61 protein-coding genes (1 of these 61 cut by a window edge) are annotated in these 56,542 nt (G+C 41.1%); 32 read left to right on the top strand and 29 right to left on the bottom strand.

The window, feature by feature from the left end:
* Positions 1-289, top strand: the 3' portion of a protein-coding gene (locus tag AXW61_RS03390) for a hypothetical protein (protein ID WP_062032388.1). 71 nt of this gene lie to the left of the window's left edge; only the last 289 of its 360 coding nucleotides appear in the window; its start codon lies beyond the left edge, outside the window; it ends in the stop codon at positions 287-289.
* Positions 290-359: 70 nt separating this feature from the next.
* Here AXW61_RS03390 and tfpZ (AXW61_RS03385) read toward each other — a convergent pair whose 3' ends face one another.
* From tfpZ (AXW61_RS03385) to AXW61_RS03375, 3 genes are all read right to left on the bottom strand, one after another.
* Positions 360-1,094, bottom strand: coding sequence for a TfpX/TfpZ family type IV pilin accessory protein (gene tfpZ, locus AXW61_RS03385; protein ID WP_062032385.1), 735 nt, complete (start codon positions 1,092-1,094; stop codon positions 360-362).
* Positions 1,095-1,098: 4 nt separating this feature from the next.
* On the bottom strand, positions 1,099-1,482 hold the full coding sequence (locus tag AXW61_RS03380; protein ID WP_062032382.1) for a hypothetical protein: 384 nt from the start codon (positions 1,480-1,482) through the stop codon (positions 1,099-1,101).
* Between the two features lie 80 nt (positions 1,483-1,562).
* Positions 1,563-2,093 (bottom strand): pilin, encoded by a 531-nt coding sequence (locus AXW61_RS03375; RefSeq protein WP_062032378.1) that lies wholly within the window; start codon positions 2,091-2,093, stop codon positions 1,563-1,565.
* Between the two features lie 780 nt (positions 2,094-2,873).
* On the opposite strand from AXW61_RS03375, the gene AXW61_RS03370 reads away from it, so the two are divergent.
* The 3 genes from AXW61_RS03370 (at position 2,874) to tfpZ (AXW61_RS03355) (ending at position 5,826) form a co-directional block, all read left to right on the top strand.
* Entirely contained in the window at positions 2,874-3,317 is a 444-nt protein-coding gene (locus tag AXW61_RS03370; RefSeq protein WP_205630081.1) for a pilin, read from the top strand.
* Between the two features lie 350 nt (positions 3,318-3,667).
* Positions 3,668-5,083 (top strand): O-antigen ligase family protein, encoded by a 1,416-nt coding sequence (locus AXW61_RS03360; RefSeq protein ID WP_171254043.1) that lies wholly within the window; start codon positions 3,668-3,670, stop codon positions 5,081-5,083.
* Positions 5,080-5,826, top strand: a complete 747-nt coding sequence (gene tfpZ / locus AXW61_RS03355) for a TfpX/TfpZ family type IV pilin accessory protein (protein WP_062032369.1) — start codon at positions 5,080-5,082, stop codon at positions 5,824-5,826. Before AXW61_RS03360 ends, tfpZ (AXW61_RS03355) begins: the two co-directional genes overlap by 4 nt.
* Before the next feature lie 53 nt (positions 5,827-5,879).
* Here the strand turns inward: tfpZ (AXW61_RS03355) and bfr are convergent, their stop codons facing one another.
* The 7 genes from bfr to gmk form a co-directional block, all read right to left on the bottom strand.
* Positions 5,880-6,344: a bacterioferritin gene (gene bfr / locus AXW61_RS03350; RefSeq protein WP_062032367.1), complete on the bottom strand. Its 465-nt coding sequence runs from the start codon at positions 6,342-6,344 to the stop codon at positions 5,880-5,882.
* A gap of 251 nt (positions 6,345-6,595) precedes the next feature.
* Positions 6,596-6,790: a bacterioferritin-associated ferredoxin gene (locus tag AXW61_RS03345; protein WP_010327639.1), complete on the bottom strand. Its 195-nt coding sequence runs from the start codon at positions 6,788-6,790 to the stop codon at positions 6,596-6,598.
* A 143-nt stretch (positions 6,791-6,933) separates the two neighbouring features.
* Entirely contained in the window at positions 6,934-8,238 is a 1,305-nt protein-coding gene (locus AXW61_RS03340) for an IS4 family transposase (protein WP_062032364.1), read from the bottom strand.
* 105 nt (positions 8,239-8,343) lie between these two features.
* A complete protein-coding gene (locus tag AXW61_RS03335; RefSeq protein ID WP_004691470.1) occupies positions 8,344-8,727 on the bottom strand; it encodes a RidA family protein in 384 nt (127 codons plus the stop codon).
* Positions 8,728-8,796: 69 nt separating this feature from the next.
* The gene (locus AXW61_RS03330; RefSeq protein ID WP_062032361.1) at positions 8,797-10,896 is read right to left on the bottom strand and encodes an HD domain-containing protein; all 2,100 of its coding nucleotides are present in this window, start codon (positions 10,894-10,896) and stop codon (positions 8,797-8,799) included.
* 223 nt (positions 10,897-11,119) lie between these two features.
* Positions 11,120-11,401, bottom strand: coding sequence for a DNA-directed RNA polymerase subunit omega (gene rpoZ / locus AXW61_RS03325; RefSeq protein ID WP_004978050.1), 282 nt, complete (start codon positions 11,399-11,401; stop codon positions 11,120-11,122).
* A 77-nt stretch (positions 11,402-11,478) separates the two neighbouring features.
* Positions 11,479-12,102 (bottom strand): guanylate kinase, encoded by a 624-nt coding sequence (gene gmk, locus AXW61_RS03320; RefSeq protein WP_005401338.1) that lies wholly within the window; start codon positions 12,100-12,102, stop codon positions 11,479-11,481.
* A 134-nt stretch (positions 12,103-12,236) separates the two neighbouring features.
* On the opposite strand from gmk, the gene ispH reads away from it, so the two are divergent.
* From ispH to rplS, 12 genes are all read left to right on the top strand, one after another.
* A complete protein-coding gene (gene ispH, locus AXW61_RS03315; RefSeq protein ID WP_062032359.1) occupies positions 12,237-13,187 on the top strand; it encodes a 4-hydroxy-3-methylbut-2-enyl diphosphate reductase in 951 nt (316 codons plus the stop codon).
* A gap of 161 nt (positions 13,188-13,348) precedes the next feature.
* A complete protein-coding gene (locus AXW61_RS03310; protein ID WP_062032356.1) occupies positions 13,349-13,783 on the top strand; it encodes a prepilin-type N-terminal cleavage/methylation domain-containing protein in 435 nt (144 codons plus the stop codon).
* Between the two features lie 18 nt (positions 13,784-13,801).
* Positions 13,802-14,287, top strand: a complete 486-nt coding sequence (gene pilV / locus AXW61_RS03305) for a type IV pilus modification protein PilV (RefSeq protein WP_062032353.1) — start codon at positions 13,802-13,804, stop codon at positions 14,285-14,287.
* The gene (locus AXW61_RS03300) at positions 14,277-15,227 is read left to right on the top strand and encodes a PilW family protein (protein ID WP_062032350.1); all 951 of its coding nucleotides are present in this window, start codon (positions 14,277-14,279) and stop codon (positions 15,225-15,227) included. Before pilV ends, AXW61_RS03300 begins: the two co-directional genes overlap by 11 nt.
* Positions 15,224-15,910, top strand: coding sequence for a hypothetical protein (locus tag AXW61_RS03295; RefSeq protein WP_062032348.1), 687 nt, complete (start codon positions 15,224-15,226; stop codon positions 15,908-15,910). Before AXW61_RS03300 ends, AXW61_RS03295 begins: the two co-directional genes overlap by 4 nt.
* 18 nt (positions 15,911-15,928) lie before the next feature.
* Positions 15,929-19,516 (top strand): pilus assembly protein PilC, encoded by a 3,588-nt coding sequence (locus AXW61_RS03290; protein WP_062032345.1) that lies wholly within the window; start codon positions 15,929-15,931, stop codon positions 19,514-19,516.
* Between the two features lie 10 nt (positions 19,517-19,526).
* Positions 19,527-20,219, top strand: a complete 693-nt coding sequence (locus tag AXW61_RS03285; protein ID WP_081408255.1) for a prepilin-type N-terminal cleavage/methylation domain-containing protein — start codon at positions 19,527-19,529, stop codon at positions 20,217-20,219.
* Positions 20,219-20,644, top strand: a complete 426-nt coding sequence (locus tag AXW61_RS03280) for a type IV pilin protein (RefSeq protein WP_062032343.1) — start codon at positions 20,219-20,221, stop codon at positions 20,642-20,644. The genes AXW61_RS03285 and AXW61_RS03280 overlap by 1 nt, the downstream gene beginning before the upstream one ends.
* Positions 20,645-20,845: 201 nt before the next feature.
* Complete coding sequence (rpsP, locus tag AXW61_RS03275; RefSeq protein ID WP_004718284.1) at positions 20,846-21,103, top strand: 30S ribosomal protein S16; 258 nt, start codon at positions 20,846-20,848, stop codon at positions 21,101-21,103.
* Positions 21,104-21,131: 28 nt separating this feature from the next.
* Positions 21,132-21,680, top strand: a complete 549-nt coding sequence (gene rimM, locus AXW61_RS03270) for a ribosome maturation factor RimM (RefSeq protein WP_004978035.1) — start codon at positions 21,132-21,134, stop codon at positions 21,678-21,680.
* A gap of 27 nt (positions 21,681-21,707) precedes the next feature.
* Positions 21,708-22,448, top strand: a complete 741-nt coding sequence (gene trmD / locus AXW61_RS03265; protein WP_062032340.1) for a tRNA (guanosine(37)-N1)-methyltransferase TrmD — start codon at positions 21,708-21,710, stop codon at positions 22,446-22,448.
* 140 nt (positions 22,449-22,588) lie between these two features.
* Complete coding sequence (gene rplS / locus AXW61_RS03260) at positions 22,589-22,963, top strand: 50S ribosomal protein L19 (protein ID WP_004691454.1); 375 nt, start codon at positions 22,589-22,591, stop codon at positions 22,961-22,963.
* 58 nt (positions 22,964-23,021) lie between these two features.
* On the opposite strand, the gene AXW61_RS03255 is transcribed toward rplS, so the two are convergent.
* The 3 genes from AXW61_RS03255 to AXW61_RS03245 all read right to left on the bottom strand — a co-directional run bounded on the left by AXW61_RS03255 (position 23,022) and on the right by AXW61_RS03245 (position 26,217).
* On the bottom strand, positions 23,022-23,993 hold the full coding sequence (locus tag AXW61_RS03255; protein ID WP_062032338.1) for a triacylglycerol lipase: 972 nt from the start codon (positions 23,991-23,993) through the stop codon (positions 23,022-23,024).
* Between the two features lie 172 nt (positions 23,994-24,165).
* Positions 24,166-25,131, bottom strand: a complete 966-nt coding sequence (locus tag AXW61_RS03250; protein WP_155858660.1) for a triacylglycerol lipase — start codon at positions 25,129-25,131, stop codon at positions 24,166-24,168.
* A gap of 54 nt (positions 25,132-25,185) precedes the next feature.
* A complete protein-coding gene (locus AXW61_RS03245) occupies positions 25,186-26,217 on the bottom strand; it encodes a lipase secretion chaperone (RefSeq protein WP_062032334.1) in 1,032 nt (343 codons plus the stop codon).
* A gap of 154 nt (positions 26,218-26,371) precedes the next feature.
* Here AXW61_RS03245 and truB point away from each other — a divergent pair, with 154 nt between their 5' ends.
* From truB to AXW61_RS03230, 3 genes are all read left to right on the top strand, one after another.
* On the top strand, positions 26,372-27,277 hold the full coding sequence (gene truB, locus AXW61_RS03240; protein ID WP_062032331.1) for a tRNA pseudouridine(55) synthase TruB: 906 nt from the start codon (positions 26,372-26,374) through the stop codon (positions 27,275-27,277).
* 34 nt (positions 27,278-27,311) lie between these two features.
* Positions 27,312-28,079 (top strand): TSUP family transporter, encoded by a 768-nt coding sequence (locus AXW61_RS03235; protein ID WP_062032328.1) that lies wholly within the window; start codon positions 27,312-27,314, stop codon positions 28,077-28,079.
* Between the two features lie 158 nt (positions 28,080-28,237).
* A complete protein-coding gene (locus tag AXW61_RS03230; RefSeq protein ID WP_058870389.1) occupies positions 28,238-28,696 on the top strand; it encodes a hemerythrin domain-containing protein in 459 nt (152 codons plus the stop codon).
* A 42-nt stretch (positions 28,697-28,738) separates the two neighbouring features.
* On the opposite strand, the gene AXW61_RS03225 is transcribed toward AXW61_RS03230, so the two are convergent.
* The 3 genes from AXW61_RS03225 to serA all read right to left on the bottom strand — a co-directional run bounded on the left by AXW61_RS03225 (position 28,739) and on the right by serA (position 32,036).
* On the bottom strand, positions 28,739-29,611 hold the full coding sequence (locus AXW61_RS03225; protein ID WP_062032325.1) for an EamA family transporter: 873 nt from the start codon (positions 29,609-29,611) through the stop codon (positions 28,739-28,741).
* 178 nt (positions 29,612-29,789) lie between these two features.
* Positions 29,790-30,665: an EamA family transporter gene (locus tag AXW61_RS03220; RefSeq protein WP_062032323.1), complete on the bottom strand. Its 876-nt coding sequence runs from the start codon at positions 30,663-30,665 to the stop codon at positions 29,790-29,792.
* Between the two features lie 138 nt (positions 30,666-30,803).
* Positions 30,804-32,036, bottom strand: a complete 1,233-nt coding sequence (serA, locus tag AXW61_RS03215; protein WP_004691438.1) for a phosphoglycerate dehydrogenase — start codon at positions 32,034-32,036, stop codon at positions 30,804-30,806.
* A 364-nt stretch (positions 32,037-32,400) separates the two neighbouring features.
* Between serA and AXW61_RS03210 the strand changes: the two genes are divergently transcribed.
* The 5 genes from AXW61_RS03210 to AXW61_RS03190 all read left to right on the top strand — a co-directional run bounded on the left by AXW61_RS03210 (position 32,401) and on the right by AXW61_RS03190 (position 37,710).
* Positions 32,401-33,810: an FAD-binding oxidoreductase gene (locus tag AXW61_RS03210; protein WP_004978025.1), complete on the top strand. Its 1,410-nt coding sequence runs from the start codon at positions 32,401-32,403 to the stop codon at positions 33,808-33,810.
* A 140-nt stretch (positions 33,811-33,950) separates the two neighbouring features.
* Complete coding sequence (locus AXW61_RS03205; protein WP_062032320.1) at positions 33,951-34,328, top strand: hypothetical protein; 378 nt, start codon at positions 33,951-33,953, stop codon at positions 34,326-34,328.
* A 221-nt stretch (positions 34,329-34,549) separates the two neighbouring features.
* Positions 34,550-35,317 (top strand): nucleotidyltransferase domain-containing protein, encoded by a 768-nt coding sequence (locus AXW61_RS03200; RefSeq protein ID WP_062032318.1) that lies wholly within the window; start codon positions 34,550-34,552, stop codon positions 35,315-35,317.
* 23 nt (positions 35,318-35,340) lie between these two features.
* A complete protein-coding gene (locus AXW61_RS03195; RefSeq protein WP_062032315.1) occupies positions 35,341-36,231 on the top strand; it encodes a pirin family protein in 891 nt (296 codons plus the stop codon).
* 249 nt (positions 36,232-36,480) lie between these two features.
* Positions 36,481-37,710: an MFS transporter gene (locus tag AXW61_RS03190; protein ID WP_062032313.1), complete on the top strand. Its 1,230-nt coding sequence runs from the start codon at positions 36,481-36,483 to the stop codon at positions 37,708-37,710.
* Positions 37,711-37,824: 114 nt separating this feature from the next.
* Here AXW61_RS03190 and AXW61_RS03185 read toward each other — a convergent pair whose 3' ends face one another.
* The 5 genes from AXW61_RS03185 to AXW61_RS03165 all read right to left on the bottom strand — a co-directional run bounded on the left by AXW61_RS03185 (position 37,825) and on the right by AXW61_RS03165 (position 43,207).
* Complete coding sequence (locus tag AXW61_RS03185; RefSeq protein WP_004977999.1) at positions 37,825-38,124, bottom strand: DUF3817 domain-containing protein; 300 nt, start codon at positions 38,122-38,124, stop codon at positions 37,825-37,827.
* A 114-nt stretch (positions 38,125-38,238) separates the two neighbouring features.
* A complete protein-coding gene (gene yccS, locus AXW61_RS03180; RefSeq protein WP_081408254.1) occupies positions 38,239-40,389 on the bottom strand; it encodes a YccS family putative transporter in 2,151 nt (716 codons plus the stop codon).
* Positions 40,390-40,606: 217 nt separating this feature from the next.
* Positions 40,607-41,158: a superoxide dismutase family protein gene (sodC, locus tag AXW61_RS03175; protein WP_062032308.1), complete on the bottom strand. Its 552-nt coding sequence runs from the start codon at positions 41,156-41,158 to the stop codon at positions 40,607-40,609.
* A 163-nt stretch (positions 41,159-41,321) separates the two neighbouring features.
* Entirely contained in the window at positions 41,322-42,425 is a 1,104-nt protein-coding gene (locus tag AXW61_RS03170; RefSeq protein ID WP_171254044.1) for an AI-2E family transporter, read from the bottom strand.
* Between the two features lie 137 nt (positions 42,426-42,562).
* A complete protein-coding gene (locus AXW61_RS03165) occupies positions 42,563-43,207 on the bottom strand; it encodes a ParA family protein (protein WP_004977991.1) in 645 nt (214 codons plus the stop codon).
* A 123-nt stretch (positions 43,208-43,330) separates the two neighbouring features.
* Here AXW61_RS03165 and AXW61_RS03160 point away from each other — a divergent pair, with 123 nt between their 5' ends.
* Positions 43,331-43,804, top strand: a complete 474-nt coding sequence (locus AXW61_RS03160; protein WP_004691414.1) for a Holliday junction resolvase-like protein — start codon at positions 43,331-43,333, stop codon at positions 43,802-43,804.
* 65 nt (positions 43,805-43,869) lie between these two features.
* On the opposite strand, the gene AXW61_RS03155 is transcribed toward AXW61_RS03160, so the two are convergent.
* Positions 43,870-44,511, bottom strand: coding sequence for a class I SAM-dependent methyltransferase (locus tag AXW61_RS03155; RefSeq protein WP_062032302.1), 642 nt, complete (start codon positions 44,509-44,511; stop codon positions 43,870-43,872).
* A gap of 175 nt (positions 44,512-44,686) precedes the next feature.
* On the opposite strand from AXW61_RS03155, the gene AXW61_RS03150 reads away from it, so the two are divergent.
* Positions 44,687-45,247: a hypothetical protein gene (locus AXW61_RS03150; protein ID WP_058870379.1), complete on the top strand. Its 561-nt coding sequence runs from the start codon at positions 44,687-44,689 to the stop codon at positions 45,245-45,247.
* A 218-nt stretch (positions 45,248-45,465) separates the two neighbouring features.
* On the opposite strand, the gene AXW61_RS03145 is transcribed toward AXW61_RS03150, so the two are convergent.
* The gene (locus AXW61_RS03145; RefSeq protein WP_062032299.1) at positions 45,466-45,798 is read right to left on the bottom strand and encodes a HopJ type III effector protein; all 333 of its coding nucleotides are present in this window, start codon (positions 45,796-45,798) and stop codon (positions 45,466-45,468) included.
* A gap of 388 nt (positions 45,799-46,186) precedes the next feature.
* On the opposite strand from AXW61_RS03145, the gene crcB reads away from it, so the two are divergent.
* Entirely contained in the window at positions 46,187-46,564 is a 378-nt protein-coding gene (gene crcB / locus AXW61_RS03140) for a fluoride efflux transporter CrcB (protein WP_062032296.1), read from the top strand.
* Between the two features lie 121 nt (positions 46,565-46,685).
* On the opposite strand, the gene AXW61_RS03135 is transcribed toward crcB, so the two are convergent.
* The gene (locus tag AXW61_RS03135; RefSeq protein WP_062032294.1) at positions 46,686-46,940 is read right to left on the bottom strand and encodes a type B 50S ribosomal protein L31; all 255 of its coding nucleotides are present in this window, start codon (positions 46,938-46,940) and stop codon (positions 46,686-46,688) included.
* Between the two features lie 129 nt (positions 46,941-47,069).
* Positions 47,070-48,368: an AarF/ABC1/UbiB kinase family protein gene (locus AXW61_RS03130; RefSeq protein WP_062032291.1), complete on the bottom strand. Its 1,299-nt coding sequence runs from the start codon at positions 48,366-48,368 to the stop codon at positions 47,070-47,072.
* 192 nt (positions 48,369-48,560) lie between these two features.
* Between AXW61_RS03130 and AXW61_RS03125 the strand changes: the two genes are divergently transcribed.
* Positions 48,561-48,770, top strand: a complete 210-nt coding sequence (locus AXW61_RS03125; RefSeq protein WP_004691402.1) for a DUF1737 domain-containing protein — start codon at positions 48,561-48,563, stop codon at positions 48,768-48,770.
* Positions 48,771-48,825: 55 nt separating this feature from the next.
* On the opposite strand, the gene AXW61_RS03120 is transcribed toward AXW61_RS03125, so the two are convergent.
* Both AXW61_RS03120 and AXW61_RS03115 read right to left on the bottom strand, forming a co-directional pair.
* A complete protein-coding gene (locus tag AXW61_RS03120) occupies positions 48,826-50,187 on the bottom strand; it encodes an MATE family efflux transporter (RefSeq protein ID WP_062032289.1) in 1,362 nt (453 codons plus the stop codon).
* Positions 50,188-50,228: 41 nt separating this feature from the next.
* Positions 50,229-50,690, bottom strand: a complete 462-nt coding sequence (locus AXW61_RS03115) for a DMT family transporter (RefSeq protein ID WP_035326225.1) — start codon at positions 50,688-50,690, stop codon at positions 50,229-50,231.
* Positions 50,691-50,814: 124 nt separating this feature from the next.
* On the opposite strand from AXW61_RS03115, the gene hemW reads away from it, so the two are divergent.
* The 3 genes from hemW (at position 50,815) to AXW61_RS03105 (ending at position 53,541) form a co-directional block, all read left to right on the top strand.
* Positions 50,815-51,969, top strand: coding sequence for a radical SAM family heme chaperone HemW (gene hemW, locus AXW61_RS03110; RefSeq protein ID WP_062032287.1), 1,155 nt, complete (start codon positions 50,815-50,817; stop codon positions 51,967-51,969).
* Between the two features lie 298 nt (positions 51,970-52,267).
* A complete protein-coding gene (locus tag AXW61_RS17735; RefSeq protein WP_240487431.1) occupies positions 52,268-52,600 on the top strand; it encodes a DUF1254 domain-containing protein in 333 nt (110 codons plus the stop codon).
* Entirely contained in the window at positions 52,570-53,541 is a 972-nt protein-coding gene (locus AXW61_RS03105; protein ID WP_240487430.1) for a DUF1214 domain-containing protein, read from the top strand. The genes AXW61_RS17735 and AXW61_RS03105 overlap by 31 nt, the downstream gene beginning before the upstream one ends.
* Before the next feature lie 85 nt (positions 53,542-53,626).
* On the opposite strand, the gene AXW61_RS03100 is transcribed toward AXW61_RS03105, so the two are convergent.
* Positions 53,627-54,016, bottom strand: coding sequence for a hypothetical protein (locus AXW61_RS03100; protein WP_062032284.1), 390 nt, complete (start codon positions 54,014-54,016; stop codon positions 53,627-53,629).
* A 499-nt stretch (positions 54,017-54,515) separates the two neighbouring features.
* Here AXW61_RS03100 and hchA point away from each other — a divergent pair, with 499 nt between their 5' ends.
* A complete protein-coding gene (hchA, locus tag AXW61_RS03095) occupies positions 54,516-55,385 on the top strand; it encodes a glyoxalase III HchA (protein ID WP_062032281.1) in 870 nt (289 codons plus the stop codon).
* A 123-nt stretch (positions 55,386-55,508) separates the two neighbouring features.
* Here the strand turns inward: hchA and AXW61_RS03090 are convergent, their stop codons facing one another.
* Positions 55,509-56,270: a substrate-binding domain-containing protein gene (locus AXW61_RS03090; RefSeq protein WP_062032278.1), complete on the bottom strand. Its 762-nt coding sequence runs from the start codon at positions 56,268-56,270 to the stop codon at positions 55,509-55,511.
* Positions 56,271-56,542: the final 272 nt, after the last annotated feature.

Genomic DNA, 56,542 nt, shown 5'->3' with positions numbered 1-56,542 from the left:
AGGCTCTGCAATTAATAATGACACTGTTGCACTGGAGGCTGGGCGTAAACGGGGTTCGATTAAGAAGAGCCGTCACGCTGCATTAATTGAGGCAATTGAGCTAGCTGCACAGGAAGCAGGGCAAAATATTCTTTCGCCTGCCCAGCAAATTGAGCAAGCGAAAACTAAGACCAAAGCGGTGAAAAGTGATTATGAGCAGCTGAAAGAAGATTATGAAAAACTGCTGGAAAAGTGCAATTCGCTGTTGCTGGAAAATTTTGAATTGAGGCAAAGTACTCGGACTATTTGATTGATATAGCCACTCAGTTTATGAACTTAGTGGCTTTTTAATAAATGGGGTAAAAAATATGCCGTTAAAATTATTCCCACGGTCTTAAGTCTACAATTTTGATGATAGAGGCGGATTCTTTATTGACCAAAACCACCATATCTAAAGCATTGGCTTTTAGTGGCAGCCATGCATCAGCTTTTGGATAGTTTTTCAAAAATTTTTCCACTTCCTGTTTTTTATTGTAGCGCTCTAGCTGGCTTAATGATAAAGCACGTTGTTGTACTTGTAGTTTAGCATCAATAAATTCAACATAGCGTTCTGGTTGTTGAGCAAGAGAAATACCCCCCAAAACCTCAGTAAAGATATCATCTTGATGTTGCTGAGCGCTCACTGCTGATTTTACTGCAACAAACTGTGGTTTGATTAATGATACATATTGAAATTGCGGCTGAGCTTGATCAATATTGTCTAAAATGATGTCATTTTTTCGCACTAACTCGAAACGATCTGCATGGAATACTAACCATGCAGGACGACCTTGTTCAATACTAAATATCCCATAACATAGAGCCGCAATTTGAATAATAATAATTACGCTTAGGTCAAGTTTAAGTGTTTTCTTACCTTCTTTATAGACCAATAAACCCAAGACTGGTCCGACAATCACGTCGATTGCCAACAGCATTAAAAAGATATGGGTAACGCCAACTGCGCTTGCGAGAGGAGATGGATACCAGATGAAAAAGACAAGTCCAACGACAAGTAAAGCAATCAGAAATGAAATAGATAAGTGGCTTAGAAAAAAAATTAGGCGTTTTGACATATTTTTACTTAAACTTATAATTTTCAGGAACTAAACAGTAGCCAATAATTTTAGGTTGAAATTTAGGTGATAAATGAATACCGAAGTTTTGCTCCACTATACATTCTTGTTTTATATTTGAAATGTCTACCATAATAATTATACCTTTTGGAGATAGATCGTTTCTAGCTGCACAAGCGTAATTCAATGCTAATGAACTGTTTTTAGCGAAGGAGATACTACTTAATTCACCACCAGTTTTTGGTTGAAAACCTTGCTTTTTAATATTTTCAAAATTCACTTCTGCGGTTCCGTGAAAGAGAATATGATTATTATTTTCAATTTCATCTGGAAATTGTCGATAATTACTTTCTTCACCCAATGATTGAAACTTATATTCTTTAATCATAATTTTTTATTTACTCAATAGTTGCTAACTTTTAACAATAAAAAAGACTGGCGCACCAGTCTTTTTAACACTAATTAAAATTAGTAAGTACCTTGACAAGAACCTGGTAAATATTTAATTGGCATTGGGTTGTTACCTGCAGCAGCAGGGCCACATTTCCAGCCTTCAATTGTCTGACCACCAGCCGTAGCGGCAACTAATTCACCTTTAACAACAGCAGCAGTAGCAATACCAGTACCTGCTGCAACAGCAGCCATCATTGGTGTGATACTAATTGAATTTGCAGTAGAAGACGTCTCACCTCCTAGATTTGTTTCATTACCTACAACAGTGATTACGCCATTAGCATCAGCACTACCACTTGCAACCATTTTTGTTGGCTGGATTGAACAGCTTGATTCCAAAATATCACCTAAAGCCTGTGTAGGCGAGTTTTGAACTAAATCCGTAATGATTGTTCTACAAGAAGAACCTGCCAAAATAACTTCAGATACACGCGCTTTAACTGTATAGTTTTGATAAGCAGGAAGTGCAACTGCAGCCAGAATACCGATAATAGCGACCACAATCATAAGTTCGATGAGCGTAAAGCCCTTCTGCATTGTATTCATAACATTCTCCACAAATGTTTTGTTAATTTAATTATAAGCTTTGTAAGCTATTTTAATATTAGCACTAAACGTGCCAATACATGTTACTCAATTATTTCCTATGAAATCAATAGATTGTTTAATAGATTAAAAATCTTAAAAACTTAAAAGTAAATTTATGTAATTAAGTGACAAAAAATGTCAGTTTTATCGGTTTTGAGATATGTAAATATGAAAATTGCTTGTACTGGGAAAAGTTAAATTATTAGCAGCTAAGCGAGCAGAAAACTATGTTGCTTTGGTGGTGGTTGCTTGTGTGGGGATGAAAATAATTTGAAATTGAAAGTGCTGTTGTATACGGAATGTTTCATATATGGGTGAGTAATAGAATGAAACGGCTTAAAGACTTCAAAATAACCGAACGAATACCTCGTGCAGCTGTAAAAGTTGTGTCCATGTAGTTTGGTGATGAAAAAGCGACTAGGCGTATTGTGCTGCATCATGCAAGATGTGTGATTCTTCAGCATAACGAAGAAATACAAAAGTTGGCTTATAAATGAGGCTGAAATTTTTACTCTATTTTTAGCTTGTCAAAATTTTAAAATATCTCACGATTAGTTTGCTTCATAAAATTCATGCTATCGCACTCAGTAAAAGCCATTTTCTGATATGGACAAAACTCAAAAGTTTGCCCATTAAAAAGCATGTCCATATGGACAAAATGAATAATGACGTAAAAATATATAATTCAGTAGTTTAATGCATGTCCATATAAAGTCACTTATGGAATGTTTTCTATTAATGATCGTTGTTGCAATTATTGGTATTTTGGCTGCCGTAGCATTGCCTGCATATCAGAATTACACAATTCGTGCGAAAGTCTCTGAAGGCGTATTAGCTGCTTCAGCTTGCCGTACTACAATCACAGAAGTATTCCAATCTGCAACTGGTAGTTTACCAGCAGACAACCAATGGGGTTGTGAGTCTGCCTCTCAGAGTAGTAAATATGTTGCAGCAGTTGCAACCAAAGGCACAACAGGTAAAGTTCAGGTAACGATGTCTCAAGAGTCTTCTTTAGGAGATGCAACAGGACTCAATATTGTCATGGAACCACAAATGGCTAATGGTAATGCTCCAGCAGCTGGTCAAGCTGTTTATCAATGGAAATGTGGTCCTGTAACTGCTGATGCAGCGAAAGCGAAATTCCTGCCAGGTTCTTGTCGTGATACAGGCTTAACATTCTAATTAAGTCGTCATTATAAAAAGGGAGCATAGGCTCCCTTTTTATATACTTAATGGGAAAGGCATTCCTGCGAAAAATTAAAAATAGAGAGTGTTATTCAGATGAAGCTAAGTTTTTATCTAAGTGCTATATTGCTAATTGTGGCGTGCCTATTGCCAAATCATTATGTACCGTGGCTGGCTTCACATAGTGAATTCACCGCTATTGCTGCAGCCTTTTTTTTATTGATAGCGATTTTTCTTGATAAGAATAAGATTGAATATCCTAAATTTTTTTTGATTTTTCCTATTATAGCATGTATACCTTTATTGCAATGGGTGGGGGGCTGATATTCTTTTTCGGCGATGCATTTATGGCATCTGCTTATCTTTTTATTTTTTTTGCGTTGCTGGTAATTGGTTTTTACATAGGAAAGAATCAAACCATTAGAGAGCCTGTAATATATGGGTTTTGTCTATCTATTTTATTTATTGCTGTTGCTTCTACTTTTATTGCATTAAAACAATGGCTTTTATTAACGAATGGCGGTATTTGGATTGCTGATCTACCTCAAAGGGCTAAACCCTTTGCTAACTTTGGACAGCCAAATACTTTATCAACTTTTTTATTAATGGGGTTTGTTGCTTCATTATATTTATATGAAAAAAAGCATATTCAGTTATTTACATTTATAATTTTATTTACTTTTATTATTTTTGGTGTGGCTTTAGCACAGAGTAGAACGGCTTGGATTGCAATTCCTTGTTTGGTGGCTTATTGGTTGTACAAGTCTAATAGTATCTGTTTTCACTTTACAAAATTTAAAATTCTAACTGTAATCGCAGTTTTTATTTTTTTTATTAACGTACTGCCTTGGTTCTCTGCTCTAATCGGTGTTGTTGATATTGAAAATATAGCCGAACGAGCTTCAACTGGACATAATCGTTTTTATTTATGGCAGCAAATGCTATTGGCAATACAAAATCAACCTTGGTTTGGTTATGGGTGGGGGCAGGTGGGTGTAGCTCAAGTCGAAGTTACGCCTTTACTTCCTTTTCATGAATGGATTACCCATAGTCATAATGTTTTACTGGATATTTTAATATGGAATGGAATTCCAATTGGAATACTAATTATTGCAGTATCTAGCATTTGGATATTCTATTTATTGTTTACAGCAAACTCACTGGAAACAGTTATCTTATCACTCATGGTAATAGCTATTCTTGTGCATGCACAGTTTGAATATCCATTGGAGTATTCTTTTTTTCTAGTGCCATTGGGATTTATGCTCGGATTTATACATAGTGAAAAAGAAACTATTTATCTATTTGTAATCAATAGATTTTCATTGGTTAGTGCAATGATTTTTTCTATAGTTTTATATTTATTGGTTTTTAATGAATATCGAATAGTTGAAAAAGATGTGCAACTTGCAAGATTTCAGTTATTAAATATTGGTAATGTAAAAACTGAGCAAGCGGCTCCAAATTTAATAATTTTAACTCAATTAAGGGAGCAGCTAAGATTTATGAGAACTGAGCCCGAAAAAAATATGACCGAAGAGCAATTAAAATGGATGAAGAAAGTTGCATATCGCTATGCAACTGCTTCAGCATTACATCGTTATGCACAAGCATTAGCATTAAATAATCAGCCTGAATTGGCTAAAAAGCACTTAAAAATTATTAAGCAGTTGCATGGTAAAGATTATAGTTTTAATTCACTTACTGAAAAAAGATATTCTTTAGCTTTTGAATGGAAAAATAAGGATATATCTAAACCATGATTTATTTTTTATCAAAAAGACAAAATTTTTTTCTTGGTCATCTCGCTATTTCCGTCATCATCGCCTTATTGGTGGTGGGTTTGGTATTTTTTATTTGGTATCCATCACCACTTGCCACAGCAGTTGGGGTGAAGCATATCTTTTTGATGATGCTAGCCATCGATGTTATTGTTGGCCCTTTGTTAGGCTTATTGGTCTATAAAGAAGGTAAAAAAACGCTTAAGTTTGATCTTGGGGTGATTATTGCCTTACAAATTTCTGCTCTATGTTATGGCATTTATAGTATTGAACAAGGTCGTCCTGCATGGTTAGTTTTTTATGCCGATCGTTTTGAGTTGATCAGAAAAAATGACCTTCTTTTAGAAAATATTGATCAGGCGCAAACACAGTTTCAACAGGTATCTTGGGTTAAACCGCAATTTGCGACAATCAAAATAACAAAGAATATCCAACAACATCAGAATGATATGTTTACTGAAGTAATGGGGGGGATTTCTCTTGCGCAGAGACCTGAACGTTATGTCGATTTTGTTCAAGCAAAATCACAACTACAACAAAGAGCAAAAAATTTGAAGGAACTTAATCAGTATAATGATGTAAAACAAGTAGATCGTATTTTATCAAAATATCCACAAGCAACGGGTTTTGTTCCGCTTAAAGCCAATGCTGTTGATATGGTTGTTTTAATTAATAAAGAGAAAGGTGAGGTGGTTAAAATTGTTGATCTCCGCCCTTGGAAATAAATTTTTATCAATAAAAAAACCTGCGTGAAGCAGGTTTTTTTATTGATAAAAATTTACATCTGGCTCTGAATATAATTCTCAATACCCACAGTTTCAACCAAATCAAGCTGTGTGGTTGTCCAGTCTAACCATTCTTCTTCTTTTTCTAAAATCTCTTGAACAAGATCTCGAGTAACATAGTCCAACTGTTCTTCAGCGAGCTTAATAGCGGCTTGAATGGATTCAATGTTCTCTTTAGTTTTACGGATATCGCAATTTAATACTTCAACAGTATGTTGGCCGATGTAGAGTTTACCCAAGTGTTGTAAGTTTGGTAGACCTTCTAAAAAAAGAATACGTTCAATAATTTTGTCAGCATGCTTCATTTGACGGATTGACTCTTTATATTCAGCTGAACCGAGTTGTTCAATCCCCCAGTCATTAAACATACGAGAGTGTAGGAAATTTTGGTTAATGGCAGTTAAATGATGATAAAGCACCTGATTTAACTGATTAATTACATCACGATTGCCTTTCATGATAAAGCTCCATTCAAACTGCGGCTTAAAAATAATATCAATAACTTATGAGAAATATCTTAAACAACAAAATGGATTTTGGCGAGTAATTTATAGAACAGCAAATGAAAATCGCAATCAAAAGCATGCGGTATGGAAATCTTATTTTTAGATATTTAAAAAGAAAACCCGCCTAGAGTCATAAGCGGGGGAGGAGCTACTCATAAAGAGTAAGTTTATAATTATGGTTATTTAAAAAACGAATCAAATACCTAGGCAGCAATAGCTAAGCGTGAGGCAATCGCAGAGACTTCAGCACTGATGATTGAGCGTGCTTCTGGTGCACAGCGACCACAGCATGTTCCGAGATCGAGCATCTCACGAACTTCGCGATAACTACCCGCACCATTTTCAACAGCGTCTTTAATATCTTGATCTGTAATACCACGGCATAAGCACACGTACATTTCAGCAAGCCACATGAATGAAATAAGATAAGTGATATTATTGATAATTGTTATCGTTTGTCAATAAAAATCATTTGAAATCTCATTTGTCTTTATTGGAGTTTTGGATAAAAAAAGCCACTCAATCGGTTAATGCCAGTCAGTTAAGAAATTGACTGGCATTTTCTTGGATATTTTTGTGCTTTAATTTTCACTACTCGCGGACATTGCCTTTGCCTTTTTTCAGGTAATACAAATATTTTAGATTGTTCAAATAATTGCGCTAAATGTTTGGGTAGGTTTCCTGCTGATTCTAAAGGTGTGTGCCTTAAGATATTGATAATACTCATAGATGCAACATGGAAACTGATCCTTAAAGGACTCACCTTTGCATGTTCAGCGATAAACCTCATCTGTCTTCTTAAGATATTATATGCAATAAATACCCCCCACAATTCTTGATAGACCAAATCAGGTTGTTTGCTTCTTAAAATCCTTGCATCCTGTAAATCACTTTTAATTTCCCGATAACACATTTCTATTTCCCAACGCTGGATATAAAGCATTGCAAGGTCTTTGAATGGATAAACTTTAGAATCTGTTAATGATGTAATGTAACGTCTTATTTTTCCTGCATATTCAACTTCAATTAAACGTGCTTCCCAATAGTCACCCAATGACGGATTTATCTTTTTTGCTCTTGCTGAAACAGGCATTTTGATCTGAAAGTCATGGGCCGCATTATGATGAATCACTTCATAACGCAGGTTGTCCTTTGCTCGCATCAACCAATGACTCTCTTCTGCCTGAGATTGCCAGCTCACTAAAAAATCAGCAGAGAAGTAAGCACGATCAAATAGGGTAATACTGCGAACTGGTGCTTTTAATTGACTGGCTAAGGTTAATTCACCTTGATCCATACTGCCCATTTGGGCATCAATCATTTCATGGGTATTGGTATTCACCAGGCAAGTCGCTCTAACTTGTGGGTAAGGTGCAGCTGCTGTTTTGCCTTTGGATGAACCAAAGTGCTTAAAGTTTTCTTCTGTATGAGGCATAGACCAAACCACACCATCTACAGCACAAACGCATAGACCGTGAAAGTTGCTATATTGTTGTTGTGAGTCTTTAAACCATGCCTGACTTAATGTCGAAAATAAAGCACTCATGGGTTCTAAGCCTAAGCGTTGTCTTGCTTGTACGGATGCACTCGGTACACAGTATTCTGCCGTGCCGAAAACAAGTTGCAATTGTTGAACCACATACCAAATCGGTTGATTTCGAAATAGAGCAAGTCCGATTACCAGCCAAACAACATGTTCAGCAGGCAGTTTTCTTTTTCGAATTGATGCTTTACCTGTTTGGTCTAAGCAATCTTCAATCCAGTTTAAATCAATCAATTCACTGAATTGTGAAAGTGAAGGTAAGGTTTGTTTTAATGTTAAATCTAGATTCTGAGATAAATTCATAAAAAAAGAGCGTATTTACATACGCTCTTTTTACAGCATTTTAACTTTTTTTGCTTAACTGACTGGCATTAACTCAATCGGTGGCTTTTTCTTAAAAAATATAACTTATTGATTAATAATCACAATGCCATCCATCTCAACCAATGCATTTTTGGGTAGGCTTGCCACACCGAGCGCTGCGCGTGCTGGGTAAGGTTGTGCAAAATATTCACCCATAATTTGGTTGACCAACTGGAAGTTTGAAAGATCGGTTAAGAAGATATTCAACTTCGCGATATCAGCCAGTGTTCCACCAGCAGCTTCACAGACAGCTTTTAAATTATCAAACACACGACGAATTTGTGCTTCAATGCCTTCAACCAACTCCATACTGTATGGGTCTAAACCGATCTGACCAGAAAGGTAAAGTGTATTGCCGACTAAGATTGCTTGCGAATAAGTGCCGATCGCAGCAGGGGCATTTTCAGTATGAATTACTTGGCGGGACATCGTGTTCTCCTATTATATTCACCGTCAATCATAGCCTAGATCGGCATTAAAATGTGCGGATTTAAACAATTAACTCGCAATCGATGTTTCCGCAATGCTCACTGGTTGAGCTAATCGACTGATACGTGGGAAGCCAAAATGCATGCGTAGATCGCGAATGATTTTTGCGATTTGCTTACGGTTGTGTACCACAACATTGACATAAGTCTTATCGTCTTGATTACGTACCATTTCGACCCCAATTTTTTCTTTGCGGCATTGATAAATCAGGTCGGAAATTTGTTCGTCATCCATCGCCATGTTAATCAATAAATACGCAGTGAAACTAATTTCTTCTTCATTCTCATTGGTCCACTGCAACGGCATGATGTTTTCAGGATGTAGATGTTGTTCATGCAGGAGGTTGTGACAACGCGCACGATGCACAATAAGTCCGCGGCGTGATAAATGACCTTGAATTGGGTCACCCAACACGGGGTTACAGCAATGTGCGTATTTGACATCAACGCCTTCAGTACCTTGAATGAGTCTGTCAGATTCCTGTGCACTTTGGTCATGCGCAAACAAATGATTCGCGACCAACTGCGGCAGTAAATCGCCCACGGCAATTTGCTCAAACAATTGGTCTTTAGTTTCGATATGTCGCCATTGTAAAAGTTCTAACCAGTCTGATTCTGTTAAATCTTTAATGGATACATTGAATAGCTTTAAAGCGCGATTTAAAGCTTGCTGTCCAACGAGGCGTTGTTCTTCGATGTCTTGCTCACGCAGTATATTTTGTAAGGCACGGCGGGCTTTTTGCGTGTTGACGAAGCTGAGCCAATCTGGATTTGGGGTGGCCAAGACATCGGTTATAATTTCAATCACCTGACCACTGTGCAATGGCGTAGAAAGTGGTTTAGTTTCCCCATTGATTTTCGCACCTACCGCATGGTTGCCCAAAAATAAGCTGGCAGAGTAGGCAAAATCGACTACCGTTGCACCTTGTGGTAACTCGTGTAGATGACCTTGTGGGGTATATACCCAAATTTTCTCTTGGTGTAAATAATCGAGTAGTTCACTAAAAGTGGTTTTGGCACAGGCTCCATCGATCAAGACATTCAAGTTCTGCATCGAGGCTTGAATCGCAGAGCGGCAAGCTTGTGGAGCACTGTCGCCCAGCACTACACCAAAACGCGCCGCTTTACGCATCAGTTCGGTTTGAATGGTTACTGATAATGTTGTGTTTTCACCTTTTAAGCGTAGTAGCAGTGATTGGTTGCCACCTGGAAGGGGTTTACGAATATGGTCTGCAAAGTGTAAAACTTGAAAACTCTCTCGCAACACATCGGCTAAGCGGTCACAGTCAGCAATGCTATTTAGAATAATTTCAAAGGCGTGACTATGCGTGAGTTCATGTAGATCAATGTCATTTTTTACAAAGTGGCGTAATAGTTCGATATTGTTATTTTTCTTTTTAATGCGACCTGAGATTTGATGGGTTTTTAATAGCTCAGTAAGATTATTTTCCCATTTGCTTTGATATTCACAGCGTTTGGGTTTGGTTTGTAGGAGGGCTTCTTGGACATTGTTATACATGTCGAGATCAAGGTTTTGATAACACAGATGTTCGAGGTTATCGCCCATCTCATTCATGCCAACAATACGTGCCATTGGGACAAAAATATCAAAGGTTTCTTGGGCAATACGCGCACGCTTATCGGGGCGTAGTGCATCCAAGGTGGTCATGTTGTGATAGCGGTCAGCCAGTTTAATAATAATGACACGTGGGTCTTGTAGTGTGGCTTGCAGAATTTTTCGGAAAGAAGCGGCTTTATTATATTCTTTATCACTGGATTGGCTAAGTTTGGTGACGCCATCGACCAGTTCGGAGACGGTTTTTCCAAATTTTTCTGCAATATCTTCTTTGCTAAAGTCTGTGTCTTCAATCACATCATGTAAAAGTGCCGCCATCAGGGTTTCAGCATCTAGACGCATATGCGCTAAAATACAACTGACCGCAATCGGGTGCAAAATATAGGGTTCGCCACTTTTACGGGTAATACCATCATGGGCAATATCCGCATAATCACAGGCCGCAAGCACTCGCTCGACGTCGCTTTCAGTTAAGTAAGCATCGATAATAGTTTTGAGCTGTTGTTTAGCTTGGCTGACCATTGGGCCTGGCATAAAACACCTTTAAGACGTAGCAATTACAAGAAAATTTTACTGATCCTCTAATGAAAAACATATTGCATGAGTTGTCAAATTTTTCATTGAGAGAAAAGCAAAAAAGATACACCTAAACCACGATGAATCCTATCTTCTAGTTATAACGTGTATTGGATAAATATAAAAGTTATCCAATAAAAAAGCCTAGTTAAAAACTAGGCTTTTAAGCGATAAATTTTTCTTATTGGAAAGAAAAACCATCTAAATTCAAATTGTTTGCAGACAGTGCAAGATCAAGACTCGAAGTTTGGTAGTCTTGCTCACGTTGTTTCAAAATATCTTTGGAAACATGACCGATAGCGATTTCACGTAATGCAACAACAGTCGGTTTGTCATTGTCCCACTCAACAGTAGGTTCAATGCCTTGACGTGCCAATTGACGCGCGCGTTTGCTTGCCACTAGTACAAGCTCAAAGCGGTTGTCTACATGGTCTAAACAATCTTCAACGGTTACGCGTGCCATAAGAGTTCTCGTTACAAAGGCTAAAATTAAACAGACTGTGCAGTATAAAGTGCTTTGTCTGTAGACTCAAGTTTTAATCACTTTTCAACAGGGGTGATCAGCTCAGAAATCATTTTCTGATGACGGCTCGCTTGCTGTGTAATGACTAAACGATTGGCAATAATCACAGACTCAAGATCATGCAAAGCTTTATTGAAGTCATCATTAATAATCACATAGTCGAAGTTAACATATTGTTGCATGTCTTCAACTGCACAGCCTAAACGCCGCTCAATCACTTCAACAGAGTCTGTGCCGCGGTTAGACAGACGTTGACGCAGATCAAACTGGCTTGGTGGTAAAATGAAAATTTGTTTAGAGTCAGGAAAAAGCTTACGAACTTGCTGTGCGCCTTGCCAGTCAATTTCTAATAGAACATCATGACCTTTCGCCAGTTGTTCTTTCACTGTAGCTTGCGCTGTGCCGTAGTAATTACCAAAGACTTCGGCGTATTCAATAAAACCACCTTGTTCAACCAAGGCTAAAAATGAGTCTTTTTCGGTAAAATGGTAATGTACACCATCAAGTTCGCCGGGACGTTGCCCACGTGTAGTATGAGAGACAGAAACGTGAAGATTCGTTACACGGTCAAGGAGGGCTTTTACGAGGGATGTTTTGCCTGTTCCTGAAGCTGCAGAAACGACAAACAAGAGACCCGACATGATATTTTTCCTGATATGATAAAATATCTTCTCTATTTTAGAGCAGACAAGGTTTAAACGAAATAGCAAGGCGTCACTTTGTTTGCATTTATTTTATTAGTTTCCGCTGATTGAAAGGTGGTATCGAGGAACATATGGAAATTGTATTGGCCAATCCACGTGGTTTTTGTGCAGGTGTTGACCGTGCGATTGCCATCGTAAATCGTGCGCTTGAGTGCTTTAATCCGCCCATTTATGTACGACATGAAGTGGTACACAATAAATTTGTCGTAGACGATTTACGCCAACGTGGCGCAATTTTTGTCGATGAATTGGATGAAGTACCTGATGACAATATTGTAATTTTTAGTGCACATGGGGTCTCTAAAGCGGTACAGATCGAAGCCGAACGTCGTGGTTTAAAGGTTTTTGATGCAACCTGTCCATTGGTGACCAAGGTTCATATTGAAGTTACTAAATATGCCCGTGAGGGGGTTGAGGCCATCTTAATTGGTCATGAAGGCCACCCTGAAGTTGAAGGTACCATGGGGCAATATGACCTGAAAAATGGTGGTGCGATTTATTTGGTTGAAGATGAGCAAGACGTGGCTGATCTTCAAGTGCATCATCCTGAGCGCGTGGCTTTTGTGACCCAAACTACTTTGTCGATCGACGATACTGCAAAAGTGATTGATGCTTTACGGGCGAAATTTCCTGAGATTCAAGGGCCACGTAAAGATGACATTTGTTATGCGACTCAAAACCGTCAAGATGCGGTGCGTGATTTAGCAACCCAATGTGATGTGGTGTTGGTGGTCGGTTCGCCAAACTCATCGAATTCGAATCGTTTACGAGAATTGGCCGAGCGAATGGGTAAAGCCGCTTATTTGGTCGATAATGCAGATGAGCTTCAACAGGCATGGTTTGAAAATATCACCAAGGTTGGCGTCACAGCGGGTGCATCTGCACCTGAAATTTTAATTAAGCAAGTGATTCAACGATTACAAGATTGGGGTGCAACACCGCCACAAGAGCTTGCTGGAACGGAAGAAAATATTACCTTTAGTTTGCCAAAAGAGTTACGTATTGCGGTAACTCAAGCCTAAAAGGTGGATTGGTTAACATTCTAATTTTATTGAAAAATTGACAGATGATTGTAAATTGGCAATCATCTGTTTTTTTATGCCTTTTATCCTGAAGTGTGAGGGTTTTGTAAAGTTGTTGGTTACTATTTTTAATAGGGCAATGTTTGTGTCTTGGGGGGAGTATGCGACAAAAAGAAAACGGGTTCACCTTAATTGAGTTGATGGTGACCATTGCGGTGATGGCAATTATCGCGATGATGGCGGCTCCGTCTTTTATCCAAATGGTTCGGAGTAATCAATTGCGAAGCGATACCCGTGATTTTGTGGATTTATTGAGCGAAACGAGATCAGAAGCGATTTTTAAACAGAGTGATCGGGTCGTAGCGTTAGATAGTAGTGTGGCAACACCTTTTAAAACTTGGGTGCCAACGCATGTCACAAAAACGAGTGGGGATAGCAGTGTGACTTTTAATCGTTTGGGGCAGACCAGTGTTTCCACAAACGGACAGTGCTTTATTTTTGAACACAGTAGTGATGCTGCGTTAAAAGCATATGTGTATGTACAAAAGGGTGGAACGGTTGTTTACAATAAAGCGGCAACAAGTTGTCCGACTTGAGGGGAAGGAATAATAAAAATGATGAAACGTCAAACGGGAGTTGGGTTGGTGGAGGTGCTTGTGGCTTTAGTACTTCTAAGTATTGCTGTATTGGGGTTTGTGGCATTACAAATTAGAGCCATCACGGCTAGCAACGAAGCGACGATGAATGTTCAGGCGACCAATATTGCCCGAGATTTGGCGGAGCGGATGCGTATGAATCGGGATGGGTTGGTGGGATATGTTGCGAATACCGATACCACGAATTGCGCAACTGCATTTTGCTCCCCTGAAGATATGGCTAAATACGATTTTAGACTAGTAAGCAGCCGTGCAACTGGCTTGGGTATGAGCATGAATGTGCTTAATTGTGAAGGGTCTACCTTAGTGCGTAAATGTGTTTATGTGGCGTGGGAAGAAACAACAGCGACCAATGGTACAAGTAGTTCTGATTGCACCAATGGTGCAGCCTATGTGCCAAATGCGAAATGCATCATCATGGAGGTATATAACTATGGCTCATAAGCGATATACCTCAGGTTTCACCCTCATGGAGTTGATGATTGCTTTAGCATTAGGATTGTTAATTGTTGCCGCAGGTTTGGCTGTGTTTTTGAGTAGTCAGCGTTCTTTGGGTTTACAGTCTGGCATGAGTGAGTTGCAGCAAAATGCGAACTTTGGAATGTCGCTCGTTACACATGATTTGAGACATACCAATTTAAATACTGCCTCTTCACATAGGGTGAATAATTATAACAATGGTTCGGGGATTATTTTTAAAAAAGAAAATCTACCAACTGCATTGCAAGCAACAGCTAATTTAGAAGCTGAATTTGTTACTTTGCAAAATAAGGATACTGACAACACTACTGGGACAAGTGATCGGTTAACTATACAATATGTCCCTGCAAGCAGTGAGATTTTTAATTGTGAAGGCGTACGGGTGACGAATGCGTCCTCGAAAACCATTGTGCAACGTTATTATGTTGCAGAAAGTCCACAACAAGTAACGGGTGAGCCGACCTCGTATTCGCTGTATTGTGATGCTGCTTCTTATGATGGTGCAGGGCTAGTCGGTTTAAATACCAATGCACAACAAATTATGCAGCGGGTCGATGCGTTTAAAGTACGCTTAGGGGTAAAAAATCCTGCGGGTCAGTTACGCTATATGACAATTGATCAATATATTGCAGCGATGGAGACAATCCGTGCAGCTTGTGCCACCCCAATAGTTGAAGATACCTGTTCAAAAACCTATTTGAATGTTGTTTCTATGGAGATTGGTATTCTGTCTCGGTCTACAGGAACAATTGGTGCAGATGCAAATTTAAATACTCAAACCAGCTTTAATGTTGCGGGAACTCCAGTCACGCTTTCAGGGGATGTAGCAGTAAATAAGCGATATTTGCGTCAGGCGGTAAATCAAGTGGTCGCCATTCGTAATACCTTGGGAGCATCATCATGAAACAACAAAAAGGCGCAACACTCATTACGGTATTGGTCATTTTGATCGTTATCACATTACTGGGGACTATAGCGGTAAAAATGGGGATTGTGGGTTTAAAAATTGCAACCAATAGTCAGGTGAATGCGTTGTTGTTAGAAAACTCTGATTCAGCGTTGTTTAATATTGAAAACCCTACTGAGGTTGAAAGACAACTGGCCTTGGATGGTATGTTTGCTTATTTTAACTCGTCTGCCAATGCAAATGACGAATTGGTATTTTGCTATCGCGCATCGGAAAATTCTTTCTTTAAATTATCTAAAGCTAGCGCGATTACAGAGAATGGATCAACGATCAAGATTGGTGTTGATGGCTTTTGTAAAGCCAATCAATTTGCAATGGGGCGTTCTGCAGTGCTGTCACAAGTGTATTTAACCAAAAATGCAATAACCTCTACACCATTTGGTGGTGTGCCAAAAGGAACAAGTCTTGGACAAAGTAATGTGCCGGTAACCATGCATAATATCGGGGCGACTGTCATTTCAGTCTTACCGAGTTTTGCAGGTGCGACTACTACGCAAATAGAGAACTGTTTTAAGCAGCGGGCTTCGGCCGTGGGGGCATGTTTTGATGGGTTAGGTATTCCCTATAACATGCAGCATTCGGACTATACCGTTGGCGGTCAGCCGAAGTTGGTATCGTAAAGAAAGAGGATTGAAAAAATGAAAAAATTAAATCAAAAAAATGCGCTTTCTGCTACGGTGTCGATGCTCATGACTTTAACCGTATGTAGCAGTGTGTCACAAGCCAGCGATATTGATATTTATAGCAATGCAACTGGTGGAAAAACCACCATTACCATGATGCTGGATACCTCAGGGAGTATGGGCAATGGTCTTCTTTATTATAGTACACGTTTTGGTTTTTTTAATGGAGATCATATTACAGATAGTCTACAGGACGATTATGGAGTTTGTGTGAATGCAAATTCCACTAGATATGAAAGTAATTCGGATATCCGTACAGAGGTGAAAACTGTTACATTATCGGATAACACGACTGTTAATTACACAAGATATTATTGTAGGGTAAGAAATTCATCATCGGAATATACAAGACTAAAAAATGAAGGTGTTTGTACCGAGTCAGGCACTGAACTACGATGTTTCGACCGGTTAACTCGATTAAAAGATGCTCTAATTAGCGTATTTCAAGATGCTGAAATTAAAGATAATAATATTCTTATTGGATTAGGGCAGTATTCTAGTTCAACTTCAAGTAATGAAACCTCAAGTAATGCTGATGGAAGTACTGGACGAATTCTAGTTGCAGCAAAGCCGATGGATAATACGCATAGTGATAATTTAATCAAGGCTATTGTCAATTTATCCCCATATGGTGGTACACCTACAGCCCATGCTTATGCTGAGATTGGTGCATATATGTTAGGTAGGACAACTAAAGGCAGTAGTCAGAATACTGGTAGTGGTTTTGATAAATCTAATACTACAGATATAAAGCAAGACAATAAATATAAATCACCGTTTGGCACAACTCTACCTTCCCCAACAGACACATGTAATGGTCAAGGTATTTATTTCTTAACTGATGGTGCACCCAACAGTTCGAATAATTCATCTAAATTGATGAGGCGAGCATTAGGTCTTAGTAGTGATTTTTCGGATTCAGGTGGATTGCCTAATGGAAGTGAAAATAATAATCAAATGAGTTATGTGGGAGCGTTCGCTAAAAAAATACGGTCTGATTACAATATAAAAACAGCCGTAGTTGGGTTTGGTAAAGAGTTTGCCGTAAATGCTAATACCGTTAAATTGCTAGTAGATCCTGTAACAGAAAAAACAAGACCTTACTATGACTGTAATCAATTATCAGGTGATCCTAAAAATGCCTGTAACTGGGGAGCTAAATCGCATCCTGATTTACCAAGTACTGTTGGCGGTTTTGGTAATGGAGGTTTTTATTCGGCACAATCCACGCAAGATATTATAGACAGTATTAAATATTTTGTTGATGATGTTAAGCCTGAATTCGAGCCGATCGCCACAGGTTCGCCTACCCTACCACAAGACGCATTGAATCCACTACGCATTCAACCTTATGGTTATTATGGGTCATTTACACCGAAACCTCAGGAGTCTACTCAGCTTTGGGTCGGAAATATGAATAAATATCATATTTTTAACGGTGAACTATATAATGCAAGCAAAACTATTCGCTTAATTAAGGCAGATGGTTCGCTTGACGCAGCCGCCAAAGGGCTTTGGACCGACGAGGGCATGAAAGGACAATTGCCTTTGGGTTTAAGCACCAATGCCGCAAATGAAAAAATTGCCAACCGTACTCTTTATACCAATCGGGAAATTACAGGTACTGCGGCTCCGTATGCAGCAAGTGAAATCGGTTCACTGAAAAAAGTGAATGTGACAACTTTATTTGGTACGGGCACTACAGCGTTATTTGCCAATGACCCAGATAAAAATTACTGGTTGAATTTGCTTGGTTACAATGTTGCTGCAACAGGAACGGTTACTTTGGCCGACCTTATAACCAAACCTGAACTACGTCAGGTCGGTTCGGTCATGCACTCAACCCCTATCTTGCTGACCCAGTCAGGTAAAATTTCATACACTTCTGGCACTATTGACACCACTGATCGTGACGATTACTTATTATTCGGTAGTACACAAGGATTATTGCATGTCGTACGGGCAGGCAAAAATGCAACTGATGCAAATCGTGGTAAAGAGGTTTTTGCCTTTGCGCCAAACGAAATGATGCAAAATCAAAAGAATGCTTTTCTATCTGAAACCAGTAGTACCTTGGGCAAAAATAACCTGTTCTACGGTATAGATGCACCGTGGACGGCTTATACCCATTATGTTGCAACAGCAGATGGAACATTGACCGTTAACGACTCAGGTCGTGTTGCACAAAATGCCAGTGGTGATGATATTGCCATTAAAGGTTTGCAGTGGGTCTATGGTGGTTTGCGTATGGGAGGCAAAAGTTATTACGCCTTGAATTTATCTGACTTAGATAATCCAGAGCTCAAATTTCACATCGACCCAGCCAACTCAAAAATTTATAAATCAAGTTCCACAACCACAGGTGTAACCGCTCTAAGCTATATGGGACAAAGCTGGTCTAAACCGACCATTGCTTATGTGAATTTTGGTGGAGTGAAAAAACTAGTCATGTTTGTGGGTGGGGGTTATGACCCTGATTATGAAAATGCAGCATATGACCAAAGTACCACCACAGGTGGTGGTGCGGGTGTCTATATGTTTGATGCCAATAATGGCGACTTGCTTTGGTGGACCAGTGCCAATGCAACAGCAGCAGGTGGTGCAGAAGCATTTACCGATGCAAGTGCAGATAATATTAACATGAAATACAGTGTTGTCAGTCAGATTAATGCGATTGATCGTGATAGCGACGGTTTGGTCGACAACTTATACTTTGGTGACTTAGGTGGACAAGGTTTCCGTGTCGACTTAAATAACGCTGCCACGGGTGCCGATGCAAGTGCTAAAAAAGCGAATTTTGCTAAACGTGTTGTACGCTTATTTGATGAACATGCAACAGGTGGGGCAAGCCCTCGCTTCTATGAAATGCCAAGTGTGTCTATACATGACAGCGATGATGGCTATGTTGCTGCCGTTGCGTTTAGCTCAGGTAATCGCAGTTCACCATTGGTTGGGGCGGCTGGCACGAATCAGGCGGGTTCAGCAACCAGTGCATTAGATGGCGTATTTGTGGCTTATGATAAAGATGTTGCAAAAAGGGATCTTTATGGTACGCCAACATTAACCACCCCGACAGCGCTGTCTTCCTTAAACAGTAACATGAGTACAGGTGTTGCAATTAATGGAAATAGCGGTTGGAAATATACTTATTCAAGTACTGCAGGTGCTTATAAAGGAATGAATGAGCTGTATGCCTTAGATGGCATTTTGTATGTCAATGTGTTTCATCGTGATGGTACAGGTATTGGGGGGAAATGTGGTGCTGGAGTAAAAGGAGATTCTTATATCTACCAGTTCTGTTTGCCTACCGGAAAATGTTCATTTAGCACTACAGTTTCAAATACTCCAAATCGAGTAAAAATAGGAGCGGGTATTTTAGGAAGTGGTATTGGTCAAGACTTAGGAGGACGTAATAGTAAATTGGTAGTTCCACACCCGACCTCTTTAGACTGTACGACAACTGCAAATAAAAATAAGCCTGAATGTCAACAGTTTACCACCACAGCGAAACTTAGACAGTTACGTTGGTATGAAACTCGTTAAGGGGTAAATCATGAAAAAATACTTCGCTAGGGTGGTTTTTTTGCAGAGGTCGAATATAGTTGCGAACTCTGCTTGTGAGTTAAAAACTTGCAAGCAGGGATTCGCCCGCCTCAACCGCAATGCTGGATTTACACTTATTGAACTGATGATTGTTATCGTGGTTATGGCAGTTCTTACTGCCATCGCTTATCCTAATTATACGCAATACATGGAAAGACGAGATTTGGCAATCGCGAGACAAGAAGCCTTGCGTATTGCTGCAGAGCTTGAACGGTTTAAATCAAGGAATTTTGGTTATAAAGGTTTTGATGCTAGTTATTTGTATGTATATACAGAGACGGATGCTGATGGAAATCCTACAACTGCCAGTTATTATAATAAAACGACGGGTCAATTGTTGTTGCCACTAGGCTCAACGAGTTCCACTGCGAAATATACGTTGACATTGGCGAATGGAGGAACAGGACATAAGCCCTTAACGATTGTTAAAGGATCTGATGGTCAAGAAACAGCAGATTCGGCGAGTGTGAACGGTTTGAGTTGGGTAATGTCGCTAGAGCGTGCTAAGGATAGTGATGGTGAGCCAAAACAGCCACGTAATTACGATCTGCTTTTAAGCAATACAGGTATACATTGTATGACAAAAGTCAAAGATGTAGTGACAGGTTATGCAAATTGCGGCAGTTATAGCGAGTCATGGTAATGAAAAAATACTCTTTAGCATTTACTTTAATTGAATTAATGATTGTTGTCGCAATTATTGGCATCTTGGCAGTAATTGCTTATCCATCTTACACACAGTACAAAATCCGTACCAATCGGGCAGATGTGCAGAGTGAAATGATGCAAATAGCCCAACGGTTACAGAGTTATTATGTCATCAATCATAATTATACCAACGCAACATTGGACAATGGCACAGTGAGTAAAGCCTATCCTGCTTCAGGAAGTGTATATACCATCACCCTTGCGCCACTCGATCAAACTTGGACGCTTACGGCAGTCCCAACCCCGAATACAGTTCAAGATGGTAATGGAGCAGTGGTGCTAAATAGCCAAGGACAAAAATGTTGGGAGAAAGGAACGACATGCAGTGTTTCTACTTCTTCAAATTGGGAAAGTCGTTAATTCTCGTTTGATGAAGTCTCTTAAAAGAGCATTCCTAGATGCTCTTTTTTGTAAAAAATCCAAATTCAAAACTGTGGATAAATCTAAATTATTCTTTCTTTCAGCATAAAATTAACGTAAAATGTCGCCCTCTATGAAAGGGGTTTGAAGTGTATCGATGGTCGGTACAGGGATAATCCGTAAAAACTATAAGGTTGTATCATGGTAGTTATTCGTCTTGCACGCGGTGGTGCTAAAAAACGTCCGTTCTATCAAGTTATTGTAACTGATAGCCGTAATGCACGTGACGGTCGTTTCATCGAACGTATCGGTTTCTTCAACCCAACAGCTCAAGGTAAAGCAGAAAAACTTCGTTTAGATGCTGACCGTTTTGCACACTGGGTTGCTCAAGGTGCTCAACCATCTGAACGTGTTGCTTCTTTAGCTGCTCAAGCTAAGAAAGCTGCAGCTACTGCATAATTTTTGCTAATTAAGTAGTAGGTAGCCCATGACACCAACACAGAATGTTCCCGAAGATCGTATTCAGATTGGACAGTTACGTTCAGCATATGGATTAAATGGGTGGCTCTGGATCTATTCCAATACAGAACCGATGAGCAACATCTTTGACTATCTGCCTTGGTACATTGAAACCAAAGCAGGTTGGCAAACAATAGATGTAAAACGTTGGAAACCGCATGGCAAAGGCTTAGTTGTTTCGCTAAAAGGCGTCATTGATCGCACTGCAGCAGATAACTTAGTTGGCGCAAATGTCTGGATTTCAAAAGCGCAACTCCCTAAGGCAGGAATGGATGAGTTTTACTGGTCAGATTTGAAAGGCTTAACAGTGTTAGGTTTGGATGATGAAGAACAAGAAGTAAATCTCGGAAAAATCCATGAAATGTTTGAGACAGGTGCCAATGATGTGATGGTGGTTCACGCAACACCAGACAGCGTTGATGCTGAAGAGCGTATGATTCCATGGCATAAAGATGTGGTGCAACGCGTTGATCTCGAAGCTGGTCGTATTTACGTGAATTGGGGCGTAGATTACTAATTATTTTTGGAAATACGGGGGTCTGCGATGTTTTTTGCAGTCATTACGCTTTTTCCTGAAATGTTTGAAGCGATTACAGCCTACGGTATTAGCGGGCGTGCAGCAAAAAGTGATTTAGTACAAGTAACTTGTATTAATCCCCGTGATTATGCTGAGGGCAACTACAAACGAGTGGATGAACGTCCATTTGGTGGTGGTCCAGGTATGGTGATGATGGCTGAGCCTCTGGCAAAAGCAATTCAACATGCCAAAGAGCTTGCCATGCAAACAGGTGCAGTTCATGTTCCTGTGGTGTATATGTCACCGCAAGGAAAAACCTTAAATGAGCCTGCAGTACAACAGTTTGTCGACTATGATGGATTGATTGTATTGTGTGGTCGTTATGAAGGGGTCGATGAACGTTTGATCCAAAAGTATGTTGATCAGGAATGGTCCATAGGGGATTACGTATTATCGGGTGGCGAGCTTCCTGCGATGGTTTTATTAGACAGTATTATTCGGAGACTTCCGGGTGCAATGTCTGATGAACAGTCTCATGTGCAAGACTCATTTGTGGATGGTCTTTTAGACTGCCCACAATATACCAAGCCAGACCATTTTGAAGGTTTGGATGTCCCTGAAGTCTTAAAGTCGGGACATCATGCCAATATTGAGAAATGGCGGTTTTTGCAGCGTTATCAACGAACACAACAACGCCGACCTGAGTTGGTGGACAATGTGGAGTTGACGAAGCAGCAAAAGAAATGGCTAACAGATTTGAATACTTAATTCAGAGTATTCTTTTAATAGGCTCTTTGTGCATTGAAGTGGTCAAGCATAAAGAGAAAGATAATCGGGTCTATGCGATTTAGCCTCTATACCCAGCGGATATCAGACCTCTTCTGACCCGCACATATTGGAGATACCCCATGAGCGGTAAGCATCCTTTAGTACAAGCTGTTGAAAATGCACAGCTTAAACAAGACATCCCAGCTTTTGCACCAGGCGATACAGTTATCGTTCAGGTTAAAGTAAAAGAGGGTGACCGTGAGCGTCTTCAGGCATTTGAAGGTGTTGTAATCGCGAAGAAAAACCGTGGCTTGAACTCTGCGTTCACAGTACGTAAAATTTCTAGCGGTGTTGGTGTTGAGCGTGTTTTCCAAACTCACTCTCCAATCGTTGCTAAAATCGAAGTGAAACGTCGTGGTGACGTTCGTCGTGCTAAACTTTACTACCTACGTGAATTGTCTGGTAAAGCTGCACGTATTCGTGAAAAGTTACCAGCTCGTAAAGTTAAAGCTTAATTTTAAGTTTTACACGAGTAAAAAATGCGCCCAATGGCGCATTTTTTATGCCTAAATTTTAGAGTCCTTGTAGCTTCAAACGGTTAGCGTGTTGACGATAAACATCCACAGGGTCTGGAGCAAAAATAGAACGTAGTCCAAAGAACTGGTTAATCACATCTAAATGGTTCCAATTATAGTTATCGCGCACGGTCTTGCCATACTTGGCACTACAACGTGAGACTAAGCCATCATTATCATTTGGCGCTTGCATGAGTAAGCCTGTTGCACCCAATAATGAGTCTGGATCAAGTACGTTCGTCAACGTTGAGTTGCCAGAGAAAGAGTAAAAATAAACTCCATTTTCTTTCGCTAAACCTTCACCACAGCTTGTTTTTGGCATACCCAGTGGATATTTCTGTGCAAAAGCTTTAGACCCAGCTTGACTTAAGCTTTTACCCGCACCGAGTGCATCATGTGGAAATAAGTTCGGATTTTGCTGTTGTGCCCAAACAATAGCCTTGGACCCAAAGTTGATTAAGCCTACCAGCGGTTGTTCTAGCAGCGTACCTTGCGCGGAAATAATCAAATCCGCCACAGGAGAGCCTTTTAAAGGACTAGAAATGGCTGTTGCAGACGCGATTTTATTGGGCATAACATTTGAGACATAGGCAATACTATGTCCGCCGTGACTATGACCAAGCAAATTGACTTTGGGTGCTCCTGTAATCGCTAAGATTTCATCAACTTGTTGCAGCAGTTGTTCACCACGAACTTCAGATGTGTTGAATGGAGAAACGCGTGTTGCCCATGCGTTTGCACCGTTACGGGCTAAATCTGGCAAGATTTGATACCAATAATCCACTCCGAGTTCATCGGTTCCTGCTCGAATCCAGCCACCCATACCATGTGCAAAAACCAAAGGGTATTTGGTCTTTGCATAATTAGAGGCAACGTAGTTTGATTTAATTTGTGAAGCGGCTGCTTGCGTTTGTGTAGCAGCAAGTGCGCAGGTCGACAGCAGTCCAGCTATCAATAATCCATATTTCATTGATCATCCTCGTTTTTTATTTTTTATGACGACAATTTAAGTTGTCAAAATGAGTATAAAGGTGAGAGAGGAGGAGCGTGGAGAAATCCGATTAAATGAAATACAGTTTGTAACTGGATAATTCTAGGAGGCATCCCTCCGAAACGGTAAAGATTCGAAGGGAAAAATAGAACTAGAGTCCTTGAAGTTTTAAGCGATTGGCATGTTGGCGATAGACATCAACAGGGTCTGCGCTAAATAGTCCACGTAGCCCCATAACTTGGTTGACCTCATCTAAATGGTTCCAGTCATAGTTATCACGGATGACTTTACCGAAGTGTGTACTACAGCGTGCCACCAAACCATCATTATCTAAATGGCCATAGGCCAAAGGCCCCAACAGTGAGATCGCACTATCTGCAACATCGAGAATGTTCGTGACTTGAGACGTGCCAGTCCACGAATAGTAATATACGCCATTGCTGGATGTTGCACCGCTCTTGTTACAGTCTGAAGCCAGTGCTGTTGTTGGATATTTCTGATTAAAAACACTGGAACCTTGCTCACTAATCGAGGTGAGTGATGCTGTTAAATTGCTTTTTAATGAAGGGTTACTTTGTCCATAAGCAAGCATAGGGCCAATAATATAATCCGCCGCTAGGCTGAGCAGTTGTGTTCCGCCTTGATTGGCAAGAAGCTGATCAGCCACTTTTGAACCTCTAAATGTTGCTCCCACACCTGTCAGTGAGGCCACATATTGCGGTTTAACTGCTTCTACATAGCGAATGGTTGGTCCGCCATGGCTATGTCCAATCAAATTAACCTTGGGCTTGCCAGTCAGGGCGATGACTTCTTCAACTTGTTGTAGTAACTGTTCACCACGTACTTCAGTTGATTCAAGTGGGGAAATTTGTGCTGCAAAGGTGGTTGCACCATTTCGAGCCAAGTCGGGTAAAATTTGATACCAGTAATCCAGTCCAAGTTCGGCAACGCCCACTCGGCTAAACCCAAACATGCCATGGGTAAATAGCATTGGATATTTAGTTTGAGCATAATTAGTTTTTACGCTTGCAGTCACCGTCTGTAATCCAGCTGTGGCTGTGGTTGCGCTGAGTCCAAGGCTGGTAACCAGACCTACGAGTGACATTGTTTGTATCATTCTTTTCGTTATAAACATTTTTTTCATCCTGAAAAAGTCAAACACGGTATAGCTTTAATCTGCGAACGGAAGTTTTCCTCCCGCGTCATGCGTGGTTTCAAAGGCTCCTAGTCGAAGTTGTTCTTGTGAATTATTAAACTGTTGATCACGTAGTTTTTGAATGGCTTGCTGCTGTGCGTCTTGATTCATATTGCTTTTAAGAATGATGTCGCGTTGTTCTAAGTAAGTATTGACCCGAGATTTCCAATTGTTTCGATCTTGGTCGAGTTTTTCTAGGCGTATGGTCGCTTCGGCACCGACAAGATTCTGGCGCATTTGGCGAATTTCTTCGGCAGAACCGCCGCGCGCCTTAATATCTGAGGTCAGTTTACGCAGATCTTCGAGTTTGGAGAGTTGTTCTAGATTTTCTTTCCAATCTTCGGGCAGTTGAGCAAACAGTTCTTTCAGTTTCTGCGCTTTTTGTACTTCAGTCAGGGACTGATCTGCCATGATGCTCATACGGTCTAAGGTATATTCATGGTAGGTATTTTCAGCGCCAAAGAGGCCTTCGATTTCATAGTCGGAAAAGAACTGGCTACGTAGGGTTTTCATCGAAGCAAAAATTTTACGATAGTACTCAGGGTCTTCTTTATTTAGGCTTGGCTCCTTGAGGCTCCCCAATTGCACACGATAATCTAAATAACGAGTCCAAAGATCTAAAATCTGCTTAAGCGCAGGTTCTTTATAACCTTGCTGCATATAGGCTTTAAAATCTTGCTTGATCTGATCAATATTTTTTTCACCATATTGGGTAATAAAATATTCAAAACAATTACGAGTCTGTTCATTGACAACTAAGCGATTACTTTGGTCGAGCACCAGTTGGCAGTTGATCTCGGTGTCCTGTTGGCTGTTGCTGACAAAAGGCAACCCTGATGCATGTGGCAAGTCTGACGCTGCGGGTAATAAGCCTGACGTATTTTGAGCACTAGAGCTAATCGGCCCTTGGTTTGAGCCGACAGTTGCATTGGGTGCGAGCCAAATGAGAAAACCAAGAATGACAACAACGATCACGGCGAAAATGAGCCATAATTTCTTTTTTTGCATATCCTATGCCTAACATCCCTATTGTATCTTTTATTTAATTCATATGACTGAACTCGATTTATTCTGAAACAAAAGGGTAAATAAACAACAGAAAAGTTGTAAAACTAGACAAGCGGTTGATAGTATTGCGGCAGCTTTAAGACGTGTCTATGTTATGAAATCATCTGCTTCAAAAATCCAGCGCCGTGCCGTGAATGGTGTATTTTTATTGAATAAGCCATTGGGAATCAGTTCAAATGCGGCATTGCAAAAAGTGCGCTGGTTATACCGTGCGCAAAAGGCGGGGCATACAGGAGCGCTTGATCCATTGGCATCGGGACTGCTGCCGATTTGTTTGGGCGAAGCGACCAAGTTTTCGCACTTTTTGTTGGACTCGGTGAAGCGCTATCAAACCACCATTCAGCTGGGGCACAGTACCACCACAGGTGATGTAGAAGGCGAGCAGTTGTTAGAGCAGGCTGTACCTGAGTTAACCGAAGAGTTGATTGAAGTCGTTTTGGCTCAGTTTGTGGGTGATATTCAGCAAGTGCCACCAATGTATTCCGCTTTGAAGAAAGATGGTCGTCCTTTATATGAGTTGGCCCGTAAAGGGATTGAAATTGAGCGTGAAGCACGCCCAATTACCATCTCTGCAATTGAGCTGCTTTCATTCACGGCAGACAGTGTCACCCTTGATATTACTTGCTCGAAAGGTACATATATTCGTGTTTTAGGCGAAGATATTGCGAAGGCATTGGGTACTTATGGTCATTTAACTTATTTACACCGTATTAAAACGGGTCATTTTGATCTGATTCCAAGTTATACCATTGAGTATTTGGAAAGTTTGTCGGAACAAGAGCGCGAAGCACTGTTGTTACCTGTATATGCACCTGTAGATCATTTTCCTAAAGTACAAGTTCCAGAAGGGCGCAGTGAATACTTTAGTCGCGGTATGGAAAGTAATATTGAGCATACAGCGGAAGCACAGGTCTTGGTTTTCGATGGGGAAAAATGCTTAGGCTTGGCTGAAATTACTGATAAGAAAAGATTGGTTCCAAAGCGGGTTTTAAATCTATAATCGAAATATATCACTCGGTAAAAAAGGATAAGGCGTGGACATCGACATTATTATCAGTCTGATCTTTTTTGCCTTTTGCGCAGGCGCAATTGACGCTGCTGTTGGCGGTGGTGGACTGATCCAAATTCCCGCTTTGATGAATGCATTTCCGTCGATGGCACCTGCCACTTTATTTGGCACCAACAAATTAGCGGCGGTGGTGGGTACAGCCACTTCCGCCGTTTCCTTTGCCCGCAAAGTTCGCTTTGAATGGAAACTTTTGGCTGTGGTCGCAGTGTGTGCCACCATCAGTTCATTTGGGGGCGCGGCCAGTGTCGCCATGATTCCAAAAGAAGTCCTCCAACCCTTTGTCTTGGTCATGTTGATTGTGATGGCGGTCTATACCCTCATGAAGAAGCAATTTGGGCAAGTGCATATGGCACAGCGTGTGACACCTAAAATTTTACTGTTGGCGGGAATCGGGAGTTTAGCCATTGGCTTTTATGATGGTTTGTTTGGCCCAGGCACGGGCAGTTTCTTTATTTTCTATTTTATTCGCTATTTACGCGTTGATTTTTTGCATGCGGCGGCATTGGCTAAAATTGGCAATGTGATGACCAATCTTGCGGCGCTAAGCTTTTTCATTCCCTCGGGGCATGTGCTCTTCGCTGTAGGAGGCACGATGGCCGTCGCAAATATGATCGGGTCTATTTGTGGGGTAAAAATGGCGCTGAAATACGGCAGTGGTTTTATCCGCATTTTATTTCTTATTTTGGTAACTATTTTAATTCTCAGATTGAGCTATCAAATGTTTTTGATGTAATGGTGCGATACCTTTAAAACTTCATTACAAAAAACGCGCAGTCTGTGACCTCATTTCTCGTTTATTGCATTTATGATCAATACAGTGCACTCAATGCTGTGCCAAGAAGCTTTTCAATAAAAAATGATGTTTTAAGTTGAACGGAACTGGAGCATAGAATGAATATATTTGAAGCCTTAAGAGAAAGTCACGTTATACAACGTAATTTGGCTGAACGACTACTCGAAACTTCAGGGGATACGCCTGAGCGCCGTGAGCTATTTGAACGGCTTAAAAATGAATTATTTGCTCATGCTGTTGCAGAAGACCGTTATTTTTATATCCCGTTAATGATGACTGATTCGGGCCTCAACATTACCCGCCATGCTTTGGCAGAACACCATAAAATGGATGAGTTATTGGAACAATTGACCGAGACGGAATTCTCAAATCCGGGCTGGTTGGCAATTGCAAAAAAATTATCGGAAACCGTACATCATCACTTACAAGAAGAAGAGCATGGTTTCTTTCAGCAAGCAGGAAAAATTTTACTCGATGCTCAAAAGACTGCGCTCGCCAAGCAGTATCAGCAGGAATATAAAAAATACAAAAAAATTGAAAAAGACAGTTTGGTTTAAGTCCATTTTAAACAAAAGATGGCGAGTGCCATCTTTTGTGATTTAAAGCGCGTCATCACTTTGCGGTTTGGCTCTAAAGGTAACACCAACGGAGGCAATCATAATGCAAACTAGCGCTAACGTTTGCCACATGCTAATTTGTTCTTTCAGTAATAACCAGCCTGCCAAGGCTGCTAAAGCTGGCGATAAACTTGAAAGCGTCCCATAGCTGAGTTTACTTAAACGTTTCAAAGCCATCAGGTCTAGAGCATAAGGAATGGTTGTGGCGAGTAGTGCAATCAATAAGGCTTTCGGCCAGTATTCCGTTTGCATTAGCGCTGTATGGTTATGCGTGGCACTAATCGGCAGAAGCACCAAGGCTGAGATCACAATAGCAATACTGAGGGCATGCATGCCGATATTTTGACGGACGACTTTTTGCCCAAAATAAATATACAGCGCCCAGCACGCACCCGCTGAAACTGCAAATGCGGCTCCTAAGAAGGAGAAGTTGGTTGCATTGGCTTGATGCCACGGTACCATCAGTGCAATGCCTAAAATCGCTAATCCGACCCAAATATAATCACGACGTTGTTTGATCGAGAGTAGCGCTAAAGTTAAAGGGCCTAAAAACTCTAAACCTACGGCAATACCTTGCGGCAGTCTACCCAGTGAAGCGTAGAATAAAATATTCATGAGGCATAAGGCTGCCGTATAGCTCAGTAAATCTTTCCATTTTAAATGCGGTAGGCGTTTAATGATGCTCCATGAGCGGAACATCAGCACAATTAAAATTGCGGCAAAGCACAGTCTAAGGGTCACCACGGTGAGGGGATCCAACACAGCAATCAACTGCTTGGCAAAAGAAGCACTGATTTGATAGGACAGCATGGACAAGACCATGAACATCACTGCCATCAGTTGAGAATTAGGCATCATGCACACATCAGGTCATGGCGACCTGTTATTTTAAGAAGGTGGATTAGTATAACCATTCAGCACCCAAGTTGGATGCTGAATAAGCTGATTTTTTGAAATGCAACAACATGAATTTAAAAGTAATCAATACAGCCGTTGGATTTAAAAGCTAAATTCAAATGCTGGATCACATGGTTTAAACTGCAGCTTTTCGGTTTTTCTGGGTTGTATAGGTACAACCAATAGACGCCATGATAATCACGCTGAGCGCAAGCCACTGTGACCACAATAGTTGCTCGCCTAGAAAGACAAAACCGGATAGTGCTGCGATAGCAGGTTCAAGGCTCATGAGCGTCCCAAAACTTAAAGCGGTTAAATTGCGTAGCGCAATCATTTCTAAGCTAAAAGGCAAAGCGCTAGCCAAAACTGCCAAAGCTATGAAATAGACCAAGTTTGAGGGTTTAAACACATTTGTGGGTAAACCACTGAATAGGGCAAGCGGCATTAATATCAGCATACCGACAAACATGCCTAAGCACACGGTATGGTTGCCCGAAACACCCGATGGGCGCTGCCCCGCCACGATATACAAGGCCCAACATGCACCTGCACCTAGTGCAAATGTGATCCCAAGAGGGTCTAAAGGTTGAGCAGCTTGGTCGAATGGAAACAGTAAAACCAAACCTAAAATAGCCAGCCCGACCCAAACAAAGTCAAAGCGTTGTTTGGCATAAAACAGAGCAACACTGAGTGGGCCAATAAACTCAAACGACACTGCAATGCCGAGCGGCAGGCGAGCAATGGATAAATAAAACAATAGGTTCATGCCTGCCAAAGCAAAACCATAGCTGAGAATGGCTTTATATTTGACTTGCTTAAAATCAACCTGCCAAATTTTAAACAGCACGGCCAAGATGATTGATCCCAACAGCAAGCGCATGGCGGAAACAGTTAAAATGGGAAATTGATCGAACAGCACTTTGGCCAGTGAACCACTACTTTGCAAGCTAAGCATTGCAATCAGCAATAAAAAGGTAGCTTGGAGGTGGGGAGTACTTTTTAGATTTGGCATTATTAGAATACTAGATAGAGAAATGAATACTTGCAAAAAGTAGCGGAGAATGTGCTTGGGTCGCACATAAAATTTTAACAAGTATTCAAAAATAAAAAAACCACAGCTTGGCAGCTGTGGTTTTTAAAAAGAGTCGAATTAGAACAATACGCGAACGCGGATTGTGCCTTCAACGTCTTGTAGAGTATCTAAAGCTTCTTGAGATGCTGTTGCATCTACATCCATTACCAAGTAACCCACATCACCTTTGGTCATGAGAGACTGACCTGAAATGTTGATGCCGTGTTCAGCAAACAAGTTGTTGATTTTTGACAACACGCCTGGCACGTTTTTGTGGATGTGAAGTAAACGGTGTTTACCTTCGGTCAACGGTAACGCGATTTCTGGGAAGTTCACCGCAGATAAAGTCATGCCTTTATCTGAATAAGAAACGAATTTCTCAGCCACTTCTAAACCAATGTTCGCTTGCGCTTCCATGGTCGAACCACCTACGTGAGGGGTTAAGATCACGTTTGGAATGTTACGTAGTGGAGAAATGAATTCTTCACCATTGGCTTTTGGTTCTTTCGGGAACACGTCAACCGCAGCACCAGCAACATGACCTGATTTCAAGGCATCTGCTAAGTCTTCAATCACGACACATGTACCACGTGCAGCATTGATGAAGATTGCACCTTCTTTCATTTGTGCAAATTTTTCTTTGGTCATGAAGTTACGTGTAGACGGAACATCAGGTACATGCAAAGAAACAACATCAGCATTGGCTAAAAGTTCGTTTAAGCTACCGACTTGACGTGCATTACCTAATGGTAGTTTTGTTACTGTGTCGAAGTAGATCACTTTCATACCTAAGCTTTCAGCAAGGACAGAAAGTTGTGAACCGATTGAACCGTAACCGACAATCCCTAAAGTTTTGCCACGAGTTTCGAACGAACCAACAGCTGACTTGTTCCAACCGCCTGCATGTGTATCTGTCGATTTTTCAGGTACACGGCGAAGAAGAAGAATAGCTTCAGCAAGTACAAGTTCAGCCACTGAACGTGTATTTGAGTATGGTGCGTTAAATACTGGAATACCACGAACCATCGCAGCATTTAAGTTCACTTGGTTGGTACCAATACAGAAACAACCAACAGCGATTAATTTATTCGCTGCTTCAAACACTTCTTCAGTGAGTTGTGTACGGGAACGAATACCAATGAAATGTGCATCTTTAATCGCTTCTTTCAACGCTTCACCTTCAAGCGCAGTTTTACGATAATCGATGTTGGTGTATCCGGCAGCATTTAGTGTGTCGATTGCGTTTTGGTGAACGCCTTCTAACAACAAGAAACGAATTTTATCTTTAGGAAGTGAAAGATGTTGGCTCATTACGGCTCCGCTACAAAGGCCAAATTTAGTGGCGATATAATAGCACGTACTGCGCCCGATATACATTTCCTTTATGCGGACTCTGCTGGGTATTTTTAGCCTCTATGGTGCGTAAAAAAGTCTTTTTGGTCTAATTAAACTAATCATTTCAAAGGTATCCTGAATAAAACAGCTTTTTCTGCGGGAAACAGAAAAAATGCCTTATAATATGACTCCGTGAAAATAAGCCAGTTGCACACTGCTGCTTAAATCCTCACGAACTGCCTGAGCCTTAGGGCATGGAAAGACTGAAATAAAGCGCTTTTCATGCAGAGAACCCTAGCGCCACAAACAACTTGTTTACTTCTTGCAAGGTCTGAAAACGATGAATGCTCCAGTCGCTTTAACCCCAGAGTTATTGACCCAATTGACAGCAATTGTAGGTGAAAACCGCATTAAAACCGATGCGGATAGCCTTGAAAATTGGGGACGCGATCATACCAAACATTTTGATCCAAACCCGTCAGTCATCGTTTTTCCATCGAGCACGGAACAAGTGCAAGCGGTTGTGAAACTTGCAAATGAGTTTAATGTTGCGATTACACCATCAGGTGGTCGTACTGGCTTATCTGCTGGTGCAGTCGCTGCCAACGGTGAAATTGTGGTGAGCATGGACAAGATGAACCAAATCTTGGAATTCTTCCCAGCAGACCGTATGGTTCGAGTCCAAGCAGGCGTGGTGACTGAACAGCTGCAAAACTATGCTGAAGAGCAAGGCATGTATTACCCAGTCGATTTTGCTTCTGCGGGTTCGAGTCAAATTGGTGGAAACATTGGCACCAATGCAGGCGGTATTAAGGTCATTAAATACGGCATGACGCGTAACTGGGTACTTGGTTTAACCGTAGTCACGGGTAAGGGTGATGTGCTGCGTCTAAACAAAGGCATGATCAAAAATGCAACTGGTTATGCGCTGCAACATTTATTCATTGGTGGCGAAGGTACACTGGGCTTAGTGACTGAAGCTGAAATCAAACTGGAACGCCAACCGCAAGACCTTCAAGTAATGGTATTGGGCGTGCCTGACTTTGATGCGGTGATGCCTGTACTGCATGCTTTCCAAGCAAAAATTGACCTGACGGCATTTGAGTTCTTTGGTGAACTGGCAATGCAAAAAGTGTTGGCACATGGTCATGTACAACGTCCATTCGAAACCGAATGTCCATTTTATGTGTTGTTAGAATTTGAAGCGCCATTTGAGCCAATTATGGACAAGGCGATGGAAATTTTTGAGCACTGTATGGAACAAGGCTGGGTACTGGATGGCGTGTTGAGCCAAAGCCTCGATCAAGTGGAAAGTCTATGGCGTTTACGTGAAGACATTTCTGAGTCGATTGCTCCATTTACACCATACAAAAACGACATTTCAGTTTTGATTACGCATGTACCTGCATTTATTAAAGAAATTGATGCGATTGTGGCAAGCAACTACCCAGACTTTGAGATCTGCTGGTTCGGTCATATTGGTGACGGTAATTTACACTTAAATATTTTAAAACCGGCTGACTTAAGCAAAGACGAATTCTTTGCCAAATGTCAGGTGGTGAATAAATATGTCTTTGAAACTGTAAAAAAATACGACGGTTCAATTTCTGCGGAGCACGGTGTAGGTATGACCAAAAAGCCATACCTTGACTACACGCGTTCGGCGGAAGAGATTGAATATATGAAGGCATTGAAGCAAGTTTTCGATCCAAACGGGATTATGAACCCAGGTAAATTATTCGACCTTTAAGTTCGAATTGGGTTTTAAAAGCGCATCCATGGTGATGCGCTTTTTTATGGCTGAAGGAACTGAATTACATTTACTAAATAGTGTAATAGGCCTAAAAAAGGCATGATGGACTGATAAATAATGAATTTTGGGTGGGATTTATGTTGCGTCTTATTTTAGCTTCAGCCGTATGTGTGGGATTATTGTCAGGTTGTGCGACGACAAAGAATTTGGTCAATAAAGTAGGCGTAGGTACATCTGATACGCCTTTGACTCAGGTACTTAAAGAGCGCCCAGATTTGCGTAATGAGTTGGCTACGGTTGAAATCCGTCAGTACTTTAATACAGTGGAGTCTCCAACTGCGGCAGAAGTCAAAGTGACTGAAACGGGTTTGTTGGATGACTCGGTGAAGTCGGTGCGTACCGTGTATAACTTTAAGTTGGTCGATGGTGACTGGGAAAAAACTGCGACAAAAACCTCTTACCAGTGTGCGCGCGGTAAAAATACCAAGAACTTCCAAACAGCGAAGTGTTCATAATAAATCTTTGATTTATGGTTGAACTTTAGACAAGTCTGCCTCATAAAAAGCGTATCGGTTGATGCGCTTTTTTGCTTTTTGGGGCGGTATAGGCAAAAACCTTTTCTATTTTTTAGTTGAGCTGTGGATGAAAAAAGACAAGATAGTTTCTGATAAAAAACCTGATTTTACTGAAATTAGTGATATAAAAGCTTTAGATTGCCCCCAAAAATGTGAACAGAATGAACATCCAACAAGAAATTCAAAACTTATTCGAAAACAGAGATGAACATCCATTATTTTATATTGAAAGCGGTAGCCGTCTATGGGGAATGGCAAGTCCAGATAGTGATTATGATGTAAGAGGTGTGCATCTGCCGTCTAAGGAGCAATATTATGACTATCGCCAACATCGTGATCTTATTGAAATCATGGACGGCGATTTCGATTTTGTCTCATTCGATTTGAACAAAATGTTTGGTTTAATTGCCAAAAGTAACCCAACAGTTTTGGAATGGGTACGCGCTCATATTGTTTATTTTAATGCATTTCCAGAATGGGAAAATTTTAGAGATGGATTATTGAATCGAGTAGATTATAAAGCATTGTATTATCACTATTTATCTCTTGCGAAAGGTGGGATGCAAGTGATGCAGACAGCAGATAATTTTACTTATAAGAAAGTGTTTTACTCAATTCGAGGTTTAATGTCAGCTGAATTAGCAACTCAACAAATCATGCCTGAGTTACAGATTACAGAGTTGTTTGATCAAATTAGTGCAGATGACCCCTTACGGCATTGGGCTGAAGACTATTTAGAAATTAAGAAACAACAAAAAGAAAAAGCACAGTTACCAGAGGTTGAGCAAACTAAAATTTTAAAGTTATTAGAATGTAAAATTGAAGTGCTCAATACACAGCCAATTCAGTCGACCAATGATTTAGAAAAGTTACAGCAATATCTTACAGAGTATAGTTTCAGTTTAAAACAACACTTCTATGGTACTTAGTTTGGTTGGTGGATTATTAAATCATGAAAACCCTTGCCTTTATTCACTCAGAAAGTACACGGACGGCTGTAGGTGACTTTGCCCCAGTCATCTCCGTGTTTTCACACTATGAACTGGGGAATTCGGTTTCACCTTTTCTATTGCTTGATCATATAGGCCCGAGTTATTTACAACCAACTCGCTTAAAAAAGGGCGTGAGTGAACATCCGCATCGTGGCTTTGAAACCGTAACTATTGTTTATCAAGGTGAACTTGCCCATCAGGACTCTACAGGTGGTGGCGGTGTGATTAGGGCAGGGGATGTACAGTGGATGACAGCAGGGGCTGGAGTACTGCACGAAGAAGTATTTAGTGAGGCATTTTCCAAAACAGGCGGGGCATTTGAAATGATCCAGTTGTGGGTCAACCTACCTGCCAAAGACAAAATGAATTCTGCACGTTATCAGCACTTGAGTCATGAAGCCATTCCAAAGCTTGAGTTGGCGAAAGCTCAAGGAACGGTCAGGGTGATTGCAGGGATTTATGAAAACCAGATAGGGCCTGCTCAAACACATAGCCCTATGAACGTGTTGGATGTTCAGCTTACAGCGGGTACGAAAACAGTTTTACCTGTATCGGAAGGTGAGACGACACTGCTGTATATTCGTAGTGGTCGTCTTCAGCTCAATAGCGGAGAAATGATAGAAGCACAGCAGATGGCAGTCATGTCCAATCATGGTGAGGACTTTGAAATAAAAGCGGTACAAGACAGCGCTTTTTTATTACTCAGTGGGCAGCCTTTAAATGAACCGATTTATGGACGAGGTTATTTTGTCATGAACACCTTCACCGAAGTTTTACAGGCGTATGAGGACTTAAAACAAGGGCATTTTATTGCGCCTAATACAAAACCAAATGTGACAGATGAAACTTAAAAAAGTAACAATACAAACAGATGCAACACTGCTAAAATAGCTTAACTGAGCTTTGTCGGTGTCACCGCTCGGTCTATTTTAATAACACCTTTTCTAAAAACGCTTTGTGAATACAGCGTAAAACCAGTGTGCATTTCTCGCACCCATTACATTTTTTATTCAATTTTACAGTGCTTGCCATTGGGCTTAGTCGTCTCTCCCTCTAACTGACTTTGCTCAGGCTTGTACGCATTTTATATATAGATAACAATGCAAAACGTACAAACTTTAAAGTTAAGCCGTGCCACATTGATGTTTCCTTTGGCATTGGTTTTATTCGAATTTTCGGTCTATATCGGTAACGATTTAGTCCAGCCTGCTATGCTCGCGATTACCCAAGATTTTGGGGTAAGTAGTGCGTGGGCGCCATCCTCTATGTCCTTTTACTTACTGGGCGGTGCTTGTGTCGCGTGGCTGCTTGGACCACTCTCAGACCGTTTAGGCCGTAAAAAAGTGTTGCTCGCAGGTGTGGCATTTTTCGTGCTGACTTGCCTCGCGATTTTACTCACTCAAAACATTGAGTCTTTTTTGGCGCTCCGCTTCTTACAAGGCGTGGGGCTATCGATGATTTCTGCTGTGGGTTATGCCGCAGTACAGGAAAGTTTTGAAGAGCGTGATGCCATTAAAGTCATGGCACTCATGGCCAATATTTCTTTGCTGGCACCGCTGCTAGGCCCAGTAGTGGGCGCGTTTATGATTGACCATGTGTCATGGCATTGGGGCTTTATTGGCATCGCCTTTTTGGCTTTTTTAAGTTGGTTTGGTTTAAAAGCCAAAATGCCTGCGACACAACAGCGTCATTCTAAAAAGCCGCTGCACTATATTTGGGATGACTATAAAACGGTCTATAAAAATAAGACTTTTTTGGCGCTCACCTTTGGTTTGCCTATGGTGGCCATGCCGTTGATGTTGTGGATCGCACTTTCACCTGTGATCTTGGTAGAGGAACTTGGCTTAAGCAGTATGCAATATGGCTTGGCGCAGTTCCCCGTCTTGGGTGGTCTCATTCTGGGCAACATTGTACTGATTAAAGTCATCGACAAAATGGCACTCGGTAAAACTGTGTTACTCGGTTTACCTTTGATGTTCGTCGGTACGCTGTTGGTGGTGCTTGGCACCATTTTCCAAAGTTATTTCTTGCCGTTACTGATTGTGGGGATGACTTTGGTGAGCTTTGGCGAAGGTATCAGTTTTTCTGTGTTATATCGCTTTGCTTTGATGTCATCGGAAGTGTCCAAAGGGACGGTTGCCGCAGCCGTTTCGGTACTGATGATGTTTACGTTCTTCTTCGTGATTGAACTGGTTCGCGTGGCTTATGTGGCATTTGGTCTTTGGGCCTACAGTTTGGTCTGCCTCATTTTGATTGCACTTTGGTTTAGCTTTCCACGTGTGACCGTGAAAAAAGTGATGCAAAAACGTCTTGAGCGTGGTGTTTACTAAGATTTATTCGCTGAATTCAGCGAAGTGCACATCATAAAAAAGCGCGCATTCATTTGAATGGGCGCTTTTTTATTAAGGCTTTAAAAAATCCTTTTTAAAGCCAGTTTTTTAAACTTAGGCTTCAGCTTGCTCAGGTTCTAATTTTTTAATTTTGGCATCAAACACAAAAGGTCCAAAAGGTAAGATCGAAGCAATCAAACCTAAAATAAACATCTTCAAAGACCATTTTTGCTTTTCACAGACCACAAACAGCACAATTAAAAACAAGATAAATAATACGCCATGGCCCATACCCACGTATTTGACTAGGATCGGGTTATCAAAGATGTATTTCATTGGCATCGCAACGAATAACAACAGTAAAAAAGAAATCCCTTCTAAAAATCCTACAACACGTAATGTCTGAATGTTCATGGTCAAAAAATCTATGAGAATGAAGCTCGAGTGTACGCAAGAACCAGATAAAAATGAACCACAATACACCCGTACATCATGAACCATTTAAAGATAGTCGTTGTGTCGTCCGTTTTATTTAATGTCTCGGGCCAGCAGTTCAGTTTTTAACTTCAGCAATTCAGGCAAGGTTTCCAGTAGTAGACTGATTTGTTTGAGGACCAAGTGTAAATTCTGACTCATTGTTTCTTGCGCATTTAGGCGTTTAATCTCTGCCAGTTTCTGCTGGATGTCGAGTTCAGCTAATGCCTGCTGATGGAGTAGTACATGATTCAACGTATTTTGACACCACAACATGAGTTCCAGCACCTGCGTATCCTGCACCAATTCTCGGTGACTTCCCAAAGCAGAAATATAACTGAGTTGACTGTGGCTATATACCAAGTAGCGAAAAGCATGATGTATCAGTTCTGGGTTTGGATTGGGCTCGGTACTGAGACTAGAAATCATGTTCGCCAGTTCGGTTTGGGCATTATGCGCAGTACGACGCGCACTGCGGTAAGCCAGACTATTATTTTTGCCGTGTTGATATTGTTCACAGATGGCATTGAAATAGTTGAGGGTTGCATCGGATGCTTTTTTTATGGTGTTGGAAATATTGCGGAAGTCCCAATCGGGCCAAATAAAACTCACTGCGAACCAAGCAATGGCACAACCAATGAGGGTGTCTATAATTCGCGGTAAAATAATGGCATAGCCTGCACCTTTTAAATTAAAGATCAGCAGTACCATGAGTGTTGCCATCAGGGTCGCCATGGCATATTTCTTGGAACTGAGATAGAAAAAACACACGCCAAAAATAATGGTTAGTAGCAGTTGTCCTTCAATACTTGGGACGAAATACAGCAGCGGAATCCCTAAAACAACGCCCAAAATTGTGCCTAAGGTTCGCATTTTTAAGCGACTTTTGGTGGCGAAATAACGCATTTGGCAAACAAATAAACTGGTGAGCAAAATCCAATAGCCATGTTGCGCAAAGGGCAAAAGAGAGATGCCATAACCTACAGCAAAGACAAAGGCGATGCGTACAGCATGGCGAAACAGTGCGGATTGGGGGGTGAGATGTTGACTGAGTTTGAGCCACAGATCATGCCAATCATGGATATCATCATCATATAAATTGAGGTTATCAATATGCTGCTGATAACGCTGTTCTTGGCGCGATTGTAGTTCGTTGAGGTGCTGAAAACGTTCATGCACACTATCTAAATTGTTTAAAATCAGTTGTAGGTTTTTGACTTCAATATTGTGTGGATGATCTCGAACCCAATCCTGCATGGAACTGTGTAAATTCAGCAACGCCTGAGTGGTCGTTGGATCTGATACATAGGTTTGATTGGTTAAGATACACCGTGCCAAAGCCTGACAGGCAAGAGCTTGCAGCCGAATATTTTTTTGAATACGAAAAATGAGGTCAGTTCGGCTAAAGTTTTGATGTAACTGCTCATAGTGTAAATAATTAGAGCTGGCTTGTTCATGAATGTCTTGAACGAGAAAGTAGAGGTTGAGCCAATAAATTGTATTTTGGTTGGCGCGAGATGCTTTTAGTCGCGTCAGTAGTGAGCTTTTGGTGTGGTTAAAACTTTGCACCACAGTACTGTTTTGTAAGGATAAATCATAGAGCAGCGCTTCTACATTGTCTCGATTGTCTGGGTCGAATAGACGTGCTTTTGCGTTGAGCAAATCGGCAACTTGATTAAAACAGCGGGTTAAGTTGTCCTGAACGGCCAAGGTGGGTTTAAGAATATAAAACACAATAGCGGTACAGCCATACCACAATGCTCCCAAGATAAAACAACCGGGTTGAAAGTACCAAGCCGAATATTCACCTAGGCCAAACATACTGTATAGGGAAAGTAAAATGGTACCAAAGCTCATTGCTGCATAGCGTTGCCCCAGTGCCCCCAGTAAAATAAAACAAGCACTAGACAGTGATAAATATAAGATGAAAAAGAATTTATAAGGATGTAAAAAATCTAAAATGCTACTAACACTAAAGAACAAGATACAGACATAGGCAAGGTTTCTGAGACGAATGCTGAGCCGGTCATCGAAGTCGGTCAGGGCTGTTGCAATTGCACCTAATGTGGTCGGAACAATAAGCTGTTGTAGTCCTAAAAAATATAAACCTAAGGTTGTGCCACTCAGCACAATCAAAATTTGCAAGCAATACATAAAAATTGCATTGGACTGAAAGGACTGAAACCACTGACGAAGATTGTTCACGATGTAATAGTCTAGGCTTAGTTTTATTTTGGTTTTAGCCTGAACTTTTTTCAGGGCACTGTCAATTTAATGCGGTGCTCCATTGCATGAAAAATTCGCCTATGACAATAAAAATGCAGCGGATCATGGCTCCGCTGCATTGTGTGTATAAGTCGAAACTTATCCACATGTGCGAGTTCAAAACACTACTTTATTCACACTGCATGGGATAATAGATTTATTTAATTACGCCACACGCAATACGGTCACCGCCACCGCCAAGTGGTTTAGGGGTGTCTGAATAGTTATCACCACCTGCATGTACCATCACCGCTAAGCCCTCAACGTCAGCTAAACTTAAGCGAGGAGCGAGTAAATTGACTTTTGCATTACCTGCTGAGTCGACATTCAAGATTGGTAAATCACCCATATGGCCATTGAGTGGTGTGCCGTGGTTTGGCGCTTTTTCTGGGTTAAAGTGTCCCCCAGCGGCTAAAGCAGCCACAGGTTTTCCTTCTTTTTCAGCCACATCACACGAACCTTTTTCATGGATATGAAAACCGTGTGGGCCAGGTGGAAGTTGAGTCAAATTGGTTTGAATTGCTAAACCAACAGGGCTATCAATAAAACGAATGGTGCCAATTTTTTGTCCCACACCTGTAGTTGAAACAGCGTGTACATCGACGTCTTTGACTATCGTGTTGGTTTCAGTAGGTGTAGTGGTACATGCCACAGTCCCTAAACCGATTAAAGTCACAAGTGCGCTTAGTTTGAAAGCAGAAGACAACATGTTGGATCCTTTTTTCCTTAAAATTCAGAACCATTCAAACAAAGGCAGGGCTTCTGTTCAATGTTGTCCGTAGAGTGTTTTTGTATCTGATATAAAAAAACGCATACTTTCGAGGAATGTATGCGTTCAAGTCATTTCACTGAACTTATTTTTTGGGCGTATCTTAAGGCTCTTCAGGTGGATCATAAGCCAAAGTTGCTTTCGGCATCATTAGGGGTTCATTGACTTGTTCATGTAGCCATTCGCGCCAAATGGCTAACAGTACCGCTAGGATCACAGGTCCGACAAATAAACCGACCATACCAAAGCTGGCTAAACCACCCAATACACCAAACATAATGAGTAAGAATGGAATTTGCGTTGCACCTGAGATCACCAATGGGCGAATCACATTGTCTGCTGTGCTGACCACACAAACCCCCCATACCATCACTCCAATCGCTTCAATAGTCTGCCCTTGAGAGAATAACCATAAAGACACGGCACTATATGCCACAGGAGGGCCAAAAGGAATGAGTGCAAAGATAAAGGTTACAATGGTCAGTACCATTGGGTTTGGGACACCAGCAACAAAATAGCTTAGGCCTGCCAAGAGTGCTTGCGCAATTGCAGTCAGACCAACCCCATAGACCACAGCACGTGTTGTTTCAGAAATGGTGTCTAAATAGTGGTGGATACGTGGGCCAATCACCATTTCCAGCGCTTTACTGACCTGATTTAAAATGGTTTGTCCGTCACGATAGAAGAAGAATAACGACATCACCGCAAAACAGAGTTTAAAAATATTCTTACTAATTTCACTCAGTACCAAACGACCATAATTTAAATGGCTTTGAAACCAGCCCGAGACATTCTGCACAATACTGTTCGGATCGGTATTGATTTCTTTTAAAGTACGAGTGACTTCTTTACCAATAATCGGCAAATCCCGAATAAATTGCGGAACATCTAAATGACCTGAGAACAATTGTCTTTGCAATTCATAAAACAGATTACGGCCTTCATGCTGCAGCATAAAAATGGCAAAGGTCAGCGGGATACCGACAACTAACACCACCATACTGATCATGATGGTGGCACTTAAGGTTGGACGTGGTCCACAGAGTTTCTGCACTGAGTGATATAAAGGCCATGTGATGTAGGCAATAATCGCAGCCCAAAGCACAGGTACAATAAAGTATTTCAGGACTTGAAAGCTCAAATAGAACAGAATAAAAATCAGTCCAAATAACAATACTTTTTGTAAGGCTGGTGCGTATCGTTGCACGGTATTCACTGCTATATCTCTAAGGTCAAAGTCATATTAACTGAAAAAAATGCGCACGAGAACGTACCCTTGGTAAGTTCTCGTGAATAACCGACTATAAATATGGAATAACCCCGTTTTATCTATAGCAAAATATTTTAGAACCAAGCACTTGGGTCATCGACAATGGCGTTGAGCAACGGTTGCCATTGGCTTTGAATGGAGAGATAATTCTTTTGTGTTTTATCAAATACGCTTAAACCTTGCATTGCCAATTGGCCATACGCGGTGCGTTCTGAAATCCACGCTACAGGTTGTTGTTCAATTTTCGCAAAAAAATCTTGGATGTCTTTGGCACTGGCGCTGTTGGCTTTGACCCGATTGGCCAAAAGCAAAATTTGCACTTTGCCTTTACGAATGCGTTTAATATCTTGTAAATGCTTTAAAAAACGACGGGTACTGTCAATATCAAAAAACGAGGGTTGCAGTGGGGTCACAATCGCGTGCGCCTCACTGACCAGTTGTTCGGCATGCTCACCAGACAGTGCACCTGGTGCATCGATAATTAAATATTCAATATTTTTAGGCACTTCACCAATCGATTTCTCATGGCGCCAATCTAAACTTTGAATATGCGCCACTTGCTCTGGACGCTGTTTTAACCACTGACGAGCAGATTTTTGATTATCGGCATCGGCCAAAGCCACTTTATAACCTTTTTGTGCGAGTGCCGAAGCTAAATTGATTGCGGTTATCGTTTTGCCACAGCCACCTTTTTGGTTGGCGATTAATATCGTTTTCATGACCTTAAATGATTTTATTCTGCTCACCCCTAGCATATCATTCTTTTGTGTGTCGCATATGACACCAAACCAAAGTTGTAAGTTTAAATCTTGCTACCTGTAGCACAAAATTAGGAAAGAACCATGTCCATATGGATGGCAATGTTGATCGGTGCAGCAATTGGTGTGGTCTTGACCACCCTTATTTTAAGTCACAGCCGAAATGGACGCATCAAAGCAGAATATGAGCGCTATATTGCCGAATTAGAACTAGAGCATCAGCAGGCTTTGGCTCAAGCACAAAAGCGCAGTGTCAATACCAGTCGTGCAGTGCTCAAAGGTAAAATGGCGGAGCAACTGGCACCGATTATGCCGCAGTTTGAATACTTACCCAGCGATGCCAAGTTTTTGGGTGATCCTGTTGACTATGTGGTCTTTGATGGTTATACCGACCTGCGTGATGGTGAGGGAAGAGCAGAAGATATTGAAATTGTTCTCATTGATATTAAAAGCGGTGGGGCGAGGTTAACCAAAGGACAAGTTGCCATTGCGCAAGCGATTCAAGCTGGGCGGGTTCGTTTTGAAACGGTCCGCATTGACTTTGATACGATTGAATAAGCTTGATAATGTCTACCCATGAAAGCATCTTGCTTGATATAGAGCAGATGTCTTCTACATGATTATCATGACCCATCGCTTGAATGTAGCTTTTGAGCACGTGCAAAAAACATCAGTTGTCCGAGTTTCGGAATACCTTCGGCATAAAAGTAGTGTTGTTCTATCAAATTAAAACCTGCTGCTTTTAAGGCCGGTTCAATGTTTCGATTGAGATGGCAACCATCGGCTAAACGCTTTTGCACAGGTGTGAGTAAGTGTTGTAGACGCTGAATATAAAGGTTATTTGTATTTAATACATGTTCGACCACATGTAAGGTGCCACCCGGTTTGAGCACGCGTAATATTTCCGCCAAAGCCAGTTCTAGCTCAGCAATACTACACAATGTCCATGTACTGACCACATGCTCAAGGCTCTGGTCAGCAAAAGGCAGGTTTTCCGCACGGGCTTGTACATGATGCACTTCAAATGCTGCTGCTTGTACCCGCTCTAAAGCCAAATGATAAATTTCAGGACTGGGTTCAAGGGCAAAGACATTATCGACATTTTGATAAAAGGGTAGATTCAGCCCTGTACCAAAACCAATTTCCAATACCTCTCCCTGAATTGGCAAAAGCAGTTCGCGGCGCTTGTCCATTAAACTTGGTACTTGCATGACCTGATTCAGGACATGTGGAAAGATATGTTGTTGATAGTATTTATAAAGCATGATTATTTTTGGGGCTCTGTTCTTCAGCTCTAGCCTAACTGAAAAGTGCTGTGGCTAAAAGTAGACTGCATAATTCGTTCACAATGTTACTAAGTTCATAAGCTTCTTTTCAGGAAACTGGACTAAGATGAAAATTGGTTCATATTTTCCTAGGTCGATGGGAATGAGGTTTGCAATGAAATCTAAATTTATCCTGCTCAGTTTACTCAGCAGTTTGCTGTTGCCCATCAGTGCAAGTGCCACTGTGGATTACAACATTGCCAAAGGTTTAGCGCCGACCTCTAAAGATCAATCGATTTCGGTATTGAAACCGTTTAAAGGTGATTTTCGAATTTTAGGTTCTAAAATGTATTCGGATGATGCACAAGCTAAATTCTCTCCGATTGACTACGCCGTAAGTTGGGGCTTATTTGCTGAACCTGAAATTGCACGCCATATTACCGTGAATCAATACGACCGTTATCTCAACTGGAAAATTGATCGTTTGCCTGTGCCTGCCGAGCAAGCCATGCAAATGGTGTCAAATATGCACATCATTCCAGCCAACCCTGAAATTGCTAAACAAATTAAACACGTGAAACGTGGTGATTTGGTCCGTTTAAAAGGTGAGTTGGTTGAAATTAAAGACAAAGATATGGTCTGGACCTCATCCTTAACCCCGACCGATACGGGCGATGGAGCATGTGAAGTATTTCGGGTCAGCTCAATCCAATGGATCGAACGGGTAAAGGGGTAATGTGGAAGTAGCGCTGAGTTACTTCAGCGTGCTGTTTTAATGTTTTCTAGGCGATGAATAGCCATATGAAGTCTTGCTCCACGTGAAACCTATTGGTCAAATCTGTGGATGCTTATAGGTGTATCAATGTTAATAGTGTTTATAAATGTCTGATAATAAAATTAATATTGTATTTGTTTAAAACCACGTTCAAGTTACTTGAACGTGGTTTTTTATCTTTATTTTGCAGTTAATGCCGTACCCTCAAATTCAATACCATTCCATCCATTCAACATGAACTGACGAATATTTTGATGATCTGTTTCATCAGGTGTGGCTAAAACGGAAGCATAGTGTTCTGCAAATAGGCTTAAAGTTTGCATTTGATCGAGACCTTGAAGTTGTGCAAACGAAAACACTTTTGCGCTACCTTGGTTTTCAGTTGCCGCATTGTGCTGCAAACCATTTTTAAATGCAGTTGGTGTATGTGTATAGGCTGCTTCAATAAAAGCCAATACATCTGAAAATTTTGCTTCGCCCGCTTCAAGCTGAGCCAATAGTACTTGTGCCATGCGTCTATTTCCGACTAAATTTATGTCCACATCATACCCAAAAATTGCATGTTTGGGAGTTTTTGCCTGAGAGAAAACCTTCTGTTTTGCATGAAGAACCGGTGCTAGTGATTTTGTGAATCTATGTTGTATTGGTCATAGAGCGCACTAGGGTGAAGTAAAGATATTCGGCGATGCTGGGTTCAATATCCCATGTAAAGCATGTGTGAGTTTGAATGCTGAAGTTCACTTTTGAGAGTGAGACAAGAAGATATGTAAGGATCAACAACCGATGTTAAAAAACCTTGAAGTGCGAGGATTGATTCAGGTTTAATAGCATTATAGTTGATAAGCTGTGGATAACTTCGGACTTATCCATACCGCATTTTGTAAAGAATAGGATAGGTCAATGAATTGGATCTTGGTGGCAATGGGGGGCGGAATAGGGGCCTGTTTACGCTACGGTGCAGGATTATGGTTGTTTAAACCGAGTATGAGTTTTCCATGGCCGACATGGTGGATCAACATCATCGGTTGTTTTGCTGCGGGTATTTTCTTTGCTTTTAGCCAGAAGTTTCCAGTACTGCAACAAGAAGCACGTTTATTTTTGATGGTGGGCATATTGGGCGGTTTTACGACATTTTCGAGTTTTGGCCTCGAAACTTTTCAGTTATTTAGACAGGGACAAACAGTGCTGGCTTTGAGTTATGCACTGTCGAGTTTAGTGGTGGGCGTCATCGTGCTTGGGATCGGATTTTATCTCTTGGATAGTTTGTTTAAACATTAAGAAAAACGCTGGTCAAAATAGGAACCAGAAAAGAACGCATAAAAAAGAAGCCTAAGCTGGAGGAGGTCTTAGGCTTCTTGATATATTTACTATAACGCGTATAGCTTAAAGAAAAATGAAATTATTGTGAGCGTTTGAAACGCGCGAAACGTTTATTGAAACTTGCAACACGACCTTCATTACTGGTTTGACGTTGTTCGCCCGTATAAAACGGATGTGAAGCACTTGAGATATCTAAACTGACGTAAGGATAGGTCTTGCCTTCATGCTCACGAGTTTGATGACTTTCTAAGGTACTGCCGATCACGAAAAACGCGTCGGCATTGGTGTCGTGGAACAGGACTTCACGATACTCTGGATGAATATTGGCACGCATAGACTTCTCCTTAAATGTATTATTTTGAAATGTTATAATATAACAATTGGGAAGTCAAAATAAACCCAGTGACTTTATGTAACTGGGTTTGTTGAGTTGTAGCGATTTTATTGTGCCCACAGTCTTTATTTAGGCAGGAGGCGGGACCAACTCTTCAAATAGATCATTGAGGTTGTCGTGTACTTTGAGATGAATCAGGTTCCAATAATGTCCTGAGACTGTTCGATTGACCATTAGTGTATCGGGTGAGGGTTTAAACACATCCCAGTATTTTAGCGATGGTTTGACCAGTTCAATACCATCATGATGTGCTGAGTTTTCAGCAAAGTCATACAAAGTGGTCAGTGGACGCATGAGCACTTCTAACCATGCTTCATACAGTTCGGCAGGGAACTTGCCTTGCTCAGACATCGAGTGCAAAGCAGTCAGTTGCTGTTCCATGACCAAGATATCACTGTCGCGCGCTGCTTGAATCAGCTGCTTAAAATGCATCACGATTTCAGTCGATAGAGTTTTTACACCGCCGTAGTCATATACGATCACGCTACCATCTTCTCGGAAGGCAAAGTTGCCCGGATGGGGGTCGCAGTGGAAACGTTTTAAGAAGAAAATCTCACGGCCAATGGCACGAAATAAACGACGCCCCAGTTCATTGCGTGTGTCTTGTGACCATGTACTGGCAGTTTCAATGCTTTCGCCGTGCTCTAAGCTTAAGGTTAAAATATGGCGGCTTGAATAGTCTTTATAGACTTGAGGAATAATAATTTTAGGGTCTAAAGCTTGATGAAAGGTTCTTGCGACCTCTAAGTTTTGGGCTTCTATTTGATAGTTTAGTTCGTTGTCTAAACTGTCCTGAATTTCTTTAAAGAGTTGATCTTGCAGCTTACGGTCAATTTTAAGTACACCCATCAAGCGTAGTGCTAAACGGACCTGTTTTAAGTCACTTTCACAGGCTTCTTCTACGCCCGGATATTGAACTTTAACTACAACTTGCTCACTACTCGGTAAAGTAGCTTTATGCACTTGGCCAATGGAGGCTGCGGCAAAGGGTTGTTCATCAAAGGTGGTAAAAATTTGATTGAGCGGTTTGCCCAGTTCTTTTTCCACTTGAGCTTTGATCTCTTGAAAAGGCATCGCAGGCGCTTGGCGTTGTAATTTACTAATTGCACGTGCCACTTCAGGCGGAAAAATATCTTTGTATTGAGATGCAATTTGCCCGACTTTCATCACGGCACCTTTCATTTCACCTAAGGTGTCTGCAATTTGAAGTCCAATGTCCTGAAAAAGCTGACTGCGCGCCGCATTTTTTTTATCTTCATCGGCATTGAAGTTTTTAATTGAATTGGTCACAGTCTTGGTTGCGATACTTGCCGTCATGCTGGCAAGTTTCATAAAGCGACGACCGGGCGTACGAGTCGTATTTGCCATGCGATATTCCTCGGGGCATCTTATTACATCTCAGATTTGATCATAGGCGACAAATGCAAAACTGCCTACTTTAAATTGTTAAGCTGATGTTTCTATTTAAATAATAGTGGTCAATTGAGTGAATTACACACAAGATGTCGCTGCATTTAAAAATCGCGTTACACTGTGCGAAAAATTTTGAGTAAGAAATAAATGAAAGTTTATCGTTATTTTACAGGCAAGGACGATGTGCATTTTTGTGCGCGCGTCACCAAAGCACTGAATGAAGGCTATAGCCTGTATGGTTCACCCACCATGACCTTTAATGGCAGTGAGGTGATCGTTGGGCAGGTGGTGGTTAAAGACGTTGAGGATGAGAGTGAAGTGCCACAAGGTCTGAAAGACGCTTTGGCACAACAGTAGAAAAACTGGAATAGGAGAAGAGTCTGGCTCCTTCATATTCCATGCCATGCATGACTTATGGATAGTCCTGCCTGAGACGTTTATTGTTGTTATAAAGTCGGAGCAAGAGCAGGACACATGCCACGCTTAAACCGACAATCAGTCCAATCCAAACACCTGCTGCACCTATGTTGGTGTAGCGCGCTAAATAGATACTGACTGGGAAAGCCACGATCCAATAGGCAACCATGGTAATCCACATTGGGCCTTTGGTATCTTGCATGCCGCGTAAACAGCCTGCGGCACTAATTTGCCAAGCGTCCATCAGCTGATAGGCAAGTGCAAATAATAGTAAATACATCGCAACTTCTGATACTTCGTGATCCGAGGTATAAATCGCCACAATTTCAGGACGAAACAGTGCAATCAGCAGCATGGTCATCAGCGCCAAAACCGTGCCTGTAGCCAGTCCAAGCTTTTGTACCTTGCGCATCGCGATCCAGTTTTTTTCACCATAGTAAGTCCCGACACGAATAGTCAGGGCGATGGCAAGGGACATCGGAATCATAAACAACTGAGAGGTGACCGACATTGCAATCTGATGAGCTGCCACAATGGTTTCACCCAATGGGCTGAGAATAATCGCAGCGGTACTAAAAATACTGACTTCGAAGAAAATAGCTAAGCCAATAGGTAAACCAAGTTTTAAAATACGTTCGATCCAGTAGCGATCCATCTTCTCCCAAGTGCTAAACACTTGAGTTTTTTGATACGCCGAGGCTTTAAAAATGTAAGTGGCTAAGGTGAAAAACATGATCCACTGTAAAATCGCAGTGGCAAATCCGCAGCCTGCCGAACCGAGGGCTGGAATCGGGCCAAAACCATACATAAAGACAAAGTTCAAGGGAACCAAAAGGACCAAGGCCACTAAGCTAATGACAGTGACAGGACGTGGGTGGCCGAGCGCTTCTGAGTATCCACGCAGTGCTGCATACATAGTCACCGCAGGCATGCCAAAGCCAATGGCATGTAAAAATAGGCTGGCTTTCGGCAGTAAGTTTGCAGGTACACCCATGAGTGGCAGTAATAGCGGCATGCTTTGTAAAATTAAACCCGCAATGCTTCCCAAAATAAAGGCCACCCAAAGGGATTGGCGGGCAATGGTGGCGATTTTTTCAGGGGTGCGTGCGCCATTGGCTTCTGCCACCAATGGTGTTGTCGCAATCATGATGCCGCTGAATAGCAACATGATCGGTATCCATAAACCGACACCGACGGCAATCGAGGCTAAATCGGTAGGAGATAAATGTCCCGCCATGATGGTATCAATTAACCCGAGACCCGCTTGAGAAAACTGCGTGATCAGGATGGGCAGCATTAACACCAATAACTTTTTTAATTCGAAACGATGGGACGTGATTTTATTTGTAGTCGACACAAAAATTACTCATATTCATCATGTGCTTGGTCTAAATAAATTCAGCGTTGTAAAGTGAGAAGCACACCAATAAAAATTACGACGCCACCAAGTAAACGCTGCCAATTTACAGGCGTTTTTTCGGTACCAAGTAGACCATAGTGGTCAAAAATCACGGAGGTCAGGATTTGTCCAAAAATAACCAAACCTGAAAACGTGAGAAAGCCTAATTTAGGCGCAGTATAGATGCTTATACTGATGGCATAAACCCCTAAGCAGCCACCGAGCCATAAGTACCAAGGAATATTGGAAAAATCATGTAACTGTGGTTTGTCCACAGGTTGGAGTACAACCAAAAGTGCTAAAACGCAGGTTCCAATGAAGAAGGATAACAATGCGGCTTGTAGTGGAGAGTAAAAATATTCTCTGAGCTGTGTATTCAACGCCGTTTGAAAAGTCATAGCAATGCCAATACCAAAGGCCAGTGGTAGCATAAACAGCAAGTGGCTCGATATTTTCATCATTTTAAACCATTCATTCTTCTTGTCTTTTTATCAGTCTAATCCAAATAGACACAGATTTCATAAGTGTCTTGATGCAGTCATGTTAAAATATGCAAGATTACCGCTGTGCTTTAGAGTCTCTTCCTTGACTGATTTACATCCTGCAAATATTCCGTTGTCTTTATATATTCACATGCCGTGGTGTGTGCGTAAGTGTCCCTATTGCGATTTTAACTCGCATGCGGTGCCAGATGGCAAGTTGTCTTTAGATTTAGAGCAAGAATATTTACATGCTTTGGTTGAGGACTTTAAAACTCAGCTTGAGTTTGCTCAAGGGCGTCACATTCATAGTGTGTTTATTGGCGGCGGAACGCCGTCTTTGATTTCGGCACAAGGATATCAATGGTTATTTGCCCAGTTAAAAGCACTACTGCCTTTTGAGGCGGATTGTGAAATTACCTTAGAAGCCAATCCAGGTACAGTCGAACATGACCCTTTTGCCGATTATTTGGTGGCAGGTATCAATCGCTTGTCGATCGGGGTGCAAAGTTTTAATACCGAACATTTAACCAAGTTGGGACGAATTCACAGTAACGCCGATGCGATTTCTGCGATTGGCCTTGCGCGTGATGCAGGTTTTAAACGTATTAATGTCGACCTGATGCACGGTTTACCTGAACAGACTTTAGAGCAAGCTCTACTGGATTTGAAGCTTGCCGTGGGCAATGGTGCAACGCATATTTCATGGTATCAACTCACGATTGAACCGAATACCGTGTTCTTTAGAACCAAGCCTGTCTTACCTGTGGACGATGTGCTTGAAGAGATTCAAGCCCAAGGTGAAGCTTATTTAAAAGCGCAGGGTTTTATCAATTATGAAGTTTCGGCATGGCGTAAAGAGCAACCTTCCGCACATAATTTGAATTACTGGCAGTTTGGCGACTACTTGGCGATTGGGGCAGGTGCACATGCCAAAGTGACCCAGCCAGATGGGGTCTATCGTTTCCAGAAAACTCGTTTACCTAAAGACTATTTGGCTAAAGTCCCTGCGGAGCATGTGCAGTTTAAGCGGATTGAAGCCGACGAACTTCCATTTGAGTTTATGATGAATGCTTTGCGTTTAAATACAGGCGTGGCGGCTGAATATTATGCGCAGCGGACAGGTTTGAATCTGGATCGTTTGGCTGAAACGTTAGACTCACTACGCAGTCGAAAATTAATGGTGGATGATGCCACGCGTTTAGCGTGTACCGGGCAAGGGCATGTATTTTTAAACTCAGTGTTGGAAGAATTTATCTAAGTTTTTTAAGTAAGCTACCTTTTAATAAGGCATATTTATTCGTCGGTATACAGGGAATGAATATGCCTTTTTCTATGGAATCAAAAGCTTAATAATAAAGACTCTTGGTTTAACAGAAGAAAATGGCAAAGACTGGATTTAGAAGAAATGATAGAACCTTGTATAAAGAATCTTTCAATTTAGGTTTAACAACCATTCATTTGAGTGGTGAAAAAGAATATTAAAAAGGATAAAAGTACCTAGTCATTTATAATACTAAGGGAATAATATGAAAAAAATAGGACTATTATCACTCATAATGCTTGGAGCGGTAGGCTCTACGTCGAATGCAGCGATTCCAGATCAAGTTGCTGAAGATGCTTATCTTTATGGCTACTCTATTGATGAAGCCTATAAATATTTTTATAAAACAACGTTTGAAACTAACACTCCATTAAATCGGTTCCAAAATATTCGCCAACTCGCGGATGATACTTATACCGCTCACCCAACCATTAACAATGACACGTTACATTTAATGGGGTGGTTAGATGTTGGGGCGGAACCTGTGATTGTCAGTATTCCAGACTTTGACAGGGGCGTTACTGGATTTTACATACCATGGACATGGGACACTACACGACTGCCATGATTGGTGCTAGAACGCGTGGTACTAAAGGTGGTCGTTTTATGTTTGCTTCAAAAGCATGGAAAGGCACAGTACCATCTAGCGTAGATGAAGTGATTTATGTAGATTCTGATTTGCAGAAAATGATGGGTCGTATTATGGCGACCAATAAAGAAGATGAGAAAAAAGCCCTAAATTATATGGATCAATGGAATATCCGGACTTTATCTGAGTATTTAGGTGTGGCTGGACCAAAGCAAAAGGAAAGAACATATTTAGATCCAGCAAAAACTTCATGGTTAGAACGTGTAAACTTTATGCTCTGTGAAGGCACCATGGCTGAAGCCGATCAGAAATGGATTAGCCAATACAAAGTGATGGGTATTGTCCCATGTAACTATAAATTGACTCAAGAACAGCTTGCAGCCGCTCAAGTGGGTGAAAAGCTTGGGATGCAGCATATTAGAGATCTTGTGCCGAAATTGACCCACTCACGTAACCTGCTTGGTACACGTGAGCAATTGAGTGAGGGTGCCCGTGATTTATTTGATATGGGGACATATTTAGGTCAATGGGGTTTACCTGCAGATGAAACCGTATATCTAAAAGCAGACATCGGTTCCGATGGTCAAAAGATTAATGGTTCGAATGGTAAGAAATACCAAATGCGTTTTAAAGCACCAGAAGTCAGTCAATTCTGGTCATTTACCGTTTATGGTTCTGACAACCGATTGATGGCGCATAACGAAATGAATCGTCATAGTCGTGGTGACCGTACACTTAAAGCGGGTGCAGATGGTCTGTACACCATAGAATTAAGTTCTGATGAAAAAGCCAATGCCAACAATTCAAACTTTCTACCGATTCCAAATAAAGACAGCTATATCATTTTAAGAATGTATGGCCCAAGTAAAGTCATGCAAGAGGGTAAATATTCAATGCCTGTGATAGAAGTGGTGAAGTAAGACTTTGATGTAATAGTCTATTCAAAAAAGCTCAGACTTCAGTTCTGAGCTTTTTTATCAATATGAGATTGATTTCAATTGTTTTTTAATTTATTAACTCTTCATCATAGATCAGATCATCTTCATGGATATTGATAAAGTCAGGTTGCGGATTTGTATCAAATTGAACCGCAGAAATGGACGCCTTGCCTAAAATCTTTGCTTTTGCAACTCTGTGCATACCATCCATTAATCGGCCTTGAGCACATAAAATGATGGGATAAGCTAAATCAGCCTCTAGAATGAGTTGCATATGCGCAATAATGTCTTGAGTGGTGGGGTGAGTATCTGGATACCAATAAGCTTCGTCTAATTCCTTGATGTCTGATAGCGGAACTTGTCTGACTTGAAAAGATTGAGTGATTTCGACCAAGCGATCGACATCCCAAATATAGGTATCGTTTTCAACTTTTCTAAAATGATATTGCTTTCTCATCAGGATTAAACCCAGCTAAAATACACAAGAATTAAAACATAAAGTCTAAAAGAATACCTGCGTGTAAAATTAAGCGAGTTAATAATCATCAGACTTTAAATGGTCAGCCCTTTTTGATTCAGCCGATAATGAATAGGGTTGATTCATTTGTACGAATTCGCTTACATCAATTCCCGCTTTTTTCGCCTATACGTCTGCATGTGATTTTTTTAATATAGAACCATAGAGAGCAGGATGCTCCAATAGAATAACAATAAAGATCAGCTCAAGGACGAAGGTACGACAGGAGTCATACCTCAGCACTTAATACGAAAAACCCCGACAGGATGTCGGGGTTTTTTATTATCTAAATTTTATCTTGTCATACAGGTAAGCTTATATTTACATCTTAAAACAGAGCCACGTTGAAACTTTGTTATGCTGAATAAATGAGCTGTGGTACAGAACTCTAGGTTTCGTAAAACTGAAAATAACCAAGCAATAATAAAGGAGAATCAGCATGGCACAGACCAGCCAAGACCGTAATCCAAGCCCTGATTTAGCTGAAGATAATGCATTTTTTCCATCGCCTTATTCACTTTCCCAATACACCGCCAGTAAAACCGACTTCGATGGAACCGACTATCCAACACCCTATATTGGGCATAAAAAAGTTTTGATGGTCGCAAGTGATGAGCGTTATTTACTGATGAAAAATGGCAAGTTCTTCTCCACAGGCAACCATCCTGTAGAAACTTTACTGCCTATGTATCATTTAGACCGTGCGGGCTTTGACATTGATATTGCTACGTTATCCGGCAATCCAGTTAAACTTGAAATGTGGGCGATGCCCCATGAAGATGCTGTCGTGCCTGCAACATTCCAAAAATACTTAGCCCAATTTAAGAAACCCCTAAAACTGGCAGATGTACTGAAAAACAGTTTAGGTGATGACTCTCCCTATTTGGCTGTTCTTATTCCTGGTGGGCATGGTGCTTTAATTGGTCTACCTGACAGTGAAGACTTAAAAACCTTACTGAAGTGGGCGGTGGCAAAAGATAAATTTGTCATTTCGCTGTGTCATGGGCCAGCAGGTTTATTGGCAGCTGCGGTTAATGAAGCACCTGAAAACTATATTTTTAAAGGCTATAAAATGTGTGTGTTCCCCGATGCACTCGACCAAGGGGCAAACTTAGACATTGGTTATATGCCGGGGGAATTACCATGGTTGCTGGCAGATCGCTTAGAAAAGTTGGGTGTCGAAGTGGTCAATAAAGAGATGTCGGGACAGTGTATTCAAGACCGTAAGTTAATTACAGGAGATAGTCCTTTGGCATCGAATACCTTGGGAAAAATGGCAGCACAGGCGCTTTTGGCCGAGGTTCAGTAGTTTATTTTCTTCAATCAAGAGCGCCGTGGCGCTCTTTTTTATGTCTAATTTGCTTATTAAAAGTTCGATTTTTTAAGCTTGGAAACTGATCTCGAATGTGGATCAAAGATTAAAATTAAGCACTCATTTATTCCAACCAAACTGTTTAAAAATCGCATGGCCTTGTGGAGAACTTAAAAACGTAACAAAACTTTTTGCTTCAGGATTTTTTAGACTGTGCTGAGTCAGTGCAACACCTGCATCACGGTAAATCACCAGTTCAGGTTCGATCGGAATAATTTGCCCAATGTCTGGATTACTGACTCCCCAAATATTAAACACCAACCATGCATCATAACTGCTGTCCGCTTCCCATGCTTTTTTCGCTGCGCCTGTATTGGGTGCATACATGGCGATATTTTTACGGAAGGATTTTGTGAGCTGAATATTACCCGTTCTACCCGCAATATCTTCCCACATGCCCACTTGGCCTGCGCCATGGATGACCAAAACTTTAGTGTTTGGTTTGCTTAGGTCTTTAAACCCTTGAATATGTTTGGGATTACCTTTTCTGACTAAAATGGCGGCAGGGCGTAAGTAGAGTGGCTCAATTGAGTCCTTTACGATTTTATCGGCAAATACGCTTTCAAAATCTGACATCATGGCTTCCGAACCGCTATAGATGACGTCGGCATCGAGTTTGGCTTTGTCGGCCCATTGTGAAGTAGGACCAGCGGTTACATGGACATCTATCCCTGTCTTATTTTTAAATTGTTTCGCTGCTTCATGCATCGCTGGTGCTGGCCCACCTGGACCATAAACATTGATTGCCGCAATAGTGTCCATTGATAAAAAGCCCAGCATGAGCGGAAAGATATAGTAGCTCAGCTTATACATTTTTAGCATTGTTATTTCCTTTATTGATATTTGAACGCTGATCATATTTTTTTTTCTGATGTAATTGAATATTTATATTATTTTTTTTGTTAAATGGTTTTTTTAATATGTGAAAGAGAACAGCAGCAACTACGAAGTTGCAGGTTTATGGAAATATAAGGTCGAACAAGAAATAAAAAGAGCGCCTAGGCCATTGCTGTCCCACAATTTTTCACAAGAGGAAGCTCAAATGAGCTTCCTCTTGTTTTATGGGTATTTTATCGGGTGAAAATAAAGCTTTT

The organism is Acinetobacter sp. BMW17 (genome assembly GCF_001592855.1).
GTDB lineage: Bacteria > Pseudomonadota > Gammaproteobacteria > Pseudomonadales > Moraxellaceae > Acinetobacter > Acinetobacter johnsonii.
This window is presented reverse-complemented; position numbering and strand designations above follow the sequence as displayed.

What these genes read in the sequence shown, in the direction of transcription:
- rimM (WP_004978035.1), top strand. Translation starts at nt 21,132, where the DNA reads ATGACACCAACACAGAATGTTCCCGAAGATCGTATTCAGATTGGACAG.
- serA (WP_004691438.1), bottom strand. Translation starts at nt 32,036, where the DNA reads ATGAGCCAACATCTTTCACTTCCTAAAGATAAAATTCGTTTCTTGTTG.
- AXW61_RS03160 (WP_004691414.1), top strand. Translation starts at nt 43,331, where the DNA reads ATGTCCATATGGATGGCAATGTTGATCGGTGCAGCAATTGGTGTGGTC.
- AXW61_RS03230 (WP_058870389.1), top strand. Translation starts at nt 28,238, where the DNA reads ATGAATATATTTGAAGCCTTAAGAGAAAGTCACGTTATACAACGTAAT.
- AXW61_RS03345 (WP_010327639.1), bottom strand. Translation starts at nt 6,790, where the DNA reads ATGTACGTGTGCTTATGCCGTGGTATTACAGATCAAGATATTAAAGAC.
- AXW61_RS03330 (WP_062032361.1), bottom strand. Translation starts at nt 10,896, where the DNA reads ATGCCAGGCCCAATGGTCAGCCAAGCTAAACAACAGCTCAAAACTATT.
- AXW61_RS03335 (WP_004691470.1), bottom strand. Translation starts at nt 8,727, where the DNA reads ATGTCCCGCCAAGTAATTCATACTGAAAATGCCCCTGCTGCGATCGGC.
- AXW61_RS03250 (WP_155858660.1), bottom strand. Translation starts at nt 25,131, where the DNA reads ATGATACAAACAATGTCACTCGTAGGTCTGGTTACCAGCCTTGGACTC.
- AXW61_RS03205 (WP_062032320.1), top strand. Translation starts at nt 33,951, where the DNA reads ATGTTGCGTCTTATTTTAGCTTCAGCCGTATGTGTGGGATTATTGTCA.
- hchA (WP_062032281.1), top strand. Translation starts at nt 54,516, where the DNA reads ATGGCACAGACCAGCCAAGACCGTAATCCAAGCCCTGATTTAGCTGAA.
- AXW61_RS03220 (WP_062032323.1), bottom strand. Translation starts at nt 30,665, where the DNA reads ATGCCAAATCTAAAAAGTACTCCCCACCTCCAAGCTACCTTTTTATTG.
- AXW61_RS03290 (WP_062032345.1), top strand. Translation starts at nt 15,929, where the DNA reads ATGAAAAAATTAAATCAAAAAAATGCGCTTTCTGCTACGGTGTCGATG.
- crcB (WP_062032296.1), top strand. Translation starts at nt 46,187, where the DNA reads ATGAATTGGATCTTGGTGGCAATGGGGGGCGGAATAGGGGCCTGTTTA.
- bfr (WP_062032367.1), bottom strand. Translation starts at nt 6,344, where the DNA reads ATGAAAGGCAATCGTGATGTAATTAATCAGTTAAATCAGGTGCTTTAT.
- AXW61_RS03105 (WP_240487430.1), top strand. Translation starts at nt 52,570, where the DNA reads ATGGACATGGGACACTACACGACTGCCATGATTGGTGCTAGAACGCGT.
- ispH (WP_062032359.1), top strand. Translation starts at nt 12,237, where the DNA reads ATGGAAATTGTATTGGCCAATCCACGTGGTTTTTGTGCAGGTGTTGAC.
- AXW61_RS03145 (WP_062032299.1), bottom strand. Translation starts at nt 45,798, where the DNA reads ATGGCACAAGTACTATTGGCTCAGCTTGAAGCGGGCGAAGCAAAATTT.
- AXW61_RS03155 (WP_062032302.1), bottom strand. Translation starts at nt 44,511, where the DNA reads ATGCTTTATAAATACTATCAACAACATATCTTTCCACATGTCCTGAAT.
- sodC (WP_062032308.1), bottom strand. Translation starts at nt 41,158, where the DNA reads ATGTTGTCTTCTGCTTTCAAACTAAGCGCACTTGTGACTTTAATCGGT.
- AXW61_RS03115 (WP_035326225.1), bottom strand. Translation starts at nt 50,690, where the DNA reads ATGATGAAAATATCGAGCCACTTGCTGTTTATGCTACCACTGGCCTTT.
- AXW61_RS03295 (WP_062032348.1), top strand. Translation starts at nt 15,224, where the DNA reads ATGAAACAACAAAAAGGCGCAACACTCATTACGGTATTGGTCATTTTG.
- gmk (WP_005401338.1), bottom strand. Translation starts at nt 12,102, where the DNA reads ATGTCGGGTCTCTTGTTTGTCGTTTCTGCAGCTTCAGGAACAGGCAAA.
- AXW61_RS03195 (WP_062032315.1), top strand. Translation starts at nt 35,341, where the DNA reads ATGAAAACCCTTGCCTTTATTCACTCAGAAAGTACACGGACGGCTGTA.
- AXW61_RS03360 (WP_171254043.1), top strand. Translation starts at nt 3,668, where the DNA reads ATGGCATCTGCTTATCTTTTTATTTTTTTTGCGTTGCTGGTAATTGGT.
- AXW61_RS03150 (WP_058870379.1), top strand. Translation starts at nt 44,687, where the DNA reads ATGAAATCTAAATTTATCCTGCTCAGTTTACTCAGCAGTTTGCTGTTG.
- AXW61_RS03190 (WP_062032313.1), top strand. Translation starts at nt 36,481, where the DNA reads ATGCAAAACGTACAAACTTTAAAGTTAAGCCGTGCCACATTGATGTTT.
- AXW61_RS03165 (WP_004977991.1), bottom strand. Translation starts at nt 43,207, where the DNA reads ATGAAAACGATATTAATCGCCAACCAAAAAGGTGGCTGTGGCAAAACG.
- AXW61_RS03135 (WP_062032294.1), bottom strand. Translation starts at nt 46,940, where the DNA reads ATGCGTGCCAATATTCATCCAGAGTATCGTGAAGTCCTGTTCCACGAC.
- AXW61_RS03280 (WP_062032343.1), top strand. Translation starts at nt 20,219, where the DNA reads ATGAAAAAATACTCTTTAGCATTTACTTTAATTGAATTAATGATTGTT.
- AXW61_RS03090 (WP_062032278.1), bottom strand. Translation starts at nt 56,270, where the DNA reads ATGCTAAAAATGTATAAGCTGAGCTACTATATCTTTCCGCTCATGCTG.
- AXW61_RS03370 (WP_205630081.1), top strand. Translation starts at nt 2,874, where the DNA reads ATGATCGTTGTTGCAATTATTGGTATTTTGGCTGCCGTAGCATTGCCT.
- AXW61_RS17735 (WP_240487431.1), top strand. Translation starts at nt 52,268, where the DNA reads ATGCTTGGAGCGGTAGGCTCTACGTCGAATGCAGCGATTCCAGATCAA.
- AXW61_RS03285 (WP_081408255.1), top strand. Translation starts at nt 19,527, where the DNA reads ATGAAAAAATACTTCGCTAGGGTGGTTTTTTTGCAGAGGTCGAATATA.
- tfpZ (WP_062032385.1), bottom strand. Translation starts at nt 1,094, where the DNA reads ATGTCAAAACGCCTAATTTTTTTTCTAAGCCACTTATCTATTTCATTT.
- tfpZ (WP_062032369.1), top strand. Translation starts at nt 5,080, where the DNA reads ATGATTTATTTTTTATCAAAAAGACAAAATTTTTTTCTTGGTCATCTC.
- AXW61_RS03130 (WP_062032291.1), bottom strand. Translation starts at nt 48,368, where the DNA reads ATGGCAAATACGACTCGTACGCCCGGTCGTCGCTTTATGAAACTTGCC.
- AXW61_RS03210 (WP_004978025.1), top strand. Translation starts at nt 32,401, where the DNA reads ATGAATGCTCCAGTCGCTTTAACCCCAGAGTTATTGACCCAATTGACA.
- AXW61_RS03100 (WP_062032284.1), bottom strand. Translation starts at nt 54,016, where the DNA reads ATGAGAAAGCAATATCATTTTAGAAAAGTTGAAAACGATACCTATATT.
- AXW61_RS03340 (WP_062032364.1), bottom strand. Translation starts at nt 8,238, where the DNA reads ATGAATTTATCTCAGAATCTAGATTTAACATTAAAACAAACCTTACCT.
- AXW61_RS03200 (WP_062032318.1), top strand. Translation starts at nt 34,550, where the DNA reads ATGAACATCCAACAAGAAATTCAAAACTTATTCGAAAACAGAGATGAA.
- AXW61_RS03245 (WP_062032334.1), bottom strand. Translation starts at nt 26,217, where the DNA reads ATGCAAAAAAAGAAATTATGGCTCATTTTCGCCGTGATCGTTGTTGTC.
- AXW61_RS03375 (WP_062032378.1), bottom strand. Translation starts at nt 2,093, where the DNA reads ATGAATACAATGCAGAAGGGCTTTACGCTCATCGAACTTATGATTGTG.
- AXW61_RS03380 (WP_062032382.1), bottom strand. Translation starts at nt 1,482, where the DNA reads ATGATTAAAGAATATAAGTTTCAATCATTGGGTGAAGAAAGTAATTAT.
- trmD (WP_062032340.1), top strand. Translation starts at nt 21,708, where the DNA reads ATGTTTTTTGCAGTCATTACGCTTTTTCCTGAAATGTTTGAAGCGATT.
- rpsP (WP_004718284.1), top strand. Translation starts at nt 20,846, where the DNA reads ATGGTAGTTATTCGTCTTGCACGCGGTGGTGCTAAAAAACGTCCGTTC.
- AXW61_RS03125 (WP_004691402.1), top strand. Translation starts at nt 48,561, where the DNA reads ATGAAAGTTTATCGTTATTTTACAGGCAAGGACGATGTGCATTTTTGT.
- rplS (WP_004691454.1), top strand. Translation starts at nt 22,589, where the DNA reads ATGAGCGGTAAGCATCCTTTAGTACAAGCTGTTGAAAATGCACAGCTT.
- rpoZ (WP_004978050.1), bottom strand. Translation starts at nt 11,401, where the DNA reads ATGGCACGCGTAACCGTTGAAGATTGTTTAGACCATGTAGACAACCGC.
- truB (WP_062032331.1), top strand. Translation starts at nt 26,372, where the DNA reads ATGAAATCATCTGCTTCAAAAATCCAGCGCCGTGCCGTGAATGGTGTA.
- AXW61_RS03300 (WP_062032350.1), top strand. Translation starts at nt 14,277, where the DNA reads ATGGCTCATAAGCGATATACCTCAGGTTTCACCCTCATGGAGTTGATG.
- pilV (WP_062032353.1), top strand. Translation starts at nt 13,802, where the DNA reads ATGATGAAACGTCAAACGGGAGTTGGGTTGGTGGAGGTGCTTGTGGCT.
- AXW61_RS03185 (WP_004977999.1), bottom strand. Translation starts at nt 38,124, where the DNA reads ATGAACATTCAGACATTACGTGTTGTAGGATTTTTAGAAGGGATTTCT.
- AXW61_RS03310 (WP_062032356.1), top strand. Translation starts at nt 13,349, where the DNA reads ATGCGACAAAAAGAAAACGGGTTCACCTTAATTGAGTTGATGGTGACC.
- AXW61_RS03225 (WP_062032325.1), bottom strand. Translation starts at nt 29,611, where the DNA reads ATGCCTAATTCTCAACTGATGGCAGTGATGTTCATGGTCTTGTCCATG.
- AXW61_RS03255 (WP_062032338.1), bottom strand. Translation starts at nt 23,993, where the DNA reads ATGAAATATGGATTATTGATAGCTGGACTGCTGTCGACCTGCGCACTT.